44 protein-coding genes and 8 pseudogenes are annotated in these 47,505 nt (G+C 73.0%); 26 read left to right on the forward strand and 26 right to left on the reverse strand.

Annotated features, from left to right (window positions below; translation table 11 throughout):
• Nucleotides 1-378 precede the first annotated feature (378 nt).
• The 3 genes from C1I97_RS00975 to C1I97_RS00985 all read left to right on the forward strand — a co-directional run bounded on the left by C1I97_RS00975 (nt 379) and on the right by C1I97_RS00985 (nt 2,370).
• Nucleotides 379-1,200 (forward strand): helix-turn-helix domain-containing protein, encoded by an 822-nt coding sequence (locus C1I97_RS00975; protein WP_111001340.1) that lies wholly within the window; start codon nt 379-381, stop codon nt 1,198-1,200.
• A 2-nt stretch (nt 1,201-1,202) separates the two neighbouring features.
• Nucleotides 1,203-1,457, forward strand: a complete 255-nt coding sequence (locus C1I97_RS00980; RefSeq protein ID WP_111001304.1) for a DUF397 domain-containing protein — start codon at nt 1,203-1,205, stop codon at nt 1,455-1,457.
• Between the two features lie 103 nt (nt 1,458-1,560).
• Nucleotides 1,561-2,370, forward strand: coding sequence for an SAM-dependent methyltransferase (locus C1I97_RS00985; RefSeq protein ID WP_111001305.1), 810 nt, complete (start codon nt 1,561-1,563; stop codon nt 2,368-2,370).
• Between the two features lie 36 nt (nt 2,371-2,406).
• Here C1I97_RS00985 and C1I97_RS00990 read toward each other — a convergent pair whose 3' ends face one another.
• On the reverse strand, nt 2,407-3,618 hold the full coding sequence (locus tag C1I97_RS00990; RefSeq protein ID WP_111001306.1) for a cysteine desulfurase-like protein: 1,212 nt from the start codon (nt 3,616-3,618) through the stop codon (nt 2,407-2,409).
• A gap of 235 nt (nt 3,619-3,853) precedes the next feature.
• Here C1I97_RS00990 and C1I97_RS00995 point away from each other — a divergent pair, with 235 nt between their 5' ends.
• The 3 genes and pseudogenes from C1I97_RS00995 to C1I97_RS40910 all read left to right on the forward strand — a co-directional run.
• Nucleotides 3,854-4,348: an FBP domain-containing protein gene (locus C1I97_RS00995; RefSeq protein WP_111001307.1), complete on the forward strand. Its 495-nt coding sequence runs from the start codon at nt 3,854-3,856 to the stop codon at nt 4,346-4,348.
• Between the two features lie 54 nt (nt 4,349-4,402).
• Nucleotides 4,403-5,656, forward strand: a complete 1,254-nt coding sequence (locus tag C1I97_RS01000; RefSeq protein ID WP_111001308.1) for an aromatic acid exporter family protein — start codon at nt 4,403-4,405, stop codon at nt 5,654-5,656.
• 13 nt (nt 5,657-5,669) lie between these two features.
• A pseudogene (locus C1I97_RS40910) lies at nt 5,670-5,836 on the forward strand (cytochrome P450); the annotation flags it as partial.
• 19 nt (nt 5,837-5,855) lie between these two features.
• Here C1I97_RS40910 and C1I97_RS01010 read toward each other — a convergent pair.
• The 5 genes and pseudogenes from C1I97_RS01010 to C1I97_RS01030 all read right to left on the reverse strand — a co-directional run.
• Nucleotides 5,856-6,704 carry a pentapeptide repeat-containing protein gene (locus C1I97_RS01010; protein ID WP_111001341.1) on the reverse strand — a complete coding sequence of 283 codons (849 nt, stop codon included), beginning with the start codon at nt 6,702-6,704 and terminating at the stop codon, nt 5,856-5,858.
• A gap of 42 nt (nt 6,705-6,746) precedes the next feature.
• Nucleotides 6,747-7,667 (reverse strand): sigma-70 family RNA polymerase sigma factor, encoded by a 921-nt coding sequence (locus C1I97_RS01015; protein ID WP_111001309.1) that lies wholly within the window; start codon nt 7,665-7,667, stop codon nt 6,747-6,749.
• Between the two features lie 89 nt (nt 7,668-7,756).
• Nucleotides 7,757-8,500: a PIG-L deacetylase family protein gene (locus C1I97_RS01020; RefSeq protein WP_111001310.1), complete on the reverse strand. Its 744-nt coding sequence runs from the start codon at nt 8,498-8,500 to the stop codon at nt 7,757-7,759.
• 33 nt (nt 8,501-8,533) lie between these two features.
• A complete protein-coding gene (locus tag C1I97_RS01025) occupies nt 8,534-9,844 on the reverse strand; it encodes an alpha/beta fold hydrolase (RefSeq protein ID WP_111001311.1) in 1,311 nt (436 codons plus the stop codon).
• A gap of 98 nt (nt 9,845-9,942) precedes the next feature.
• Nucleotides 9,943-10,125 (reverse strand): annotated as a pseudogene (locus tag C1I97_RS01030) (substrate-binding domain-containing protein); the annotation flags it as partial.
• Between C1I97_RS01030 and C1I97_RS01035 the strand changes: the two are divergent.
• The 4 genes and pseudogenes from C1I97_RS01035 to C1I97_RS01050 all read left to right on the forward strand — a co-directional run.
• Nucleotides 10,100-10,290 (forward strand): annotated as a pseudogene (locus tag C1I97_RS01035) (rhamnulokinase); the annotation flags it as partial. The pseudogenes C1I97_RS01030 and C1I97_RS01035 sit on opposite strands and share 26 nt — an antisense overlap.
• A gap of 89 nt (nt 10,291-10,379) precedes the next feature.
• Entirely contained in the window at nt 10,380-11,135 is a 756-nt protein-coding gene (locus C1I97_RS01040) for a (Fe-S)-binding protein (RefSeq protein WP_111001312.1), read from the forward strand.
• Nucleotides 11,132-12,610, forward strand: a complete 1,479-nt coding sequence (locus C1I97_RS01045) for a LutB/LldF family L-lactate oxidation iron-sulfur protein (RefSeq protein ID WP_111001313.1) — start codon at nt 11,132-11,134, stop codon at nt 12,608-12,610. Before C1I97_RS01040 ends, C1I97_RS01045 begins: the two co-directional genes overlap by 4 nt.
• Nucleotides 12,607-13,251, forward strand: coding sequence for a LutC/YkgG family protein (locus tag C1I97_RS01050; RefSeq protein ID WP_111001314.1), 645 nt, complete (start codon nt 12,607-12,609; stop codon nt 13,249-13,251). Before C1I97_RS01045 ends, C1I97_RS01050 begins: the two co-directional genes overlap by 4 nt.
• Before the next feature lie 40 nt (nt 13,252-13,291).
• Here the strand turns inward: C1I97_RS01050 and C1I97_RS01055 are convergent, their stop codons facing one another.
• From C1I97_RS01055 to C1I97_RS01075, 6 genes are all read right to left on the reverse strand, one after another.
• Nucleotides 13,292-14,302 carry an SDR family oxidoreductase gene (locus C1I97_RS01055; RefSeq protein ID WP_111001315.1) on the reverse strand — a complete coding sequence of 337 codons (1,011 nt, stop codon included), beginning with the start codon at nt 14,300-14,302 and terminating at the stop codon, nt 13,292-13,294.
• 3 nt (nt 14,303-14,305) lie between these two features.
• Complete coding sequence (locus C1I97_RS01060) at nt 14,306-16,087, reverse strand: glycoside hydrolase family 15 protein (protein ID WP_111001316.1); 1,782 nt, start codon at nt 16,085-16,087, stop codon at nt 14,306-14,308.
• 19 nt (nt 16,088-16,106) lie between these two features.
• Nucleotides 16,107-16,253: a hypothetical protein gene (locus tag C1I97_RS39540; RefSeq protein ID WP_181446502.1), complete on the reverse strand. Its 147-nt coding sequence runs from the start codon at nt 16,251-16,253 to the stop codon at nt 16,107-16,109.
• Nucleotides 16,250-18,073, reverse strand: a complete 1,824-nt coding sequence (locus C1I97_RS01065; protein WP_111001317.1) for a thiamine pyrophosphate-requiring protein — start codon at nt 18,071-18,073, stop codon at nt 16,250-16,252. The genes C1I97_RS39540 and C1I97_RS01065 overlap by 4 nt, the downstream gene beginning before the upstream one ends.
• 43 nt (nt 18,074-18,116) lie before the next feature.
• Nucleotides 18,117-21,194 (reverse strand): FAD-binding and (Fe-S)-binding domain-containing protein, encoded by a 3,078-nt coding sequence (locus C1I97_RS01070; protein WP_111001318.1) that lies wholly within the window; start codon nt 21,192-21,194, stop codon nt 18,117-18,119.
• A gap of 224 nt (nt 21,195-21,418) precedes the next feature.
• Nucleotides 21,419-21,742: a hypothetical protein gene (locus C1I97_RS01075; RefSeq protein ID WP_146608126.1), complete on the reverse strand. Its 324-nt coding sequence runs from the start codon at nt 21,740-21,742 to the stop codon at nt 21,419-21,421.
• Between the two features lie 773 nt (nt 21,743-22,515).
• Here C1I97_RS01075 and C1I97_RS01085 point away from each other — a divergent pair.
• The 3 genes and pseudogenes from C1I97_RS01085 to C1I97_RS01095 all read left to right on the forward strand — a co-directional run bounded on the left by C1I97_RS01085 (nt 22,516) and on the right by C1I97_RS01095 (nt 25,955).
• Nucleotides 22,516-24,309 (forward strand): bifunctional metallophosphatase/5'-nucleotidase, encoded by a 1,794-nt coding sequence (locus C1I97_RS01085; protein WP_111001320.1) that lies wholly within the window; start codon nt 22,516-22,518, stop codon nt 24,307-24,309.
• 174 nt (nt 24,310-24,483) lie between these two features.
• Nucleotides 24,484-25,125 (forward strand): annotated as a pseudogene (locus C1I97_RS01090) (DedA family protein); the annotation flags it as partial.
• 113 nt (nt 25,126-25,238) lie between these two features.
• Entirely contained in the window at nt 25,239-25,955 is a 717-nt protein-coding gene (locus C1I97_RS01095; protein WP_111001321.1) for an FAD binding domain-containing protein, read from the forward strand.
• Here C1I97_RS01095 and C1I97_RS01100 read toward each other — a convergent pair whose 3' ends face one another.
• Nucleotides 25,956-26,453 carry an inorganic diphosphatase gene (locus C1I97_RS01100; protein WP_111001322.1) on the reverse strand — a complete coding sequence of 166 codons (498 nt, stop codon included), beginning with the start codon at nt 26,451-26,453 and terminating at the stop codon, nt 25,956-25,958.
• Between the two features lie 217 nt (nt 26,454-26,670).
• On the opposite strand from C1I97_RS01100, the gene sufC reads away from it, so the two are divergent.
• From sufC to C1I97_RS01115, 3 genes are all read left to right on the forward strand, one after another.
• Nucleotides 26,671-27,435 carry a Fe-S cluster assembly ATPase SufC gene (sufC, locus tag C1I97_RS01105; protein WP_111001323.1) on the forward strand — a complete coding sequence of 255 codons (765 nt, stop codon included), beginning with the start codon at nt 26,671-26,673 and terminating at the stop codon, nt 27,433-27,435.
• 381 nt (nt 27,436-27,816) lie between these two features.
• Nucleotides 27,817-28,395: an Rv1733c family protein gene (locus tag C1I97_RS01110; RefSeq protein ID WP_111001324.1), complete on the forward strand. Its 579-nt coding sequence runs from the start codon at nt 27,817-27,819 to the stop codon at nt 28,393-28,395.
• A 95-nt stretch (nt 28,396-28,490) separates the two neighbouring features.
• Complete coding sequence (locus C1I97_RS01115) at nt 28,491-29,819, forward strand: phosphoribosyltransferase family protein (protein ID WP_111001325.1); 1,329 nt, start codon at nt 28,491-28,493, stop codon at nt 29,817-29,819.
• A 19-nt stretch (nt 29,820-29,838) separates the two neighbouring features.
• On the opposite strand, the gene C1I97_RS39545 is transcribed toward C1I97_RS01115, so the two are convergent.
• A complete protein-coding gene (locus tag C1I97_RS39545; RefSeq protein WP_181446503.1) occupies nt 29,839-29,988 on the reverse strand; it encodes a hypothetical protein in 150 nt (49 codons plus the stop codon).
• A 249-nt stretch (nt 29,989-30,237) separates the two neighbouring features.
• Between C1I97_RS39545 and C1I97_RS01120 the strand changes: the two genes are divergently transcribed.
• Nucleotides 30,238-30,495 (forward strand): DUF1876 domain-containing protein, encoded by a 258-nt coding sequence (locus C1I97_RS01120; RefSeq protein ID WP_111001343.1) that lies wholly within the window; start codon nt 30,238-30,240, stop codon nt 30,493-30,495.
• A gap of 100 nt (nt 30,496-30,595) precedes the next feature.
• Here the strand turns inward: C1I97_RS01120 and C1I97_RS01125 are convergent, their stop codons facing one another.
• Nucleotides 30,596-31,471, reverse strand: a complete 876-nt coding sequence (locus tag C1I97_RS01125; RefSeq protein WP_111001326.1) for a universal stress protein — start codon at nt 31,469-31,471, stop codon at nt 30,596-30,598.
• 244 nt (nt 31,472-31,715) lie between these two features.
• On the opposite strand from C1I97_RS01125, the pseudogene C1I97_RS01130 reads away from it, so the two are divergent.
• From C1I97_RS01130 to C1I97_RS01140, 3 genes and pseudogenes are all read left to right on the forward strand, one after another.
• Nucleotides 31,716-32,202, forward strand: a pseudogene (locus tag C1I97_RS01130) (nicotinate phosphoribosyltransferase); the annotation flags it as partial.
• 104 nt (nt 32,203-32,306) lie between these two features.
• Complete coding sequence (locus C1I97_RS01135; RefSeq protein ID WP_111001327.1) at nt 32,307-32,978, forward strand: CBS domain-containing protein; 672 nt, start codon at nt 32,307-32,309, stop codon at nt 32,976-32,978.
• A gap of 143 nt (nt 32,979-33,121) precedes the next feature.
• On the forward strand, nt 33,122-34,015 hold the full coding sequence (locus C1I97_RS01140) for a universal stress protein (protein WP_111001344.1): 894 nt from the start codon (nt 33,122-33,124) through the stop codon (nt 34,013-34,015).
• A 40-nt stretch (nt 34,016-34,055) separates the two neighbouring features.
• Here the strand turns inward: C1I97_RS01140 and C1I97_RS01145 are convergent, their stop codons facing one another.
• Nucleotides 34,056-34,877: a universal stress protein gene (locus tag C1I97_RS01145; protein ID WP_111001328.1), complete on the reverse strand. Its 822-nt coding sequence runs from the start codon at nt 34,875-34,877 to the stop codon at nt 34,056-34,058.
• A 73-nt stretch (nt 34,878-34,950) separates the two neighbouring features.
• On the opposite strand from C1I97_RS01145, the gene C1I97_RS42630 reads away from it, so the two are divergent.
• A complete protein-coding gene (locus C1I97_RS42630) occupies nt 34,951-35,271 on the forward strand; it encodes a universal stress protein (RefSeq protein ID WP_369008350.1) in 321 nt (106 codons plus the stop codon).
• A gap of 47 nt (nt 35,272-35,318) precedes the next feature.
• On the opposite strand, the gene C1I97_RS01155 is transcribed toward C1I97_RS42630, so the two are convergent.
• Nucleotides 35,319-35,795, reverse strand: coding sequence for an Hsp20/alpha crystallin family protein (locus C1I97_RS01155; RefSeq protein ID WP_111001330.1), 477 nt, complete (start codon nt 35,793-35,795; stop codon nt 35,319-35,321).
• A 160-nt stretch (nt 35,796-35,955) separates the two neighbouring features.
• On the opposite strand from C1I97_RS01155, the gene C1I97_RS01160 reads away from it, so the two are divergent.
• Nucleotides 35,956-36,981 carry a 6-phosphofructokinase gene (locus tag C1I97_RS01160; RefSeq protein ID WP_111001331.1) on the forward strand — a complete coding sequence of 342 codons (1,026 nt, stop codon included), beginning with the start codon at nt 35,956-35,958 and terminating at the stop codon, nt 36,979-36,981.
• 48 nt (nt 36,982-37,029) lie between these two features.
• Here C1I97_RS01160 and C1I97_RS01165 read toward each other — a convergent pair whose 3' ends face one another.
• Nucleotides 37,030-37,917, reverse strand: a complete 888-nt coding sequence (locus C1I97_RS01165; protein WP_111001332.1) for a universal stress protein — start codon at nt 37,915-37,917, stop codon at nt 37,030-37,032.
• Between the two features lie 222 nt (nt 37,918-38,139).
• Between C1I97_RS01165 and C1I97_RS01170 the strand changes: the two genes are divergently transcribed.
• Nucleotides 38,140-39,192, forward strand: coding sequence for a class I fructose-bisphosphate aldolase (locus C1I97_RS01170; RefSeq protein ID WP_111001333.1), 1,053 nt, complete (start codon nt 38,140-38,142; stop codon nt 39,190-39,192).
• Nucleotides 39,193-39,242: 50 nt separating this feature from the next.
• Here C1I97_RS01170 and C1I97_RS01175 read toward each other — a convergent pair whose 3' ends face one another.
• On the reverse strand, nt 39,243-39,980 hold the full coding sequence (locus tag C1I97_RS01175; RefSeq protein ID WP_111001345.1) for a CBS domain-containing protein: 738 nt from the start codon (nt 39,978-39,980) through the stop codon (nt 39,243-39,245).
• Between the two features lie 255 nt (nt 39,981-40,235).
• Here C1I97_RS01175 and ppk2 point away from each other — a divergent pair, with 255 nt between their 5' ends.
• A complete protein-coding gene (gene ppk2 / locus C1I97_RS01180; protein ID WP_111001334.1) occupies nt 40,236-41,039 on the forward strand; it encodes a polyphosphate kinase 2 in 804 nt (267 codons plus the stop codon).
• Between the two features lie 41 nt (nt 41,040-41,080).
• On the opposite strand, the gene C1I97_RS01185 is transcribed toward ppk2, so the two are convergent.
• The 7 genes and pseudogenes from C1I97_RS01185 to C1I97_RS40920 form a co-directional block, all read right to left on the reverse strand.
• The gene (locus C1I97_RS01185) at nt 41,081-41,716 is read right to left on the reverse strand and encodes a potassium channel family protein (protein ID WP_111001335.1); all 636 of its coding nucleotides are present in this window, start codon (nt 41,714-41,716) and stop codon (nt 41,081-41,083) included.
• Nucleotides 41,713-42,372 carry a potassium channel family protein gene (locus C1I97_RS01190; RefSeq protein ID WP_111001336.1) on the reverse strand — a complete coding sequence of 220 codons (660 nt, stop codon included), beginning with the start codon at nt 42,370-42,372 and terminating at the stop codon, nt 41,713-41,715. Before C1I97_RS01190 ends, C1I97_RS01185 begins: the two co-directional genes overlap by 4 nt.
• The gene (locus C1I97_RS01195) at nt 42,369-43,217 is read right to left on the reverse strand and encodes a cation transporting ATPase C-terminal domain-containing protein (RefSeq protein WP_111001337.1); all 849 of its coding nucleotides are present in this window, start codon (nt 43,215-43,217) and stop codon (nt 42,369-42,371) included. The genes C1I97_RS01190 and C1I97_RS01195 overlap by 4 nt, the downstream gene beginning before the upstream one ends.
• 263 nt (nt 43,218-43,480) lie before the next feature.
• Nucleotides 43,481-44,161: an OsmC family protein gene (locus tag C1I97_RS01200; RefSeq protein WP_258382363.1), complete on the reverse strand. Its 681-nt coding sequence runs from the start codon at nt 44,159-44,161 to the stop codon at nt 43,481-43,483.
• Nucleotides 44,158-44,850, reverse strand: a complete 693-nt coding sequence (locus C1I97_RS01205) for a CBS domain-containing protein (RefSeq protein ID WP_111001338.1) — start codon at nt 44,848-44,850, stop codon at nt 44,158-44,160. Before C1I97_RS01205 ends, C1I97_RS01200 begins: the two co-directional genes overlap by 4 nt.
• Before the next feature lie 230 nt (nt 44,851-45,080).
• Nucleotides 45,081-45,968 carry a pyridoxamine 5'-phosphate oxidase family protein gene (locus C1I97_RS01210; protein ID WP_111001339.1) on the reverse strand — a complete coding sequence of 296 codons (888 nt, stop codon included), beginning with the start codon at nt 45,966-45,968 and terminating at the stop codon, nt 45,081-45,083.
• Nucleotides 45,969-46,092: 124 nt separating this feature from the next.
• Nucleotides 46,093-46,275, reverse strand: a pseudogene (locus C1I97_RS40920) (ATP-binding protein); the annotation flags it as partial.
• A gap of 33 nt (nt 46,276-46,308) precedes the next feature.
• Here C1I97_RS40920 and C1I97_RS01215 point away from each other — a divergent pair.
• Nucleotides 46,309-46,997: pseudogene (locus C1I97_RS01215) on the forward strand (thiamine pyrophosphate-dependent enzyme).
• Between the two features lie 15 nt (nt 46,998-47,012).
• Nucleotides 47,013-47,505: pseudogene (locus tag C1I97_RS01220) on the forward strand (alpha-ketoacid dehydrogenase subunit beta); the annotation flags it as partial.

The following is a 47,505-nucleotide window of genomic DNA, read 5'->3' on the forward strand; positions in this document are numbered from 1 at the left end:
GTGGGCACGCGGCCGGACGGGCAGTCCTCGGTGACGGGGCCCGTCTGGGGACTCCTCGACTGTCCGTCGGTCACGGTGGCCATCCAGGTCTCGCCTCGCGGTCGTGTGCGGCCGGGCCCGCCACACCTGCCGTGACGTCAATTCCGGTTTGATATCCGGTAGTTGACCTTCATGACGGCCGCCCGTGCGGTGGCTCCCCCGGTCACTATGGTCTCGGACACACTCAGCTCGCAACCTGCGTTCTGATAATTTCAGAACGTTTGACTTCACCCTGCCCGTGCCGTCGACGGCGTGGCACACTGCCGCTGTGACGGCCGCTCCGGGAGGCAGGACGTGAAGGAGAACCGCTCTGGCGGCAGTGCGCCCACCGTCCTGCGGATGGTGCTCGGCAGGCGTCTGCGCCACCTGCGGGAGCGGGCCGGGGTGTCCTTCGAGGACGCGGCACGGACCATCGAGGTCACGCCCTTGACGGTCCGCCGGATCGAGAAGGCCGAGGTCGGCCTGCGCATCCCGTACGTCAAGGAGCTGCTGCGCGCCTACGGCGTCCCGGCGGCGGAGATCGACGACTTCGTCGCCCTGGCCAGGGAGGCCAACCGGCCGGGCTGGTGGTACAAGTACCGTGACGTACTGCCGGAGTGGTTCAGGGCGTACGTGAGCCTGGAGAGCGAGGCGAGCGTCATCCGCCTCTACGAACCCCACTACGTGCCGGGCCTGTTGCAGACCCACGACTACGCCACCGCGCTCATGCGGGTCGGCTTCCCCAACGAGTCGGAGGAGGGGATCGCCCGGCGTGCGGCCCTGCGCCTCAGACGTCAGGACCTGCTCGCCAAGCCGGACGCCCCGGCGGTGTGGGCCATCCTGGACGAGACGGTGCTGCGCCGTCCCGTCGGCGGCGCCGCGGTGATGCGGGACCAACTGGACCGGCTGGCCGAGGCGTTGGAGATGCCGAAGGTCCGTATCCAGATCATGCGCTTCTCCGTGGGGGCCCACCCCGGCGCCTACGGCCCCTTCCACCACTTCCGCTTCGGCTTCTCCGAACTCCCCGACGTCGTCTACACCGAGAACCTCACGGGCTCGGTGTACTACGACCGGCCGGAGGACGTCGTGGCGTATCTCGAAGTCCTGGACCGGATGTCCGTGCAGGCGGAACCGGTCGCCCGGACCAGGGACATCCTGGGCGAACTGCGCAAGGAGTTGTGATCATGGGATTCACCGCATCCGACGGCCCCGCCCACAGCGGCACACCGGCCGGCGACCTGGGCGCCGAGGGCTGGCACAAGCCCTGGAGCGGCACCAACGGCGGCTCCTGCGTCGAGGCCAAGCGCCTGCCCGACGGCCGTGTCGCCCTCCGCCGGTCCACGGACCCCGAGGGGCCCGCGCTGGTCTACAGCCGGGACGAGATGATCGCCTTCCTGACGGGCACCAAGGCCGGCCTGGCGGACTTCCTGGTCGACTGAAGTCCGCGCCGGCTTGCCGGAACCATCGCCAACTCGCCCTGATGACAAGGACATTGGCGCTACGTTGGGAACCGGACGAGGAACGTACGGCAGGAGACCCCCCATGACAGACGGCGAGCACACCCCGGACCGGGACACCCTGTTCAAGATCGACACCACGGTGCCGCACTCGGCCCGCATCTGGAACTACTGGATGGGCGGCAAGGACAACTACGAGGTCGACCGGATCGCGGGCGACGCCTACCGCGAGCACGCGCCCACCATCGAGACGATGGCCCGCGCCTCCCGCCAGTACCTGATCCGCGCCGTGACGTACGTGGCCGGCGACCTCGGCATCCGGCAGTTCCTCGACATCGGCACCGGACTGCCGACCTACGACAACACCCACCAGGTCGCCCAGCGCATCGCCCCCGAGTCGCGCATCGTCTACGTCGACAACGACCCGCTGGTGCTCCGCCACGCCCAGGCCCTGCTCACCAGCACCCCGGAGGGGCTGACCGAGTACATCGACGCGGACCTGCACGAGCCGGAGAGGATCCTCGAGAGGGCGGCGAAGATCCTCGACTTCGAGCAGCCGGTGGCCCTGATGCTGATGGGCATCCTCGGTCACATCCAGGACTACGAGGAGGCGAAGTCGATCGTCCGCCGCCTCCAGGCGGCCCTGCCCTCCGGCAGCTGTTTCGTGCACTACGACAGCACCGACACCGACCAGGCGCTCAAGGAGGCCCAGCAGGGCTACGACGACACCGGCGCCGCCCCGTACGTACTGCGCGGCCCGGAGCGGCTCGCCGCCTACTACGAGGGTCTGGAGCTGGTCGAGCCCGGCATCGTCTCCTGCCCGCTGTGGCGTCCCGGGCCCGGCACCACGCCCGAGCCCACGGACATCCACGGCGGCGTGGCCCGCAAGCCCTGACGCCCCGCCGCCGGGTCCGGTACGGCCCGCCCGGGTCTACGGCGCCGTCCGCAGGAAGTCCGCCAGCCCCTCCAGGAGCCGGTCGGCGTCCTCCTCGTCCGTGTAGGGCGCCAGTCCGACGCGCAGCCCGCCGGTGTCGCCGAGACCGAGCCGGTGGGAGGCCTCCAGGGCGTAGAACGCGCCCGAGGGTGCCGCGACCGCGCGGTCGGCCAGGTGGCGGTAGGCGTCGACGGTGCTGCGGCCCTCGATGGTCAGCAGCAGGGTCGGGGTGCGCTCTGCGGCGCGCGAGTGCACGGTGATCCCCGGGAGGCGGGACAGCCCCTCCTCGATACGGCGGCGCAGGGCGTCCTCGTGGCGCTCGAGCGAGCCGAGGGAGGTGAGGAGCCGTTCCCGGCGGGTGCCGTGCGCCTGCGGGTCCATCCCGGCGAGGAAGTCCACGGCGGCCCGGGTGCCGGCCAGCAGCTCGTAGGGCAGGGTGCCCAGTTCGAACCGCTCGGGGACCGTGTCCGGCGAGGGCAGCAGCTTGTCCGGGCGCAGGGCGCCGAGGAGGTCCGGGCGGCTCGCCAGCACGCCGAGGTGGGGGCCGAGGAACTTGTACGGGGAGCAGGCGAAGAAGTCCGCGCCCAGGCCCGCGAGGTCGACCGCGGCGTGGGCGGTGTAGTGCACGCCGTCGACGTACAGCAGGGCGCCGCGCTCGTGGGCCAGGGCGGCGATCGCGGGTACGTCCGGGCGGGTGCCGATCAGGTTGGAGGCGGCGGTGACCGCGACCAGCCGGGTGCGGTCGGACAGCTGGGCCTCGATGTGCTCCGGGGTGAGCTCGCCGGTCGCCGGGTCGAAGTCGGCCCGGCGGACGACCGCCCCCACGGCTTCGGCGGCCTGGACCCAGGGCCGGATGTTGGCGTCGTGGTCGAGCCGGGTCACGACCACCTCGTCGCCCGGCGACCACGTCCTGGCCAGCGCGCGGGAGAAGTCGTACGTCAGCTGGGTCGCGCTGCGGCCGAAGACGATCCCGGACGGCTCGGCGCCCAGCAGGTCCGCCATGGCCTGCCGGGCGGCGCCGACGCAGGCCTCGGCGTTGTGCTCGCCCAGTGTGCCGGTCCCCCGGTTGGACAGCGGACCGGCCAGCGCCTCGGCGACGGCGTCGATGACGGGCTGCGGCGTCTGGCTTCCGCCGGGCCCGTCGAACTGGGCCCAGCCGGACTTCAGTGCGGGAAACTGCGCGCGGACACCGACGATGTCATGAGCCATGGAACACCCCTTGCCTACCCTCTCGAACGCCGCGGCGGGAGCCGCCGCCCCATGATCCAACGCCCGGCGCCCCCGCGGGTCAATACGCCGGGGGCCCGCGTTCCCCCAGGGCCACCTGCCGGGCGGGGTGCGTCCTCGGAAAATATCCGTTGGACCCTTTCCGGAGGTCCTGCATACCCTAGGTGAAAAGCTAATGCCTTTAGGCAACCGATCGCGCCGCCCTCCGGAGGCTCCCATGAGAAAACTGACCGAGCAGGACATACGCACCTCATTCGTCAACTGCTCCAAGGGCGAGGCCAAGCGCCTGTCCGTCCCCCGGGACCTCGACGAGCGCCCCTGGGACGACCTGGACTTCCTGGGCTGGCGCGATCCGGGGGCGCCCGACCGCAGCTACCTGGTCACCGAGCGGGAGGACCGCCTCGTGGGCGTCGCCCTGCGCTTTCCCCCCTCGCAGCGCAACTTCCTGCACCGCAGCCTGTGCTCGCTGTGCCTGACCACCCACCCCGGCGGCGGGGTCTCGCTGATGACCGCCCGGAAGGCGGGCGCGGCGGGCCGCGAGGGCAACTCGGTCGGCGTGTACATGTGCACGGACCTCGCCTGCTCGCTCTACGTACGCGGCAAGAAGGTCCCCGAGTCCGGAGTCCGCTTCGAGGAGAGCCTCACCCTGGAGGAGCAGATCGCCCGTACGACGGGCAACCTGGCGGCCTTCCTGGACAAACTGCACGCCTGACCCCGGGCGCGGGACCACGTTCGACTCGTCGGAGAACGGGGAACAGCGCAAGGGATGCACGATGTACATGAGTGGCCGTCGTCCCTCGTCCGGACGGTGAAGCGGCACCGGGACCCCGTGGTCGTCCAGGCGTTGCGGTCGACGGTCGCGGCGACGATCGCCTACGTGATCGCGAAGTGGCTGAGTCCGGAGCCGGCGCCGCTGACCGCCCCCCTGACGGCCCTGCTCGTCGTCCAGGTCACCCTCTTCGCGACGCTGAAGATGAGCATTCGCCGGGTGAACGCCGTGGTCGCCGGCGTGATCGTCGCCATCGCCTTCTCCCTGCTGGTGGGGCTCACCTGGTGGAGCCTGGCCCTGGTGATCCTGGCCGGGCTGGGCGTCGGGCACCTGGTGCGGGTGGACGAGTTCGTGGTCGAAGTGGCGATCAGCGCCATGCTGGTCCTCGGCGTCACCACCGTCGGCAGCACGGCCTGGGCACGGGTCGTGGAGACGCTGATCGGTGCGACGGTCGGCCTGTTCTGCAATCTGCTGCTCGCTCCCCCGGTGTGGACCGAGCAGGCGGGCGAGTCGATCGAGGGACTGGCACGCCGGATGCGGCAGTTGATGCTGCACATGGGTGAGGAGGCGGCCGGCGGCGTCCCGGCGGAGCAGGCGGCCGCCCGGCTGCACGAGGCACGCCGCCTGGACCACGACATCTCCGACGTGGACGCGGCACTGCGGCAGGCCGAGGACAGTCTCAGGCTCAACCCGCGGGTGCGCGAGGGGCTGCTGAACCGGGTGGTGCTGCGCACCGGGCTGGACACGCTGGAGATCTGCACGGTCGTGCTGCGGGTGCTCGCGCGCTCCTTCACCGACCTGACCAAGCAGCGGGAGCCCGAGCCGCTGTTCTCACCGCAGGCGGGTCCGCTGGTGCAGCAGTTGCTGTGCGAGATGGCCGACGCGGTGGTCAGCTACGCGGTGCTGGTCACCACGGACGTCAGCGAGAGCGCGGAGTCGGCCGAGGCCCGGCTCGCCGCCGAGCTGCGGCAGGCCGCGGCCACCCGGGACAAGCTGGCGCAGCAGCTGCTGGAGGAGGTGCAGCGGGACACGAGCCAGTGGCAGCTGCGCGGCGCGGTGCTGACCGAGGTCAACCGCATCATCGACGAGATGGACATCGAGCACCGCTCGCACCGCCTCCTGGAGGAGCTGGACCGGCACACCCGGGAACAGCGGGAACGCCGCCCCCGTCTGACCCGCCTCGCGGACCAGCTGGGGACACCGGTGAAGCTGGGGCGAGACCGCGAGGACACGGCGCGTCGTTCTTCGTGAGAGGCGGGGCGGGGCGATGGCGGGCTACCACCGAACGATGCTGGACGCGGCCGGACGCCTCACCGGCCGCTGGGACCGCGCGCAGGCCGCCGGCCGGACCGTGGACGTGCCCGGCGACATGACGAAGCCGACCCTGGAGACGATCGTCCCCGCACCGGCTTCGGCCACGACTTCGGCTCCGGCGGAACAGGTACGCGTGTCAGCCCCGCGCTGCCCAGCGCACGGGGCGGGAGACCGATCCGGGCAGCCGGGTGCCGGCACTCCCCCGGGCCGCGTCAACCTGCGGCTGGGTCAGGAAGAACGCACCGGTCAGATCGGCGTCCGTGAGGTCGGCGTCCCGCAGGTCGGCGCCGATCAGATCCGCCTGGCGCAGATCGGCACCGGTGAGGTCGGCCGCGATCAGGCAGGCGCCGCGCAGACTGGCCCCCCGCAGATCGGCTCCCCTCAGCCGGGCCCCGATCAGGTCCGCGCCCCGCCGGTCCTTCCGTCCGCCCTTGGCGCCCCGCACCTCTGCCCGCGCCAGCTCACTGCTGCGCAGCAGGAGCACGTTGACCTCCTGCCGGTGCGCCCCGACGTCCAGGGCGGCCAGTTCCCCGGGCGGCAGCAGGGTGAGCCGCTCGGTCCGCTCCAGGGCCCGGCGCAGTTCCGCGTGCACCGGCCGCGCGGCGTCCAGCGTGAGCGCCTCGGTCAGGTACCACAGCAGCTCGTGCAGCTGCCGTACGACCGGAAACGCCTCGAACATCCGCCGGGCGTCGTCCTCGGGGCCCGTACGCCAGTCCCGCCCGCCGAAGGTGACCTGCGAGACCTTCTGCCCGGCCCCGAAGCAGTCGTAGACCGTGCACCCGCTGAATCCTTTCTCCCTGAGCCGCGCGTGAATCCCGCACCGGTGGTCCCCCTGAAGGTTCGGGCAGGGTTTCCCGGCGGGCTTGTCGAGCGCGAAGTCCGCGGAGGCGGCGAAGGGCAGGGCGACACAGCACAGCCCGAAGCACCGCGCGCAGTCCCCGCGCAGCTCGGGCCGGGCGGGCCGGTCGGCGGTCTGATCTGACATGACGTCCACCCTACTGACGTGCGGGAAGGGCCCGGACGGCGGTCAGGGCTCCGGCGCGGCCAGGTCCAGGCGTTCCAGGCGGTCCGGGTCGGCCAGGATGTACATGTGGGTGATCCGGTCGTCGGTGATGGTGACGCCCATGACCGACAGCGGCCGTCCCCCGGGGGCGTTGGCCACGCCGATCGCGCCGTTGACCAGGACGAGGCGGGCGGTCTCGGCGTACCGGGCGAAGGTGAGGGCCCCGGCGGCCACGGTCCTGGCTCCGTGGACCACCTTGGAGGCGGCCGCGCCGCGGACCAGGGCGCCGGAGTCGACGCGGAGCACCACGTCGGGGTGGAGGACGGCGACCAGGGCCTCGAAGTCGCCGGCGCGTGAGGCGGCGAGGAAGGCGTCGAGGACCTGCCTCTGGCGTCCGAGGTCGGCCTCGGAGGGCGGGGTGGCGCCCTGCACCCGGCGGCGGGCGCGACTGGCGAGCTGCCGGGTCGCCGCGGCGCTGCGCTCCACGACCGGCGCGATGTCGTCGAAGGGCACCGCGAACAGGTCGTGCAGCACGAACGCCAGCCGTTCGTCTGGCTGGAGGGTTTCCAGGACGACGAGCAGGGCGAGCCCGACCGAGTCGGCCTGGAGCGCCTCCTGCTCGGGGTCGGTCCACGGCAGGGGCCGGATCACCGGGTCGGGGACGAAGGTGTCGTCGGTGTCGTCGGTGCCGTCCAGGGGCTCCTCGCGGCGGGCGCTGCGGGAGCGGAGCAAGTCGAGGCAGACCCGGCCGGTCACGGTGGTGAGCCAGGCGCCCAGGTTCTCGATGGCGTCCGCGTCCGTGCGGATGAGCTTCAGCCAGGTCTCCTGGACGGCGTCCTCGGCCTCGGACAGCGAGCCGAGCATCCGGTAGGCCACCGCCCGCAGCTGCCCGCGGTGCTCCTCGAAGCGCTGCGCCAGGACGTCCTCGTCACCCGTGCCGGCCATGTCCGTTCCCCGCCCCCCCCGTTCACCGTCTCACCGTCCGTCTTCCGTCGTCCGTCGTCCGTCGCGATCACCTTAGGCGCCCGCGTGCCTCACCGGCCGAACAATTCGAACGCCACCGCCGGTTTTCCGCCGAACCGTTCGCCCGCCGCCGCGGCGGTCGAGGTCAGGAAGTCGCGGGCGTACGACTCGGGGTCCTCGTCGGTCAACGCCTCGATGTAGGTGCGGTGTTCCAGGAGCGAGCGCACCGCGCGCTCCAGGCCCGGGCCGGCGTCCACGGCGTGGGTGGGCGTGGCGGAGCCGGCCACGGCGACCCAGCGGACGCCGTTCCAGGGCTCGAGGCCCTGTTCGGCCAGCTCCGGAAAGATCCAGCGGTTGCCGGCGTCCGCCGCCGCGTCCAGGGCGGCGCGGCCGACGGCCACGTGGTCCGGGGTGTTCCAGAGGGCGTCGCCCCAGGTGTCGCGGTGGTTGAGGGTGATCACGAGTTCGGGGCGGTGGCGGCGTATCGCGGCGGCGATGTCGCGGCGCAGGGCGGTGCCGTACTCGATCACGCCGTCCCTGTGGTCGAGGAACTCCACCTTCGCCACGCCGACGACGGCCGCGCCCGCCCGCTGCTCCCGCTCCCGCAGCGAGCCGCACTTGTCCGGTTCCAGCGTGTCGATGCCCGCCTCGCCGCGGGTGGCGAGGACGTACGCGACCTCGCGGCCGTCGTCGGTCCAGGCGGCGACCGCCGCCGCGCATCCGTACTCCAGGTCGTCCGGGTGCGCCACCACGGCGAGGGCGCGCCGCCAGTCGTCGGGCATGGGCTGAAGGGGGCTGGTCCTCGGCTGCGTCATGCGCGCAGACTAGCCAGCCCGCCGTGCCCGCGGTCAGGCCTCGTCGCGGACCAGCGCGAGCAGCCGGTCCAGGACGCGGGGGCCGCCGGCCCGGACGCCGTCGTGTTCGAACTCGTCGGTGACCCAGGTGCGCAGGCCGCGGATCGCGCGGGCGGTGTCGAGGGAGTGGGCGGTCTCGACGTACATGTCGTCGTGGTAGACGGCCGCGGCGACCGGGACCTCGTTGGCGGCGAGGCGGGCGGGGTCGTACAGGGGCTTCCAGCCGGTGCGGGCGGCGAGCAGGTCGGCGGTCTCGCGCAGGGGGCGCAGCGCCGGGTCGCAGTCGAACATCCACGGGTGCACGGACTCGCCGGTGAACAGCACCGGACCGTCGCCCGCGAGCGCCTTGGCCGCGTCGAACTGCGGGAACTCGGCGCGGACCCGCTCGGCCGACCAGGCGGTGGGGCGGGCGTCCTGGCCGTAGATCGCCTCGTGGACGAGGGCGTACAGCGGGTGACCGGCGTACGACAGCAGGCCCTGGACCTGCCCCTGGAACGCGTCGGACAGCTCCGGCCCCCGCGGGGTGCGCACGAAGGCGTCCTCGAGGAGGTAGTGGAGGCGGTGGCTGCCGTCGCCGCTGCCGAGCACGATGCCGAGGGACTGGAAGGCCTCGACGGTCAGGCGGTAGCCGTTCGGGAGCACCACGTCGTGGGTGAGGAGGTGGTCGGCGATACGGCGGACGCGGTCGACGTCCTGCGGATAGCGGGCGTAGTGGGCGGCGACCTTGCGCTCGATGCGCGGGTAGGCGGCCCGGTAGACGTCGTCGGCGTGCGCGTCCAGGGAGGGCAGTCCGCCGGTGATCAGGGCGGCGGCCAGGCCCTCGGGGTGCGCGGAGAGGTAGTGCACCGTGCAGAAGCCGCCGAAGCTCTGGCCGAGGACGGTCCAGGGGGCGCCGCCGGTCACCTCGGGGCGGATCGCCTCGCAGTCGCGGACGATCGAGTCGGCGCGGAAGCGGGTGAGGTAGTCGGCCTGCTCGGCCGGGCCGCCGCGCAGCGGGAGGGTCTGGCGGTTGGCGGGCGTGGAGTGGCCGGTGCCGCGCTGGTCGAGGAGCAGGACGCGGTAGTCCTCCAGGGCCCGGCCGAGCCAGGCCTGCTTGCCGATGAAACGGTTCGCCCCGAAGCCGGGCCCGCCCTGGAGGTAGACCAGCCAGGGCAGGTCCTTGCCGGCCTTGCCGGCCTTGTCGCTCGCGACGACCTCGCGGGCGTAGAGCTCGATCGTCTCCCCCGCCGGGTCGTCGTGGTCGAGCGGCACGGTGAAGGAGCGGTCGGTGAGGACGACGCCGGGCTGGCGGTAGCTGACGGTCAACGGTTCTCCCGGGACGGAGGGTTTACGGCCGCGTCCCAGTTCAGCACATGTTCGTCCACCGCCCGGCCTCGGGGATCACGGCAATCGCTGGACGTGGGTCAGCGCGCGGGCAGGCTGGAGCCGCGTACCACCAACTCCGGCTGGAGCACCACCCGCCGGTGCTCGTGCGCCGTCGGTGCCCCCTGTGCCTCGGTCTCCTCCAGCAGCAGTTCCGCCGCCAGGGCGCCCATGGTGACCGCGGGCTGGCGGACGGAGGTGAACGGGACGGCCGCGGCGGCGGCGCTCGGCAATGTGCTGGTGCAGGCTCGGGCGCACGTCTGGTCGGTGACCGGGCCGGGATGCGGCGCCTGCTGGCCCGTACGCAGCGGCTCACGCGGTACGAGCCGCGCGGTGACGCGGCGGCCTGGCGGGCGGCCGAGGCCCGGCTCGCCGCCGTCGCCCCGTGAGCCACCCGCCCGACCGGTCCCCCACTACGCTGAACGCGTGTGGGCAGTACCTCCATCACTCGTCCGATGACCGACCACAAGGAGCCGCGATGCGTGTCGCCCTGTTCCTGACCTGCGTCAACGACACGCTCTATCCGGACACCGGGCGCGCCGTGGTGAAACTGCTGACCAGGCTGGGCGTGGAGGTGGACTTCCCGATGGCCCAGACGTGCTGCGGGCAGGCGCACTACAACACCGGGTACCGGCACGAGGCCGAGCCGATGGCCCGGCACTTCTCCGATGTCTTCCGGGACTACGAGGCGATCGTGACACCGTCCGGATCGTGCGCGGCGATGGTGCGGGAGCTGTATCCGCGCCTGGGCGCGCGGGCACGGGCCGAGGGGCGCGGGGACACGCTGGAGCGGGTGCTGGCGCCCGTGGTGCCGAAGACGTACGAGCTGACGGAGTTCCTGGTGGACGTGCTGGGGGTGACGGACGTGGGGGCGTACTACCCGCACCGGGTGACGTACCACCCGACCTGCCACGGGCTGCGCGTCCTCGGCCTCGGGGACCGCCCCCGGCGACTGCTGCAGGCGGTGCGGGGGCTGGAGCTGGTCGACCTGCCCGGCGCCGAGGAGTGCTGCGGGTTCGGCGGCACCTTCGCGGTGAAGAACCCCGACGTCTCGGCGGCGATGGGCGCCGACAAGGTGCGCAACGCCGAGTCGACGGGCGCCCAGGTGCTGTGCGCGGGCGACAACTCGTGTCTGCTGCACATCGGCGGGACGATGACCCGGCTGGGCGCGGACATGCGGCCGGTGCACCTCGCGGAGATCCTGGCCAGCACGGAGGAGGAGCCGGCGGCATGAGCGGCACGTTCGTGGGGATGCCCGCCTTTCCCCGGGCCGCGCACGACGCCGTGCGCGACACGACGCTGCGCGGCAACCTGCGCCACGCCACGCACACCATCCGCGCCAAGCGGGCCAGGGCGGTGGCGGAGGTCTCCGACTGGGCAGCGCTGCGGGAGGCCGGCAAGCAGATCAAGGACCACACCCTGCGTCACCTGGACCGCTATCTGGAACAGGTGGAGGAGGCGGTCACGGCGGCCGGCGGCACCGTGCACTGGGCGGTCGACGCGGACGAGGCCAACCGGATCGTGACCGACCTGGTCAAGGCGACCGGGGAGACGGAAGTCGTCAAGGTCAAGTCGATGGCCACGCAGGAGATCGGGCTCAACGAGGCTCTGGAGGCGGAGGGCGTCCGGGCCTACGAGACCGATCTCGCCGAGCTGATCGTGCAGTTGGGCGAGGACCGGCCCTCGCACATCCTCGTCCCCGCGATCCACCGCAACCGCGGCGAGATCCGGGACATCTTCCGCTCCGAGATGGGCGCGTGGGGCCGCCCGGCCCCCGAGGGGCTGACGGACACGCCCGCCGAACTGGCGGAGGCGGCCCGGCTGCACCTGCGGGAGAAGTTCCTGCGCGCCAGGGTCGGCATCTCCGGCGCCAACTTCGTCGTCGCCGAGACCGGCACCCTGGTGGTCGTGGAGTCCGAGGGCAACGGGCGGATGTGCCTGACCCTGCCCGAGACGCTGATCTCGGTCGTGGGCATCGAGAAGATCGTGCCGACCTGGCGGGACCTGGAGGTCTTCCTGCAGACGCTCCCCCGCTCCTCCACGGCCGAGCGCATGAACCCGTACACGTCCATGTGGACCGGTACGGCCGACGAGGACGGCCCGAGCGCCTTCCACCTGGTCCTGCTGGACAACGGCCGCACCGACACGCTCGCCGACGAGGTGGGCCGCCAGGCCCTGCGCTGCATCCGCTGCTCGGCGTGCCTGAACGTCTGCCCGGTCTACGAGCGGGCCGGCGGCCACGCCTACGGCTCGGTCTACCCGGGGCCGATCGGCGCGATCCTCAGCCCCCAACTGCGCGGTACGGAGAGCGAGATCGACGCCTCCCTGCCGTACGCGTCCTCGCTGTGCGGGGCCTGTTACGAGGTGTGCCCGGTCGCCATCGACATCCCCGAGGTGCTGGTGCACCTGCGGGAACGGGTCGTCCAGGGCGGCCCGGTGACGCGGGGCGGCAACAAGGTGGTGCTCCGGCCCGCGAAGGGGCACGCCGCCGAGCGCGCGGCGATGCGGGCGGCCCGCTGGGCGCTCACGCACCCGGGCGCCCTGCGCGGCGGCCAGCGACTCGCCTCCCGCACCCGCCGCCTCCATCCGCGCTCGCTGCCTGGCCCGGGCCGGGCGTGGACCGGCACCCGCGATCTTCCGGCGGTGCCCGCGGAGCCCTTCCGCGACTGGTGGCAGCGCACGCACGGCGGCAAGGAGGGCTCCCAGTGAGCAGCAGGGACCGGATCCTGGGCCGGGTGCGGCGCGCGCTGGCCGACGTACCGCAGGACGACGCCCCGTACGCGCGGGCGGTCTGCCGGGACTACCTGCGGCAGCACGGCGAGCGGGACGCCGGGGAGACGGTGGATCTGCTGGCCGAGAACCTCGTGGACTACCGGGCGGTGGTGCACCGCTGCGGCACCGGGGAGCTGCCCGGGCTGATCGCCCATCTGCTCGGCGAGCGCGGTTCGAGGTCCGTGCTGGCACCGCCCGGTCTGGACGAGGGCTGGCTGGCGGACACGGACCTGAAGCGGGTCGCGGACCTGCCGGACAGCACGCCCCGCGAACTGGACCGCGTCGACAGCGTGGTCACCGGCTGCGCGCTCGCCGTCGCCGAGACCGGCACGATCGTCCTCGACGGCTCCCCCGACCAGGGCCGCCGCCGCATCACCCTGATCCCCGACCACCACATCTGCGTCGTACGCGTTCCCGAGCAGGTCGTCTCCTCCGTCCCCCAGGCCCTCGAACGCCTCGTCCCCGGCCGCCCGCTCACCTGGATCTCCGGCCCCTCCGCGACCAGCGACATCGAACTGGACCGCGTGGAGGGGGTGCACGGGCCGCGCACCCTGGAGGTGGTGCTGATGAGCGGGTGAGGGGACGACGCGTCGCTCCGGCCGCCCCTCGCCCGGGTGGTCACGCGCCGTTCATGAGGCCGCGCCGCACGACCGCTCCCGCCGCCGCGGCACCGAGGGCGACCCCGGAGGCGACGAGCGCGGGATGGCGGGCCAAGGCGGCCTCGAAGGACCGGCTGTGCGCGGAGTCGTCGAAGATGCCGTGGGCACCGTGGTCGCTGCCCTCCACGCGGTCGACGGGCTCGTAGAGGTTGCTCTCGCCGCTCGGGGGCCGCTGGTCGGTCTGCTGGGAGTCGTAGCCGGTGCGGGCCAGGTAGCGGTCGAGCAGGGCCGGGGCCAGGCGGTTGGCCCAGACGGTGGCCAGGGTGGTGGCGCCGATGTAGTACTGCTTGCGGCGGGGGTGGTCGGCGGCGTGCACCACGCCCCGGGCGGCGACTTCCGGCTGGTAGATCGGCGGGACGGGCTGCGGGTGCTTGGGCAGCCGGGACCGCACCCAGGAGAACTGCGGGGTGTTGACGGCCGGCATCTGGGCGATCGTCACGTGTACGTTGCTGCCGCGGTGCATCAGTTCGGTGCGCAGGGAGGAGGTGAAGCCGTTGATGGCGTGCTTGGCTCCGCAGTACGCCGACTGCAGCGGGATGGCCCGCTCCCCCAGCGCCGAGCCGACCTGCACGATCGTGCCGCGGTCGCGCGGCAGCATCCGCTTCAGCGCACTGCGGGTGCCGTTGACGAAACCGAGGTAGGTCACCTTGGTGACCCGCTCGTACTCCTCGGCGGTGATCTCGTCGAAGGGCGCGAAGACACTGGTGAACGCGCAGTTGATCCATACGTCGATGGGGCCGAAGGCCTGCTCGGCGGCCGTGGCGGCCTCTTCGACCTGCTCGGCGCCCGCGGTGTCGGCGGTCCGCACCAGCGCCCTGCCGCCGAGTTCCTCGACCTCCCTGGCGGCGGCGTCCAGACCGGCCTGCCCGCGGGCGATCAGGACGACGTTGGCGCCGCGCTTGCCGTACAGGCGGGCGGTGGCGCGGCCGATGCCGGCGCTGGCTCCGGTGATGACGACGGTCTGGGGCATGGTTCAGCTCCTCCTCGCTCGGCGGCGCGCGCCGTGCCGTTCGGGGTCCTCTGCCAGGCGGGCGGCGGTCTCCAGCAGCAGGGCGTGGACGAACGCCTGCGGGAGGTTGCCGCGCAGCTGGCGCTGGGCGATGTCGAACTCCTCCGCGTACAGCCCCGACGAACCGCAGGCGCCGCGGTTGCGTTCGAACCAGCGGTGCGCGTCGACCTCGTGGCCCTGCTCGTGCTCGGCCAGCGCCATGAAGAACCCGCACAGCAGGAACGCGCCCTCGGCCTCCTGCAGGGGCCGGTCGTCGTGGCGGAAGCGGTAGATGAAGTGGTCCTGGGTCAGGTGCTCGCGGCAGGCGGCGAGGGTGGCGCGGGTGCGCGGGTCGGCGGCGGGCAGGGCGCCGCGCAGGGCGGGCAGCAGCAGGGCCGCGTCGACGGCGGGCTCCTCCGGGGTGCGCTGCCAGTACCCGTCGGGGTGCACGCTGGTGGCCGAGACGGCGTCGAGCAGGGTGTCGGCGAGGCGGGTGCAGGTGTCGGCGAGCGGCCGGCCGGGGGCGGCGCCGGCCAGGGCGCGCAGTCCGGCGACGCAGCTGAGCCGGCTGTGCGTCCACGGGCGGGGGTCCAGCTCCCAGATGCCGGCATCGGGTTCCCGCCACCGCTCGCCGACCGCCCCGACCGCGAGTTCGGCGGCCTTCCAGGCGTCGGCGTCCAGCCGGCCTTGGCGTTCGGCGGCGGCGAACAGCAGCAGTGCCTCGCCGAAGCAGTCCAGCTGGAACTGCTTGTCCACGTGGTTGCCGACCCGGCTGAAGCCGCCGGGGTAGCCGGGCAGGTCGAGTTCGTGCTGGCCGGGGACGGGCTTGCCGTGCACGGTGTAGGCGGGGGCGAGGTGCGGGCCGTCGGCGAGCAGCCGCTCGCCGACGAAACGGACGGCTGCGTCCAGGAGTTCGGGGGCGTTCGCGGCGGCCGCGGCCTGCCCGGCGTAGCTCTGGTCGCGGATCCACACGTACCGGTAGTCGTAGTTGCGGCCGGTCTCGGCGCGTTCGGGCAGGCTGGTGGTGGCCGCGGCGACCATGCCGCCGCCGTGGGAGGTGAGCCCGCGCAGGGTGGCGTAGGCGCGCCGGGCGTCGCGCGGAGCGATGGTCTGCTCCAGCGGGGGCACGCCCCGCTGCCAGGCCTGTTCGGTGGCGGCCCATGCCTGGTCGGCCCGGGGAAGGGGGTGCGGCAGCGGGGAGTCGGAGCACTCCAGGACCAGGTCGTGGTGCTCGCCGGGTGCGAGGACGAGGTCGGCGGTCAGGCCCTCGGCGCGGGCGGTGGCCGGCGCGGCGCCCTGCCAGCGCAGGCGGTGGTGGCCGGTGTTCAGGTGCCATACGCCGCTGTCGTCGCGGTGCGGGGTGGTCTGCGGGGCGCGGCCGTAGTCGGCGCGCGCGTCGAGGACGACCCGGACGTGGGCGGTGCCGTCGACGGCGACGATCCGCCGCAGCAGGACCAGGCGGTTCGCCTCGCCGGGGAAGGCGAGGGTCTCGCGGCACTCGATGACGCCGTCGGTGGTGACCCAGCGGCTTCGCCAGATCAGGGTGCCCTCCTCGTAGTAGCCGCCGGGGACCCAGCGGCCGCGCGGGGTGATCGCGTAGACGCCCGCGCCGCCGATGAGGGAGGCGAAGACGGCGTCGTCGTGCCAGGTGGGGGCGCACAGCCAGGCGACGGCGCCGTCCGGTCCGATCAGCGCGCCGCGCTCCCCGTCCGCCAGCAGCGCGTAGTCGTGCAGTGCGTGCGGCGGGAAGGAGGGGGTGGGGCTCATGCCTGCTGCCTCCCTTCCGTCAGGCCACGCGGTACGTCTGTGCGCGCCCGGTGCCGAGGGCCGGCATGGTGCTGTCCCGGCCGAGGGCACCGTCCGCTTCCGGGGCGTCGGCGGGAAGGGTGGACACGGCGGTGTCCACTCGCTCCACGGCCGGGGTGCCGCTCACCTGCCGCCCTCCGTGCCGGGCCGGTCCTCGCGGTGCCGGCCGCCCGGCAGGAACTCCTGGACCTTGGCCTTGAGGCCCTGGCGGACCATGGCGGCGCGGTCGCTGTCGCCCTTGAGGACGGCGGTCGCGGCGGCCTCGATCTGGTCGAGGGTGGCGTGCGGCGGGATGGGCGGCACGGCCGGGTCGGTGACGAAGTCGAGCACACAGGGCTTGTCGGAGCCGAGCGCGGCCTCCCAGGCGCCCCGCACGTCGCCGGGCTTCTCGATCCGCATGCCGTTCAGGCCGATCAGGCGGGCGAAGTCGGCGTAGGCGACGTCCGGGATGGACTGGGAGGGCAGGAACTGCGGGGCGCCGGCCATGGCGCGCATCTCCCAGGTGACCTGGTTGAGGTCCCGGTTGTTCAGGACGGCCACGATCAGGCGCGGGTCGCTCCACTCCTGCCAGTACTTGGCGATGGTGATGAGCTCGGCCATGCCGTTCATCTGCATCGCCCCGTCGCCGACCAGGGCGATCGCCGGGCGATCGCCGTGCGCGAACTTGGCGCCGATGACATAGGGCACGCCGGGCCCCATGGTGGCCAGCGTGCCGGACAGGGAGCCGCGCATGGCGCCGCGCAGCTTCAGGTGGCGGGCGTACCAGTTGGCGGCGGAGCCGGAGTCGGAGGCGAGGACGACGTTGTCGGGCAGCAGGTCGTTGAGGGCGTGCGCGACGTACTCGGGGTTGATCGGGTCGGCGTCGACGGCGGCGCGCCGCTGCATGACCTCCCACCAGCGGGCGGTGTCCTGCTCGACCTTCTCGCGCCAGCTCCTGTCCTTGTCCCCCTTGAGCAGCGGCAGCAGCCGGATCAGCGTCTCGCGGGCGTCGCCGACGAGGTTCACCTCGAAGGGGTAGCGCATGCCGATCATGTGCGGGTCGATGTCGATCTGCACGGCCCTCGCCTGCCCGAACTCGGGCAGGAACTGCGTGTACGGGAAGGACGAGCCGATCACGAGGAGGGTGTCGCAGCCCATCATCAGCTCGTACGACGGCCGGGTGCCCAGCAGGCCGATCGCGCCGGTGACGTACGGCAGGTCGTCGTCCAGGGCGTCCTTGCCCAGCAGGGCCTTGGCGACACCGGCGCCGAGCCGGTCGGCGACCGCCATGACCTCCTGCCGGGCCCCTCGGGCGCCCTGCCCGACGAGGATGGCGACCTTCTCCCCGGCGTTGAGCACCTCGGCGGCGCGGGTGAGGTCGTCGTCGGTGGGCACCGGCGCGTAGTGCGGCATGCCGAGGCTGGAGGGCACCATCTTGAAGGCGTGCTCGGGCGGCGAGTAGTCGAGTTCCTGCACGTCGGCGGGGATGATGACGGCCGTCACCGAGCGGCGGGCCATGGCGGTGCGCATCGCCCGGTCGAGCACGTTGGGCAGCTGTTCGGGGACGGTGACCATCTCGACGAAGTCGGAGGCGACGTCCTTGTAGAGGCTGACCAGGTCGACCTCCTGCTGGTAGGAGCCGCCCATGGCGCTGCGGTTGGTCTGCCCCACGATCGCGACGACCGGTACGTGGTCGAGTTTGGCGTCGTACAGGCCGTTGAGGAGGTGGATGGCGCCGGGGCCGGAGGTGGCGGCGCAGACGCCGACCCTGCCGGAGAACTTGGCGTAGCCGACGGCCTCGAAGGCGGCCATCTCCTCGTGGCGGGCCTGGATGAACCGGGGGTTGTCGTCGGCGCGGCCCCAGGCCGCGAGCAGCCCGTTGATGCCGTCGCCGGGGTAGGCGAAGACGTACTCCACCCCCCAGTCGCGCAGGCGCTCGAGGACGTGGTCGGAGACCTTCATCGACATGTTCGAAGACCTTTCCGGGGTGGTTGCTTTCGTGGGGGCGTGGTCACGGACGGCGCAGGTGGCGCAGGGCCGTCCGGCCGGCCGCGGCCGCTGCCGCCGCTATGAGGGCCGCGGCGCCGGCGGTGGCCGCCCACCGGGCCGCGCGGGAGGGGTGGGACGGCCGCTCGGCCAGACGTTCGGGCCGGCGGCTGGGCAGGTTCCCCTCGAGGCCGAGGGCGAGCGCCTCGGCCAGGTGCAGGGCCCGGCGGCCGGTGCCGCCCTGTTCGATCTGGGTGCGGCAGCTGAAGCCGTCGGCGAGGACCAGGCTGTCGGGGGCGGCCTCGCGGACGGCGGGCAGGACGCCCTGTTCCGCGACGGCCATGGAGACCTCGTGGTGACCGCGTTCGAAACCGAAGTTGCCGGCCAGGCCGCAGCAGCCCTCGTCCAGGACGTCGGCGTCCAGGTGGGCGCGGCGCATCAGTTCCCGGTCGGCGTCGAACTTCATGATGGCGTGCTGGTGGCAGTGGGTCTGCACGGTCGCCTGCCGGGTGATCCTCGGCGGCTCCCAGCCCTCGGGAGCGTGGTGCACCAGCTGTTCGGCGAGGGTGCGCACCTGCCCGGCCAGGCGCTTGACGTCCTGGTCGGCGGGCATCAGCTCGGGCGCGTCGGCCCGGAACACCGCGGTGCACGAGGGTTCGAGGCCGATGATGGGGGTGCCGGCCTCCAGGTAGGGCCGCAGCACGTCCAGGGTGCGCCGCAGCACCTTCTCGGCGACGGTCAGCTGGCCGGTGGAGATCCAGGTCAGGCCGCAGCACACGGGCCGGGTGGGTACGGCCACGCGGAACCCCGCGTCCCGCAGGACCCGTACGGCCGAGATCGCAACGGACGGGTGGAAGTAGGTGCTGAAGGTGTCGGGCCACAGCACGACGGTCCGCGGGTCGGCCGGGTCGGGTTCCGCCGTGTCCTGCACCTGCCACCACTGCAGGAAGGACCGCTGGGCGAAGACCGGGGCCTGCCGTTCCCCGGCCACGCCGGCCAGCGCCTTGCCCGCGCGGGCCAGCAGTGGCGCCTGGAGCACCGTGTTGACCAGCGACGGGGCGACCCGGGAGAGCCGGGCCCACACCGGCAGCCAGCCCATGGAGTAGTGGGCGGCCGGGCGCAGCCGTCCCTCGTAGTGGTGGGAGAGGAACTCCGCCTTGTAGGTGGCCATGTCCACGTTGACCGGGCAGTCCGACTTGCAGCCCTTGCAGGCCAGGCACAGGTCGAGCGCGTCACGGACCTCGGTGGAGCGCCAGCCGTCGGTGATCGTGGAGTCCGCGTGCCCGCCGAGCATCTCGAACAGCAGCCGGGCGCGGCCCCGGGTGGAGTGCTCCTCCTCCAGGGTGGCCCGGTACGACGGGCACATCACGCCGCCCTGGTGGGTGCGGCAGTTGCCGATGCCGACGCAGCGCATCACCGCGCGGGTGAAGGAGTGGTCGTCCTCCGGGTAGCCGAAGTGCGTACCGGGCGTGGCCGGGCGCCAGGCGGGGCCGAGGCGGAGCTGTCCGTCGACCGGGTTCGGGTCGACGACCTTGCCCGGGTTCATCCGGTTGTCCGGGTCGAACAGCGCCTTCAGCTCGCCGAAGGCGGTCACCAGGCGTGCGCCGAACATCCGGGTCAGCAGCTCGCCCCGGGCCTGGCCGTCGCCGTGTTCGCCGGACAGGGAGCCGCCGTAGGAGGCCACGAGGTCGGCGGCGCGCTCGACGAAGCGGCGGAAGACGGCGACGCCCTCGGCGGTCCTCAGCCCGAACGGGATCCGGGTGTGCACGCAGCCCTGCCCGAAGTGCCCGTACACGGACGGGTGGTCGTAGTCGAACTCCTCGAACAGCTTCTTCAGGTCGCGCAGGTAGTCGCCGAGCCGGTCCGGCGGCACGGCGGAGTCCTCCCAGCCCTCCCAAGTCTCCCGGTCGTCCGGCGGGCGCGCGGTGACGCCGAGTCCGGCCTCGCGGGCCTTGAGCATCTTCTGCTCGCGCTCGGGGTTGTCGGAGAAGGCCACGTCCGGGTCCTTCTCGCTGCGGCCGATGGCGCGCAGCAGGGCGTTCGCCTGCTCGTCGACGTCCTCCTGGCTGTCGCCGCTGTACTGCACCAGGAGCCAGCTGTCGCCCTCGGGCAGGACGTTGAGGGAGTCCAGGTAGGCACCCTCCTCGCGCATCAGCTGCGCCATCCGCCCGTCCAGCGCCTCCAGCTGGCTGGGCGAGCAGTGCTCGAGGAGATGGGTGACGTCGTCGCCGGCCCGGCAGATGTCCTCGTAGCCGAGCACCAGGATGGACTGGTACGGCGGCACGGGCACCAGGTCCAGCTCGGCGCGCAGTACGGTCACCAGGGTGCCCTCGCTGCCGACCAGGGCCCGGGCGACGTCGAAGCCGTTCTCGGGCAGCAGCGAGTCGAGGTTGTAGCCGGAGACCCGGCGGGGGATCTTGGGAAAGCCGCGCCGGATGTCGGCCAGGTACTCGGTGACGATGCGGTCCAGGCCGGCGTAGATCTCGGCCTTGCGGCCGCCCTCGGCGGCGATCCGCGCCCGTTCGGCCTCGGACGTCGGGCCCACCCACATGCGCAGCCCGTCGTAGGTGAGGACTTCCAGCCGGCGTACGTTGTCGACGGTCTTGCCGTACGCCTGCGCGGACGCGCCGCACGAGTTGTTGCCGATCATGCCGCCCAGCGCGCAGTGGCTGTGGGTGGAGGGCTTCGGCCCGAACTGGAGCCTGTGGTCGGACAGCCGCTGGTTGAGCCGGTCGAGGACGATGCCCGGTTCGACCACGCAGGTGCGCGCGTCGGGGTCGACGGATATCAGGGCGTGGCAGTACTTGGTCCAGTCGATCACCACGGCGGTGTTCGTGGACTGTCCGGCCAGGCTGGTGCCGCCGCCGCGGGACAGCACCGGCGCGCCGAACCGGGCGCACACCCGTACGGCATCCGCCCCGGCCTCCACCGTGCGCGGGACGACGACGCCGATCGGGACCTGCCGGTAGTTGGAGCCGTCCGTGACGTACGCGCCCCGGCTCCCGGCGTCGAACCGGACCTCGCCGTCCACGGTCTCGCGCAGCGCCGCCTCCAGGCCGGCCACGTCCACCGCGGAGGCGTCGAGGGGGGATGTGCGACTCATCAGGGGCTACCGCCTTCCTGAACCGTGCGGGACGTCCTGTGCCTGCGGACGGCGGTCCGGCCACCGTCGCCCACCCCGGGTACCCGTCCTTGCAGTGTGCAAGGGCGGCTTTTCGGGCGCTCGCCGGACGGCGCCGAAAGGGGCGGTGCGGCGCGGGTGCCACGGCGGTGACCACCGGGCCCGTGGGGGCGTGATCGGGGTCACACGGCCGTACCGGTGCGTCGTCACGGCGAGCAGCAGGGTGCCGCTCCGGAAGGCTTGCCCCGCCCCTCGGGCCGAAACCCGGGCGCTTCGGCCTTCCGCTTCGGTGCCCGCGCCGGACCAGGGTCCGGTCTCACCGGCGCTCCACAGGCTGTCACCGTCAGTCCGGCGGCCTGTTCGATGGTGATGGCGGCGTGGTGGTCCCGGTCGTGGACCGAGCCGGTCGCTTCCCGCCCGCGCAGGGGTTCGGGCAGGTCGGGCTGCCACGAGGGCAGCGGACGACCGGCGGGCGGCTCGCCGAGCCGCCCGGCCGACAGCTCGGTCGCCGCGTCCGCGATCATACGCATCCCCCCCTTTTCACCCCATAGGGGATGAGTCGCCCCAAGTCCCCGCGGGGTGGCGACCCATGACTACTCAACAGGACGGGAAGCGCGAGAGCCGGAGTCCGGGGCCGCGACAGGGCCCGGGTCCGATGCGCCCGAGGGCACCGGCGCCATCCGGCCGGGTGACGACTCCCCGCCATCTCCCCACTGTCGACCTGCCGTTACGAGCGCACCGGCGCCACACGGGGGATGCGCCACCGCGTCACGACCGCGTTCACGCTCCGCTCCGACCTCGGCTCCACCGTCGGCGGGCCGGCGGCCTGCGATCCGCTCAGGGCACGTCCCGAAAGCGCGACTTCCACCTCCTGAAGCCCACGACGCGCCGACCTCCGGAGCGGTGAAGCCGGCCGAGACCCGCCCACCCGGGGACGAGGAGCCGCCTTCGCCCGCTGGCGCAAAAACGCTGGACTTCAAGGGCGAATCGGTCAAATCGGATCGCACTGCCCTGGCCCGCACACCTCGATCGCCGTGAACGATGCCTCGGACACCCACCGTTGGGCCCTGACCGAGAACAACTGGCGGATTCACACCCAAATCCCCTCCCCCGGCACCCTCTTGAGCGGCCGACCGGTTACCCTCACGGCGGCGAAGTCCACGGAGAGCCGCCCCTGGCGGCAAAGATCTCCCGGACGGAAACCTGTCCGTAACCACAAAGTTCCTGACAACTACGCGCGTTGACCTTAGGCTGCGGGACACCAACCCGCCCGTTCTTGATCCGGTCACCTCAGAGAGGCACCATGTCGCCGACCCACTCCCGCCGCCGGGCTCCGCGAAGAGTCGTCATCGCGGCGCTCACCACGGCCGCCGCGCTGGCCACCGCCGGTGCGCTCGTCGCGGCCGACCCCGCGCAGGCCGACCCCTCCGCGAAGCAGTCCCCCACCAAGGACCTCCAGCTCCTCGCCATCAACGACTTCCACGGCAACCTGGAGCCGCCCGCCGGCTCCTCCGGCCGGGTCACCGAGCTGCAGCCCGACGGCACCACGGCGAACATCGACGCCGGCGGCGTGGAGTACCTGGCGAACAGCCTGCGCACGGCGCGCAAGGGCCACGACCGCTCGCTGACCGTGGCCGCCGGCGACCTGGTCGGTGCCAGCCCGCTGCTGTCCGGCCTCTTCCACGACGAGCCGACCGTCGAGGCGATGAACAAGCTCGGCCTGGACGTCACCGGCGTCGGCAACCACGAGTTCGACGAGGGCAAGGACGAACTGCTGCGCCTGCAGAACGGCGGCTGCCACCCCGTCGACGGCTGCTACACCAAGGGGCGCAAGTTCAAGGGCGCCGACTACCCGATCCTGTCGGCCAACGTGACCAACGAGAAGACCGGCAAGCCGCTCCTCAAGCCGTACACCGTCCAGAACGTCAAGGGCGCGAAGGTCGGGTTCATCGGCGTCACCCTCAAGGGCACCCCGGACGTCGTCACGGCCGAGGGCGTCAAGGGACTGAAGTTCCTCGACGAGGCCGAGACGATCAACAAGTACACCAAGGAGCTCCAGAAGCAGGGCGTCCACGCGATCGTGGCGCTCGTCCACGAGGGCGGTTTCCCGGCCTCCTCGGCGTACAACCACGACTGCGACGCGGGCGGCAGCACCGGGCTGAGCGGTCCGATCGTGGACATCGCCAAGAAGGTCTCGCCGGAGGTCGACGCCCTCGTCACCGGCCACACCCACAACGCGTACGTCTGCACCATCCCGGACCCGGCGGGCCACCCCCGCCTGGTGACCAGCGCCGCCTCCTTCGGCCGGCTCTACACCGAGCTGAACATGCAGTACGACCCGCGCACCGACGACATCGTCCGCGCCACGGTCAAGGGCTCCAACCGCGTCGTCGACCGGACCCAGGCCAAGGCGGCCGACATGACGAAGCTGCTCGACGAGTGGCAGACGCTGGCCGCCCCGGTCGCCGACAAGCCCATCGGGTACATCACCAAGGACATCACCCGCAACGGCGCCGTCGAGTCGCCGCTGGGCGACCTGATCGCGGACGCGCAGCTGGCGCACGCCAAGTCCCTGGACAGCAGCGCCGTCCTGGCGCTGATGAACCCGGGCGGCATCCGCACCGACCTGGTCCACGCCGCCTCGGGCAACGAGGGCGACGGCGTGGTGACCTACGGTGAGGGCTTCGCGGTGCAGCCCTTCGCCAACACGGTCAACCTCAAGGACCTGACCGGCGCCCAGCTGGTCACCGTACTGAAGCAGCAGGTCAGCGGCAGCAACACCGCCGCCCCCAAGTACCTGCAGATCTCCGACGGCCTCACCTACACCCTGGACCTGACCAAGACGGGCGCCGACCGCGTCGTCACGGACTCCATCAGGCTGAACGGCAAGCCGATCGCCCCCTCCGCCACCTACCGCGTCGCCATGAACTCATTCCTGGCCGGCGGCGGTGACGGCTTCACCGAACTGGCCAACGGCACCAACCAGCTCGTCGGCAGCGACGACCTGGCCGCCCTGGTCGACTACCTGACGGCGAGCTCCTCGGCCGCCACGCCGTACGCGCCGACGGCAGCCGACCGGATCACCGTCGTCCGGTAGACGACGAGCCGGTGGGCGACGAGCCGACCGATCGGGTGAGGGCGGACCCCGCAGGGCCCGCCCTCACCCCTTTGCGGCCACAGCGGACAGGACACGTGGTACCCGGTCCCCCGCCGGCTCAGGTGCAGCCGTGGGGCCGGCGGGACGAACGACGACGGCCGGGAGGCGATGGCGGTGATCGCCGTCAATCCGACGGACAGCGCCTCGGTACTGGCTGCCTTCGGGGCGCTGGGCGTCCTGCTGGTGCTCTTCGCGGAGTCGGGACTGCTGGTCGTCGGCTTCTTCCTCCCCGGCGACACCCTGCTGTTCCCGGCCGGGGTGCTGTGCGCGGGCGGCGGCCGCCAGGACCCGCGGATGGAGCTGTGGCAGGTGCTGATGTGCGCGGCCGTGGGCGCCGTGGCGGGTGCGCAGGCCGGCTTCCTGATCGGGCGGCACGGCGGCCGCGCCCTGCTGTCCCGCACCTCGAACCGGCGCCTGAAGCAGGGGGCGGTACGGGCGGAGAGACTGCCGGCCCGCTACGGATACCGCAAAGCACTCGTGATCGGCCGCTTCGTCCCGATGCTGCGGACCGTGCTGCACCCGGCGGCCGGTGCACTCGGTGTGCCCACACGGACCTTCACCCTCTGGCAGGTGGTCAGCGGCCTGCTGTGGTCCCAGAGCCTCGTGCCGGCCGGATACACCCTGGGTTCGTCGCTCTCCCACGTCGACGACTACCTGCTGCCCATGGTCGCCGCCGTCGCCGCGCTCTCCCTGCTCCCCCTGCTGGCCGAGGCCCGTCGCACGCGGCACCGGCCGCCTCGTGGAAGCCGGCGCGGCGCCTCCAGGGGCGCACACGGTGCTGCGGTGAGCCCTGTACGCGCCTGCGCCCCGGCGGGAAGACTGTGTCGAGCAGTCCGTCGCCAAGGCTTCAGAAAGGCAGGTCGGTCGCCGTGCTGTTGCGTCTGCCCGTGACCGTGTCCGAAGCACAGGAGTGCCTCGCCGAAGGGGCGGTGCCCGTGGGCGGGGCGACCCTCGTGTGGGCCACCTGGCAGCGCGAGGGTTTCCCCGAGCAGGCCGTGTCGCTGCGCCACGTGCCCGAGGCGAACGTGCTCGGGCCGAGGTCGCTGGGCGCTGCCGTGGTACTCGGCCGGATCGACGACCGCGTGCCCCGGGCACTGCGCGAGGCCGCGACCTCGGTGGGGACCGGAGCCGTACGCCGGGCGGCGACCGTCGGCGGCAACCTCGTCGGCAGCACTCTGCGCTGCCTGCTGCCGGCGGTGCTCGTGCTCGACGCACGGGCGACCGTGCTGGAGCCGGACGGCGTCCGCGAGACCGACCTCGCCGAAGTCCTGGCCAAGCGCCCCCTGCTGCTCGGCCTCCACTGGCGCGAACCCCTCGCCTGCGCTCACCACAAGCAGCCCGGCGAGGCGGGCGGGCGGCCGCCGCTGGTCGTCGCCGCGGCCGTGCACGCGGAGGACGGCACGTCAGGCCGCCTCCGCGTCGCCGTGCGCGACGGCTACGACGTGCTCACCGGCAGCGTCCCGTACGCCGCCGGCACCGAACAGCTTCTGCGGACCCTGCGCCACTCGGCCTTCTCCACGCTTCCCCCCACGGCCTGGGAGGAGGTGCGCCGGCACGTCACCGGCGTGCTGGCCTCGATCGGCTGATCAGCTGCCGCCCGGTGCCGCCCGTGCGGCACGGTCGCGGGAGGCCTCGATCTCGGCGTACGCCTTCTCCCTGCCCTCCCAGTGCGAGCCCTCGACGCTCTTGCCGGGCTCGAGGTCCTTGTAGACCTCGAAGAAGTGGGTGATCTCCAGCTGGTCGAAGACAGGGATGTCTGTTATGTCCTGCACCTGGGCGTAGCGCGGGTCGTGGGCGGGCACGCACAGGATCTTCTCGTCCGGGCCGTGCTCGTCCTTCATGCAGAACATGCCGACAGCCCGGCATTCGATCACGCATCCGGGGAACGTCGGATCGCCCACCATGACGAGCGCGTCGAGCGGGTCCCCGTCGCGCCCGAGCGTTCCCTCGATGAAGCCGTAGTCGGCCGGGTACTTGGTCGAGGTGAACAGCATGCGGTCCAGCCGGATGCGGCGCATCTCGTGGTCCATCTCGTACTTGTTGCGGGACCCCTGGGGGATCTCCACGATCACGTCGAACTCCACTGTCCCCTCCTGGTCGCGTCGGGGGACCAGGGACTGTCAGCGGCATGCTGCCACGGTTCACGGTGAGCCCCGTCACCGGCACGCCGATGCACATGTCCGGCATACATACCCATAGTGCCCCACCGGCCGGTCGTGTCCCGTTCCCCGCGATGAAGAAGACGAAGAAAACGAAGAAAACAAAGAAAACGAAGAAGCCGAGGAAGAGGGGTGAGGCGGCATGGCAACGCTGGCCATCCACCACCTGCACTGCCAGGTCCTGACCGATCACGGTCCGAAGGAGATCCTGCGCGGTGTCGACCTGACCGTGCGGCAGGGCGAGACGCACGCCCTCATGGGGCCGAACGGCTCCGGCAAGACCACCCTCGCCTACGCCCTCGCCGGGCACCCCAAGTACCAGGTCACCTCCGGCACCGTGACCCTGGACGGGGAGGACCTGCTCGCCATGAAGGTCGACGAGCGGGCGCGGGCCGGGGTGTTCCTGGCCATGCAGTACCCGGTCGAGGTCCCCGGCGTCTCCATGGCCAACTTCCTGCGGTCGGCCGCCACCGCGGTGCGCGGCGAGGCCCCGCGGCTGCGCACCTGGCTGAAGGAGGTCAGGGCGGCGATGGAGCGGCTCCAGATCGACCCGTCCTTCGCCGAGCGGAACGTCAACGAGGGCTTCTCCGGGGGTGAGAAGAAGCGTCACGAGATCCTTCAGCTGGAGCTCCTGAGGCCGAGGATCGCCATTCTGGACGAGACCGACTCCGGCCTGGACATCGACGCGCTGCGCATCGTCTCCGAGGGCGTCAACCGGGTCCGCGCCACCGGCGAGGTCGCCACCCTGCTGATCACCCACTACACACGCATCCTGCGCTACGTCCACCCCGATCACGTGCACGTCTTCGCGGAGGGCCGGATCGCCGACTCCGGCGGCCCGGAACTCGCCGAGAGGCTGGAGGAGGAGGGGTACGAGGCGTACGTGAGGACCGCCGCCGACGGATGAGCCCGTCGGGCCGCCCGGATCGGGGCCGAACAACCCTGGCGGGCCGGCGCTCCGTGTGGTGTGCTTGATGTGACGGGAAGGACCCCTCAAGGGACGCGGGGAAGCGGCGAAAGCCACGCACCGCGCAATCGGGATCCGCGAGAAGCGGGTAGTCCTTCCCGTCCCCGTGTGTTCCCCTATGTTCCCCCGTGTGTTCGCTCTCGTGCCGGTCACGCCTCGGCCGTCCCGCGCCCTCCGGTGGTCCCGGCAGGACGGGGCTGATCGGCCCTCTCCTTCCGCCCGGCATGGGCCGGTCGGACGGCGGATGTCACCCGATCGGCCCATGTGCCCCTCCCCACCCGCTGTCACCTTCGGAAGTACGGGGGAAGGAGGTGGAGACCGATGAGCGGCAAGAGGAGCACGAAGCAGCGGCTGTGGCGGTGGCGCAGCAACCCGCTGCGCCGTCACGACGACGTCGTCGAGGCCTGGATCGTCCTGGTGATGTGGGTGGTGATCCTGGTCGGCGGCGCGCTCATGTGGACGGTGACGGCGCGAGCCGCCGGCCAGGAGTTCGCCTGGCAGCGTGCCGACCGGCATGCGGTCCCGGCTGCCCTGCTCACCGACGCCCCGCAGAGCACGTCGACCGGAAGCGACGGCTACCGGGCACTGGCGAAGGTCCGCTGGACCGCCCCCGACGGCACCACTCGCACCGCACACACCCTGGTGCCCAGTGGTCTGCGCTCCGGAACGGCGGTCACCGTCTGGCAGAACGGCCGGGGCGCCCTGAGTACCGAGCCGCCCGGCCCGGCCGAGGCAGGGGTCGAGGCCGTCTTCTTCGGCGGAGCGGCCGCGGTCGGCTTCTCCGGCCTCGCCTACGGCACAGCGGCCCTCGCGCGGTGGCGCCTCGACAGGCGCCGCTACGACCAGTGGGGCGCGGAGTGGGACGCCGTCGGCCCGCGGTGGGACCAGAAGACCGGCTGACGACGCGCTCCGACGGATCCGGCGCAGCGGGTCGTGGCGCTTGCGGCCCGCCCGCCGTCGCCCCACTGCCGGAGAAGAAGCATCAGGAGTGGCGCATGCGTTACGAGAACCGCGCGGACGCAGGGTGGCGCCTGGCCCGGCACCTGGAGCGCCTGCGCGACACGCACGTGGTGGTACTGGGCGTCCCCCGGGGCGGTGTCCCGGTGGCGTTCGAAGTGGCCCGGCACCTCGGCGCGCCGCTGGATCTGGCCGTCGTACGCAAGCTGCGCGTGCCCTGGCAGCCGGAGCTGGGCTTCGGTGCCCTCGGCGAGCACGGCGTCCGCGTCCTCAACCAGGACGTCCTGCGGGAGAGCGGGCTGAGTTCCACCGAGCGGGAGGCCCTCGAACGGGCCGAGCGGGCGGAACTGGAGCGGCGGGTACGCCGCTGGCGGGACGACCGGGCACCGGTGCCCCTGGCCGGCCGCGGCGCCGTGGTCCTGCACGACGGGGTGGCGACCGGCGCGGCCGCCGAGGCCGCCTGCCGGGTGGCCCGGGTGCGCGGCGCGGCCCGTGTGGTCCTCGCCGTACCGGTCGGGCCGGAGGAGTCCCTGGCGCGTCTGCGCACGGTGGCGGACGAGGTCGTCTGCCCTCAGCCCCTGCGCCACCTCGGTTCCGTCGCCGCCTGGTACGAGGACTTCGCCCCGGTCACCGACGCGGAGATCGGCGCGCTGCTGACCGAGGCCGAACGGACCGTCCCGGCTCCCGGCCACGACCTCCCCGAGCACCTGTCGCCGGGCCGGGCGGTGGAGGTGCCGGCCCGCCGGGTACGGATGGCCGCCCGGCTCACGCTGCCCCCGACGGCCCGGGCGGTGGTGGTCCTCGCCCACGCCGGCAGCGGCGGCCGGCGCGACCCGCGCCACCAGTACGTCGCCACCGCGCTCCACCGGGCGGGCCTGGGCACCCTGCTGCTCGATCTGCTCACCGAGGACGAGGAACGCAACCCGCACAACGTCTTCGACATCACCCTGCTGGCCCGGCGCCTGCACACCGCGTCCGACTGGCTCCGCCGGGAAACCGGCCTGCCCGTGAGCCACTGCGCCACCGGCACCGGCGCCGGGGCCGCCCTGGAAGCAGCCGCGGCCGACGACGACATCCGCGCCGTCGTCTGCGTCGGCGGCCGCCCCGACCTGGCCGCTCCCGCGGCACTGGCCCGGGTGCGCGCCCCCACCCTGCTCGTCGTCGGCGCCCTGGACACCCGGCTGCTCGGCCTCAACCATCTGGCCGCAAACTGGATGCGCTGCGACCACCGCGTCCACGTCGTCCCCGGCGCCACCCACCTCTTCACCGAGCCGGGCGCGCTCGAAGCCGTCGCGGAACTGGCCCGCGACTGGTTCGGCACCCACCTCTCCAGGACGGACGCGCGAGCGCTGCAGGGGCCACGATGACCGGCCGCGCGATGACCGGCTACCAGGCGGGGTGATCCGGCTCCCCGTCGGCGACCTCGTACGTCTTGGTCCAGGTGGCCCCGCATCGGCAGCGGGAGTACTCGACCAGCTCCCCTTCCTCGGAGACGCCCAGTCCCTGACTGAGTCGTACGTGCACGTGATCGCCCATGAGAAACCGTTCTCCATAACTGTCCGGAATCCCCTTATCGTGACGACTTGTCTCCTTGGCGGCAATGCCGCAGCTCACACTTCGCGGGCACGGTTCCGCGGTGCGGGGGCCGCTGCCGGGCCGGGACGGCGGCCGGTCGGTCGGTCGGTCGGTCGGTCGGTCGGCAGGGACGTTCGGCTCTGGTGGTGCGCACCGGATCGCGCGCACCGTGGGAAACGGGAGGGACGCCTTCGTACGGAAGTGATCACGATGGAAGCCAAGCGTTGGACCGTGCAGATCTACCTCACCGGGGACGGTGACGAGACTCACGCACGCGCCGTGCTCACCACCCGCGACACGGCGACGGTCACGGGCCGGGGCGCGGCCCGGCGCAACCCGGACGACCGGCCGGTACCGGAGATCGGCGACGAGCTGGCCGCGAGCCGGGCCCTGGAGGACCTCGCCATCCGGCTGCACGACGTGGCCGCGGACGACATCGTCGACATGGCCGGCCCCGTTCGGGCCTGACGACGCGGAACCGGCGGGGATCCGGCGAGGCCGTCTCGTGGCCGCGCCACCGGCACGAACGCCGGTGGCGCGGCCGGGGCGTCCGGCCGGTCACCCGCCGTCACACCCGCGCAGGCACGATCGCCACCGGGCACTGCGCGTGGTGCAGCAGCGCGTGGTCGGTCCGGCCGAGCTGAAGACCGAAGTACCCCACCCTGCGCCGCGCCCCGACGACCACGAGGTCGGCCGCGGCCGAGCGGTCCACCAGTACCCTGTGCGCCGGTCCCTCGACGGTCACGCCACGCACCTGGACTCCGGGGTGTTCGGGGGCCGCCTCGCGCAGCAGCTCATCCAGCAGGGCGGCGGCCCGCTCCTCGTACCCGCCGGCCGGTTCCGCCTCCGGTGCCGTGCCGCCGGGCGTCCCCTGTGCGGGGCTGCGCCAGGCCCGCACGACGTCGAGGACGCAGCCGCGTGTCTCGGCCTCGCGGAACGCGAACCGCGCCGCCTCCTCGCCGGTGCCGGGCTCACCCGCGCCGAGCAGGATCCGCCCGTGCGTGCCGGCCGGGCCGTCGTTGTCACCGCGGACCACGACCACCGGACCGTGCGCCCGGGCTGCCACGGCCAGGCTGGTCGAGCCCAGCAGCAGTCCGCTCAGTTCACCGCGCCCGCGCCGGCCGGTCACCAGGACGGAGGCGTTGTTGCCCTCCCTCAGCAGGGCCGAGACCGTGTCCTCGGGGATGATCTCGGTGGAGACCTCCACCTCCGGATTGCGCCTGCGCGCCCGCTCCGCCGCATAGCCGACGATGTGCTCGGCCGTGGTCTGCTCCGCGGGACGCTCCGCACCACCGGTGGGAACAGGACCTTCGTAGCGCTCCCACCAGGAGGCGTACACCAGCCGCAGCGGCAGACCGTGCCGGGCGGCCTCGTCCACCGCCCAGTCCACCGCCGTCAGGCTCGATTCGGATCCGTCGACGCCCACGACCAGGGGCAGTCCCATGCTTCTCACCGCCTTCCGCCTGGCTGCCACCTCGTGCGACAGGAGGTCCCACTGTCACCGTCGCACCCCTGGGCACCGACGGCACGACGTGCCGTCCCCGGTCGCCGAAGCCGGACGGCCCCGGTGGCGCGGCGGTCCGTGGGATGTGCCGCACCGGGCGTCAGTCGTGCGCGACGACCGCGACGGGGGCGGTGGCGTGGTGCAGGACGCCGTGGGTGACAGGTCCGATGCGGGTGCCGACCGCGTGGACGACCTGGTGCGCCCCGGAGCGCCCATCGACGTCTACGCGGTCGGCACCCGCGTCGGCACCTCGGCGGACGCCCCCTACCTCGACTCCGCCTACAAGCTGGTGGAGTACGACGGGCGCCCGGTCATGAAGCTGTCCTCGGCCAAGGTCACGGCTCCCGGGCGCAAGCAGGTCCACCGCCGTCCCGGCAGGCCCGACCTCGTCGCGCTGTGCGACGAGGTCGGGTCCTCCCGGGGCGGAACCGCTGCTGCGCACCGTCATGCGGGACGGCCGCCGCACCGGCCCGCCCGGCACTCTCGCCGAGGCGCACGAGCGCCTGCTGGCCGACCTGGCCGTGCTGCCCGAGGCGGCCCTCCGGGTCCGCGCCCCGGTCCCGCCCGTGCCGGACCTGTCCGCGCGCCTGGTGCGCACGACCGCGGCTCTCCGGGAGCGTCTGGCCGCACGGAACGGCGCCGCCGCTCCGATGGCCGGGGCCGACCGCTGACCCGCCACCGGCACCCTCCGGCTGGCAGGGTGCCGCCCGGCCTGGCAGCGTGGGCGCAGAGGCCGCACCCCTGCGCATCGGTCCGAGGACCGGAGGAGAGAGCCATGCACCACCGAACGGTCGAAGACCTCATGACCCACGGTGTCGTCCGGGTGCGGCAGGACACCCCGTTCAAGGACGTCGTCCGGACCCTGGCCGACCACGACGTGACAGCCGTACCCGTCGTCGACGACCTCGGCCACCCCGTCGGGGTGGTGTCGGAGGCCGACCTGCTGCGCACGGTGGCCGACCGGCCCGACCCGGCCGGACTGCTCCCCCGGCTCCCTCCGGACCGCTTGGAGGAAGCGTCCGACGGCGCCACGGCCGAGGAGCTCATGACGGCTCCGCCGGTGTGCGCCCGGCCGGGGTGGAGCATCGTCGAGGCCGCGCGCACGATGGACACCCACAAGGTCAAGCGGCTTCCCGTGGTCGACGAAGCGGGCGTCCTGACGGGGATCGTCAGCCGCAGTGACCTCTTGCGGATCTTCCTGCGCCGCGACGAGGCGATCCGCGAGGAAATCGCCGACGACGTCCTCGTCCGGACCCTGGGCCTCTCCCCGGCCGACCTCACGGTCACCGTGAGGGAGGGCCGGGTCGCCCTCAAGGGCACCGTGGAGGCCAGGAGCCTCGTCCCGGTGATCGAGCGCCTGTGCCGCGGGGTCGACGGGGTCGTCTCCGTCTCCGCGGACATCACCGGCCCCGCCGACGATCCGAGCGGCCCTTCCGGCCACCGCTGACGCCCGCCGCGGGACGGGGTTCAGGCGGCGGGAAAGCAGGCTCGACCGGCTCGGCTCCGCATGGCCGGCTCCGCATGGTCGCGCGGACGGGAGACGCGCGGACGGGAGACGCGCGGACGGGAGACGCGCGGACGGGAGACATGATGACCGGCTTGGTGATCGCAGGCGTGGACGGCTCGGCGCCGAGCCTGACCGCGGTGACGTGTGCGGCGCGGGAGGCCGAACTGCGCGATGCCGCCCTGCGCCTGGTGCACGCCTTCGCCTGGCCCGCACCGCGCACACCGATGGACGGGATGGTCTCCCGGCCCATGAGGGCCCACTTGCTGGACCTGGCCGACCGCTTGGTGGAGGAAGCGTCGGACCGGGCCCGCGCGGCGGCGCCGGGTGTGGAGGTCTCCGGCACCATCAAGCGCGGAGACCCCCTGACCGTGCTGGAGTCCGAGTCCCGGACGGCGGACCTCGTCGTCGTCGGCAGCCGGGGGCTCGGGGGCTTCGCGAAGCTGCTGGTGGGCTCCACGTCGATGGGGCTCGCCGCGCACGCGCGGTGCCCGGTCCTGGTGGTACGGGAACCCGCCGACGCGGCGGGGCCGGTCCTGCTCGGTGTCGACGGCTCCCCGGCGGGGGCCGAAGCCGTTCGCTTCGCCTTCGACGAGGCCTCACGGCGCCGTGCGCGCCTCCTGGCACTGCACGCGTGGACGACCTGGAACGCCCCGCTGCCGCCTCCCCTGAGCCCGGCGCTGCCCTACTCCAACGAGCCCGGCGCGCTCGCCGCCGCCGAGGAGCGCCTGCTCGCCGAGACCATCGCGGGCCTGTGCGAGCGGTACGCGGACGTGCGGGTCGAACGCAGAGCTGTGAACGGCCCCACCCGCGAGGCACTGATCGAGGCCAGTCGCACCGCACAGCTCACCGTCGCCGGCTCGCGCGGGCGCGGAGGCTTCACCGGGCTGCTGCTGGGATCGGTGAGCCAGGCGCTGCTGCAGCACGCGCGCGGGCCCGTGGCGGTGGTGCGCGGACGGGACCCGGGCCGGCGTGGCTGAGGGCAGGGGGTCCGGGTGTCCGTCCTCTGCCGGACAGCGGTCATTCCCGGGGAACGACCGCGACGGGGCACGGGGCGTGGTGCAGCAACGCATGGTTGATCAGGCCCAGTTGCAGGCCGGGGAGGGCCTGCCGCCTGCGGGCGCCGACGACCAGCAGGTCCGCCTCCGACGCGGCTTCCAGCAGTGCCCGCCGGGCCGGTCCGTCGATCACCCGTCGGCTCACCGGGACGTCGTGGTACCACTCCTGCGGACCGCGCAGGGCGTCGTCGAGCACCTGTGCCGGCGGGCGCCGATGGGTCTCCAGGGCGTACCACGGCGGGACCTGGGGGGTCGTGGCGGCGCCGAACTGCGGGTTCCAGGCGTGCACCGCCACCAGCCGGCAGTGCCGCACCCGGGCCTCGCGGAACGCGAACCGCACGGCCGTGTCGCTGCCCTCCCCCTCCTCGACACCGACGACGACGCTCCCGAAACGGGCGTCCCGGTGCTCTGCCGAGCCGCGCACCACGACGACCGGGCAGTCCGCCCGGGCCGCCACGGCCAGGCCGACCGAGCCCAGGAGCATCCCGGGAAGGTCCCCGAGCCCTCTGGACCCGAGGACCAGCGCGAAGGCGCCCTGGTCCTTGCCGACCAGGGCGGAGATCGCGTCCTCGTGCACGACCTCGCTCGACAGCCGCACGGTGGGAGCGCCCTTTCCGGCACGTTCCGACGCGGCGTGGATCACCTCGGACGCCTGGTGGTTCCCGGCCGCCGCGTGCAGAAGGTGGAGCGGCACGTCGTGCCGGACCGCCTCGGCGGCGGCCCAGTCCACCACCTCCAGGCTCGCCTCGGACCCGTCGACGCCGACCACCAGGGGAATCGTCACCGCGCCTGTCTCCTCTCGTGCCGGCTTCCGAGCCTCCGGCCTTCTCCGCGGGTCCGCATGCGCCGCGGAGGGGATCGGGGTACTCCTCGCATCAGGGCGCACGCGCCCGGCGTGCCGGCGACGTCCGGACCGTCCGCACCGCCGGACTCGTTCACCGTCGTCCCCAGCTTCTTACGAGACGGAGGCCGCCGCCATGCAACCAGTCGTCACCGTGGGCCTCGACGGCTCGCCCGAGAGTCTCGCCCAGGCCGTCGTACAGGCCGCCGAAGGAGCCGTGCTGCTGGCCGTCGGCCGGCGCCGGCACCGTCCTGCTCCGGCGCCCCACCTGGGTCCCGTGGCGCAGGCCGCCCTTCACCACGGGCGCTGCCCGGTCGCCGTCGTCCCCCACGGGTGAACCCGGCCCCCGGCGAAGGGCCGGGGGCCGGGTGCATGAACGAGCCGTCAGGACCCGGTGATTTCGATGTGGCGCGGCTTCGCGGCCTCCGCCTTGGGCGCCGTGACGGTCAGTACGCCGTTGTCGAGGGTCGCACTGACCTCTTCGGCCTTGACATCCGCGGGAAGGAGCGCCTGGTACTCGAAGTGCCCCGTGCGACGGGTGCTGCGGCGCAGCACGCCCTCGCGCTCCTGTTCCTTGTACTCCCCCGTGATGCGCACTTCCCGCTCGCTCATCTCGATGTGGATGTCGTCCCGCTTGACGCCGGGCAGCTCCGCCTCGATCACGTAGGCGTCGTCGGTCTCCCGTATGTCGGCCGCGGGCGACCAGGCCAGTCCGGCCGGAGCGGCGGCAGCGCTTTCCATCAGACGGTTCATGCGCTCCCACAGCTCGTCGAACTCGGCGGCCGCCGGTTCACCCCAGCCGAGGCCGGGGAGCGCCCTCCCCAACAGGCCGCCGGCCCGGTGTCGTACAGGCAGGGTCATCGCGACTCACCTCCGCGAAGAGCGGCGTTCAGGTCACTTCTCATGGTGCACGCCCTCACCCGGCCGGGCGACCCCACGCCCGGGGATCCGCCGAGTGGCCACCGTGGATCGAACGGGGGGAGTCTGGAGGGAGGCTGGAGGGAGCGGATGGGAGGAAGCCATGAAGGTCGGAGTACTGACCGGCGGCGGTGACTGTCCCGGTCTGAACGCCGTGATCCGCAGCGTCGTCCGCAAAGGCGTCCAGGAGTACGGCTTCGACTTCGTCGGGGTGCGGGACGGATGGCTCGGTCTGCTCCAGGGTGCTGTCATGCCTCTGGACGTCCCCGCCGTGCGGGGGATCCTCCCCCGTGGCGGGACCATCCTCGGCTCTTCCCGCACCAACCCGCTCAAACACGAGGACGGGCTGCAGCGTGTGCGGGACACCCTCGCCGCGCACGACGTCGACGCGCTGGTCGTGATCGGCGGTGAGGACACGCTCGGTGTGGCCACCGAGCTGAGCGGGCAGGGGGTTCCTCTGGTCGGCGTGCCGAAGACCATCGACAACGACGTCTCCGGCACCGACTACACCTTCGGCTTCAACACCGCCGTGGGCATCGCGACCGAGGCCATCGACCGCCTCCACACCACCGCCGAGTCGCACATGCGCACCCTGGTGGTGGAGGTGATGGGACGGCACTCCGGGTGGATCGCCCTGCACGCCGGCGTCGCGGGCGGCGCCAACGTGATCCTCGTCCCGGAGCGGCCGTTCGACATCGACCAGGTCTGCGAGCAGGTGAAGAGCCGGTTCAAGATCAATTACGCGCCGATCGTCGTGGCCGCCGAAGGAGCCGTCCCCCAGGAGGGACAGATGTTCCTCAAGGACCAGTCGCTGGACGAGTTCGGGCACGTGCGGCTGTCCGGCATCGGCGAGTGGCTGGCCCGGGAGATCTCGGAGCGCACGGGCAAGGACGCCCGCACCACGGTCCTGGGCCACGTCCAGCGCGGCGGCACCCCGAGTTCCTTCGACCGGTGGCTCGCCACGCGCTTCGGACTGCACGCCATCGACGCGGTCAAGGACGGTGACTTCGGCGTCATGGTCGCCCTGCAGGGGACCCGGATCGTCCGCCACCCCCTCGCCGACGCCACGGCGACGACCAAGCTGGTCGATCCGTCGCTGTACGACGAGTTCGAGGTGTTCTTCGGCTGACCGGCCCGGCGCCCGGCGGGGCCTGTGCCACGGGTGTGCGGCCGGCTGTCATCCGGCGTGCGGTACGACCGCCACCGGGCAGCGGGCGTGGTGCAGTACGGCGTGCGTGACCGGGCCCAGCCGGCCCTCGGGTGCCCGCGGGTCGGTGCGGCGTCCGACGACGAGCAGATCCGCGCCCCGGGACGCGTTCAGGAGCGCTTCCGCCGGGTGGAGCAGCATGACATCGGTGCGGACCGCCACCCCCGGGTACTTCTCGCGCCAGGGGCACAGCGCGTCCGAGAGGTGCAGAACCTCCTGGTCCTCCCACGTGGCGCGGTCCTCCTCGGTCACCACCAGCGTCCGCGGGGAGACGGCCTCGGCGGGAAGCGCCCACGCCTGGACGACCCGCAGGTCCGCTCCGCGTGCGTCGGCGGCCGAGAACGCGAAATCCGCCACCTCGCCGACCGGGCGGTGCGCGTCGAACCCCACCACGATCCGGACAGCGCCGCGTTCCGCGTGCCCCTCTTCTGCGAAGATGCCGGACCGTTCGGGAACCAGCACGACAGGGCAGGGGGCCGCTGCCGCCGTCCGCAGCGCCACCCGTCCGACCGCCAGACCGTCGAAACCGCCCGTCCCCCGGGAGCCGACGACGAGGAGCCCGGCGTCGCGGGCCGCGACGAGGAGAGCCACGGCCGGGTCGTCGTCGACCTGCTCGCCCCGCACCTCGACCTCCGGACAGCGGTCGCCGAGGTCGGCGACCACCCGCTGGAGCATCCGCTCGCCCATGTGACGCAGCCTGTCCACGACCGGGCCCGGCACGGCGGCGCCCGGAAGCGGTGGGGAAGCGTGGACCAGGCGCAGCGGAACGCCACGCGACGCGGCCTCCCGCGCCGCCCAGCCGACTGCCGCCAGACTGCGTCCGGACCCGTCGACACCCGCCAGCACAGGGTGAGTCATCGTGTCCTCCTTCGCCCGGCCGGCACCTCCGCGGACGCCGCACGCCCGCGCCCTTCCCCTCCGCCTCTCCCCCACTGTTCCACGGCGGGGGCGCCGCGGCGTCCGCAGCGGCCGCGAGGTCTGACGGGACCCCGGCGGCGCCCGGCGGACCCGCATGAGTCCGGAGGTCGTGGGAACCCGGGCCTCACCTCCGGCGTTCCGAACCACCGAAGAGGCGAGCCGATGACCGACATCCAGGGCTTGCTGGGCGACGAGGCCAAGGACCTGCTGGCCCACACCGCCCAAGGGATTCCCAGGGAGGACCTGGTGCTGCCGGGTCCCGACTTCGTCGACCGGACCGTGGCCGCGACCGACCGCACGCCCCGGGTACTGCGCAACCTGCAGTCCCTCTTCGACCACGGCCGTCTGGCCGGCACGGGATACGTGTCGATCCTGCCGGTCGACCAGGGCATCGAGCACTCCGCGGCGTCGGCGTTCGCCGCGAACCCCCGCTACCTCGATCCCAGGAACATCGTCGAACTCGCCGTCGAGGGCGGCTGCAACGCCGTTGCCAGCACGCTCGGTGTGCTCGGGGCCGTGTCGCGGCGGTACGCGCACAGGATCCCCTTCATCGTCAAGCTCAACCACAACGAGCTGCTGACCTACCCGAACCACTACGACCAGATCATGTTCGGCAGTGTCGAGCAGTGCTTCGACCTCGGCGCGGCCGGTGTCGGCGCGACGGTCTACTTCGGCTCAAAGGAGTCGGACCGCCAGTTGCGGGAGGCCGGCGAGGCCTTCGCGCGGGCTCACGAACTGGGCATGTTCACCGTGCTGTGGTGCTACCTGCGCAACTCCGCGTTCAAGAAGGACGGGGTGGACTACTCGGTGTCGGCCGACCTCACCGGGCAGGCCAATCACCTCGGCGTGACCATCGAGGCCGACATCGTCAAGCAGAAGCAGCCGGAGAACAACGGCGGCTACACCGCCCTGGACTTCGGCAGGACCGACGAGCTCCTGTACAGCAGGCTCACCACCGATCACCCGATCGACCTCACCCGCTGGCAGGTGGCCAACTGCTACATGGGCCGGGTCGGGCTCATCAACAGCGGCGGCGCTTCGGCCGGCCAGGGGGACCTCGCGCAGGCCGTACGGACAGCGGTGATCAACAAACGGGCCGGCGGCACGGGGCTCATCACCGGCCGCAAGGCCTTCCAGCGGCCCACCGACGAGGGCATCGAACTCCTGCACGCCGTCCAGGACGTCTACCTCGACGACAGCGTCACCGTGGCCTGAGCGGGCCGGGCCCCGGCCGCCCCGGGGTCTCGGTCCCGCCGCCCGGCCGCTCAGGGCCCTCGGAATCCGCGCAGCCAGTCGTCGGCCACGCCCCGCGTGGTGCCGCCGTCGAGCCGGATCCGTGAGTCGTCGAGCCGGTAGGAGAGCTTGCCGACGACGTCGACCACGCCGTCGATCTGCCGGGTCATCGACACGGCGATCTCGGTGTCGCTCCTGCGTTCCATGCGGCCTTCCAGGGTGACGACGCCCTCGGCCACCGAGACGGCGACGCTGTGGGGTGCCAGCCCCAGGGTGCGCACCAGTACCTCGCGGACGACCTCCCCGCGGATCTCCGCGTCGGGCCGCAGGAAGACCCGCAGCAGGTCGCGCCGGGTGACGATGCCGACCAGCCGGTCCTCCTCGTCGATCACCGGCAGCCGCTCCACGTGGCGCTCGGCCATGGTCCGGGCGGCCGCCACGATGGTGTCGTCGGCGTGCACGGTGACGGGCGGTTCGGTCATCAGCTGACCGGCCGTGCGCGCCTTCGTCCTCGCCGCCCGGCGCCGGGCGGTCTTCGTCAGCAGGGCACGGAGGTGACGGCCCGGCTCACGCCGGTCCGCCGCCTGTGCCTGGCGCGTGATCAGGTCCGTCTCCGAGATCACGCCGATGACGTGCTCGTCGTCGTCCACCACCGGAAGGCCGCTGATCCGGTGGTCGGCGAGCAGGCGCGCGACCTCCTTGAACGGAGTGCCGTACTCGGCCCGGACGACCTCGTCGGTCATCACCGAACCAATCTTGTCGTGTTGCATGTCCACTCCCTCCTCGGCCCGGCCGCGCAGGACAGCTCCCCGGACCGGCTTCGTACCCCGGATGATTCGAGCATCCGGCGGCGCGGGCCGGGAGCCCATGGGCTGTCCGGGGACGACTCCAGGGCCGGTCGGCCCCAAGTCCCCGGTCACAGGGGCCTGGGTGCGCGGGTGCCGGCCGGAACGTACGTTGGCGTCCTGGGGCGAAGCTCGGGCGTGGACGCCCCTCGGGCGACTGGACCGCACAGCGGAGGCGGCATGGCCGGCAAGAAGGCGGCGAGTCTGCCGCGCAAGACCTACGAGAAGGAACTGCTGCGGCTGCAGACGGAGTTGGCGAAGCTGCAGGAGTGGGTGCGGGCGACCGGTGCCCGGCTGGTGGTGGTGTTCGAGGGGCGGGACGCGGCGGGCAAGGGCGGCACGATCAAGCGGGTGACCGAGCACCTCAACCCGCGCGTCGCGCGGATCGTGGCGCTCCCCAAGCCGACCGAGCGCGAGCGCACCCAGTGGTACTTCCAGCGGTACGTCGAACAGCTGCCGGCGGCCGGGGAGATCGTGCTGTTCGACCGGTCCTGGTACAACCGGGCCGGAGTCGAGCACGTGATGGGCTTCTGCACCAAGGAGGAGCACCAGCGGTTCCTGCGCCAGTGCCCGATCTTCGAGCGGATGCTGGTGGAGGACGGGATCCTGCTGCGCAAGTACTGGTTCTCGGTGAGCGACGCCGTGCAGCAGGAGCGCTTCCGGCGCCGCCTTCAGGACCCGCTGCGACGCTGGAAACTGTCGCCGATGGACCTGGAGTCGATCACCCGCTGGGAGGCGTACTCGCGGGCCAAGGACGAGATGCTGGTGCACACCGACATCGCCGAGGCACCGTGGTACGTCGTGGAGAGCGACGACAAGCGGCGGGCCCGGCTGAACATGATCGCCCATCTGCTGGACACGGTGCCGTACCACGACATCGCTCCGCCGGTGCTGGAACTGCCCGTGCGGCCCCGGCCGGCCGGTTACGAGCGTCCGCCGCGCGATCTGCAGACCTACGTCCCCGATCACGCGTCGGACCTGTGACCCCGCACCCGCCCGCCTGATCCCGCACCCGCCCGCCGGGTTCACTGGAAGGCCGCGTGGATCTCCTGCTCCTCGGCGCTGTGGGAGACGAGCAGGAGTTCGTCGCCCGGCCGCAGCCGCATGGAGGGGCTGGGCGCGGTGGGGTTGCCGTCCCGTACGACGGTCGCCACCAGGGTGCCCTCGGGCAGCCGGATGTCGCCCAGGGGGCGGCCCGCCGCCTTGGAACGGGCGGTGATGGCGGTCTCGATGATGCCGACGCCCGCGGTGCTCAGGCGCAGCAGCGCGACCGTGTCCGCGGCTCCCGTCGCCTCCTCGATGAGGGACACCAGCGGGGTGGCCGTGGGGACGGCGATGTCCACGCCCCAGTGGTGGTCGAACAGCCAGGCGTTCTCGTCGTCGTTGACCCGCGCCACCACGCGGGGCGCGGCGAAGTGCCGCTTGGCGAGGTAGCTGATGACGAGGTTGTCCTCGTCGCGCCCCGTGGCGGCGATCACCAGGTCCGCGCGCGCCGCACCCGCCCTCGCCTGGACGGCCGCCTCGCCGGCGTCGCACTGCCCGCGCAGCGCGTCGACGCGCTCCTCGTCGACGTCGACGAGGGTGGCCTCGTTGCCCGCGGCGGTGAGCACCTGGGCGACGCGCGTGCCCAGCCTGCCCGCGCCGGCGATGAGTACGTTCACGTCCCCAGCTCCTTGTCGAGGAAGGCACGGAGCCGGTGCAGACAGTGGGCGGCCACGGCGAAGGTGACCACGTCCCCGGGCGCGGCCGTGGTGGTCTGCCGGGGCACCAGGGACCGTCCGCCGCGGGTCACCTCCACCACCCGGATCTCGCCGTCGACCTCGAACTCGGACAGCTTCCGCCCTGCCAGATAGGCGGGTACCGCCGAGCGGACGAGCAGCGTCTCGCCGTTGCCGAAGGTCACGTCGGGGGCGAGATGGCGGTGGAGCAGCATCCGGTGGATGCGGTTGACCGACCAGGTGACGTCGGAGACCGTCGGGATGCCGAGGCCCTCGTACAGTTCCGCGCGCCGCGGATCGTGCACCTGGGCGAGGACGGTGGGCACCCGGAAGGTCTCCTTGGCGATCCGGGCGACGACCAGGTTGCTGTTGTCGCCGGAGGTGACGGCCACGACGGCGTCGCTGCGGGAGGTCCCCGCCTGTTCCAGCACACGCCTGCTGAAGCCGTTGCCGTGGTGGAACTCGCCGGAAAACCCCCGCGGCAGACGGCGTCCGGCGCCTCGGTCCCGGTCGATGACGCGGATGTCGTGGCCCTCTCGGACCAGCTGGGCCGCCAGCGCGGAACCCACCCGTCCGCACCCGACGATCACCACTCTCATCGGACGTCTCCTTCCGGCCGTGCGGTGCGCCCGCGCAGCCGCAGCTTGCGCACCTCGTCGGCGGCCAGGGGCAGCACCCCGACGGCGGCCAGCAGGGCCCAGTCGCCGGCCGTGAGCGGGGCGGTGTGGAACACGCTCTGCAGCAGGGGCAGGTAGCTGATGGCCGCCATCAGCGCCAGGCCGAAGAGCCCGGCGGCGATCAGCCACGGATTGCCGAACACGCCCGCCCTGAACACGCTTTCGCGCTCGGTGCGCACGGCCAGCGCGTTGAAGAACTGGCTGACGACGATGCCCGCCTGGACCATCGTGATCGCCTCCCGGTAGACGGGGTTGCCCGCGGTGAAGTCGGCGTAGGGGATGCCCGAGGCGTGGATGTGCCAGAAGAAGACCGCGCAGACGCCCAGCGCCTGGATCCCGCCGAGGAAGGCGATGCGGCGCACGACGGTCCGGGAGAACAGGCGCTCGGTCCGCGGCCTCGGCGGCCGGTCCATCACGTCGGACTCCGGGGGCTCGGCCCCGAGGGCGAGGGCGGGCAGCACGTCGGAGCCCAGGTCGATGGCGAGGACCCGCACCGCGGTGATCGGCACGGCCAGCTGCAACGTGCCGGGATCCCGGGGGTCCTGCAGTGCGTAGGCGACGAACGTGATGGCCGAGGCCACCATCAGCACGACCGCGAACAGGTCGGTGAACTGGCCCGCCAGCTGACGCCACACCGCGGGACCCCGGGCGGGGGGCAGCTCGTTCGGTCCCCGCGCCCGGAGCCGCGTCCGTGCGGTGGCGGAGGACAGTCCGCGCGGTGAGCTGCCCAGCGTCCGGATGACGTCGGTGACGGCACAGGCGTGCACCGGCCGGCCGGAGGGTTCGAAGGACGGTGGTGGCGGGCCACCGGGTTGCGCGAGGTCCTGGGCCCGGTCGTCCTGGGGGGGAGGGACGGAGAGCCCTCATGAGTCCGCGTCGGGCTCGGGGCTGCCCGGGGCCGGCGGGAGGCGCGGGTACGCGGCCCTCGCCGGCCCGGTACGGGCGGCGGCCCGCGGCACCCGCCGGTTCGGCGGGCGGTGCGTCGCCCGCCGAACCGGCGGGCGGTCGGCCACGACGGTCGCGTACGCGCTCACGCCGGGGTCCCCTCCCGGGCCTGGGCCGCCGGGGCCGCCGGCCCGGGTTCCGCCCCGCACACGACCGTCAGGTGTGTCTCGGGGGGCCGCGCGAGCGTGTTGCTCACCGTGCAGTGGGAGACCACGGCGCGCAGGGCGGGAAGGCGGTCCTCGGGCAGGGCCGGGGCCCGGACCGTGAGGGAGAGCTCGGACACCCGGGCCGGGCGGTCGTCGGCCATGCGGAAACGTCCCTGGACACGCAGTCCCTCACGGCTGACGCCGTGCCGGTCGAGGAAGCGTCCCGCGTAGTGCGCCGCGCAGGCGGCCACCGACGACACGAACAGCTCCACGGGTGTGGGCGCGGTGTCCCTGCCTCCGTCGGAACGCGGCTGGTCGGCCGTGAGGACGTGGCCGCGGACCTGGATCTCGTAGGCGTCGCCGGCGACCGGGACCACCTCGACGTGTCCGGGCGTGCCGCTGGGCGCGGGTTCCACCGCGGCCGCCTGGAAGAGCAGCAGGGCCGCCAGGTTCCTGGCTTCCTCGGGCGTCATCGACGCCCACAGTTCGCTCTTGTCCTGGGGCGTGCAGGAGGTCTCCAGGACGACCCGTCCCATGGAGGCCGGCAGTCCCCGCGGTGCGAAGCGGGTGACGTGGATGTGACGGCCGCAACGGGTCTCGATGTTCATGTCTGCGTTCATGTCTGCTTCCTCCCGGCGTTCGTCCCGGCACGTGGCGCACTCGTCCGCGGCGGTTCCACGTCGAGGTCGGCACCGTCGTAGGCGAAGGTGAGACGAGGGCGGACCGCCACCACACCCGCCACCGAGTGGCACAGGCGCACGATGACGGGAAGGTCGGTGGCGGCGTCGATCCGGCCGGTCAGGGTGACGACCCCGTCGTCGACCCGGACCCGGACGCAGCCCGGAGCGAGACCCAGGATCCGTTCCAGGACGTCGTGACGGATCTCGTCGGCGAGGGCGGCGTCCTCGCGCAGGTGGGGACGCAGCAGGTCGTGGCCGCTGACGATGCCGACCAGCCGCCCGTCGGCCCCCACGACGGGCAGCCGCCCGACCTCCCGGCGCTCCATCGTCCGGGCCGCCTCGGCAAGACTCCACTCGGGGCGTGCGGTCACCGCGGGCGAGGTCATCAGGGCCGCGGCCGTCTCGGCACCGACCCGGGCCGGATCGCGCACCAGGAGGCCACCGCCCGCCTCGTGCCGGAGGAGGTCCGTCTCGGAGACCACGCCGACCGGCCGTCCCTCGTCGTCGACGACGGGCAGCGCCGCGATCCGGTAGCGGTCCAGGGCCCGCGCGACCTCCTTGAAGGGGCAGCCGGACCGCACGGCGACCACCTCGCGCGTCATGACCTCGCCGACAGTGGAATAGCGCATGACCGGTCCTCGATGCCTCCGGGGGGCGTGAAGGCCACCCGCTTCCTCCAGTCGACCGTCGCCGCCGCCGCGGCGTCTCGGGCCGAACAGTCCACGCCGGGCCCCGAAGGTCCCTGGATCCCCGGTGCCCGCTCGGCCGGGGGGGAAGGCCGGCCGCAGCCCGCTCGACCGGGGGGGACGGCCGGCCGCGGCCCGCTCGGCCGGGGGTCACGCTCGGCCGCTGTCCGCCCTCACCGGTCGGCCACGGTGATACGGCGTCCTGTCAGGCGGGTGGGGCGCACCCTCACCCAGAGCGTGCGCGGGCCGCCCGCCCATGGTGCGGAGTGGGCCCGCTCCTGAAGCCGGCGGACCACCTCCGGGTCGTCGACGGCCTCGGCGCGGCCGACCGCGAGCACACTCCAGCCCCGGCTCATCACCTCGTCGACGTGGTCGACCTCGAAGGCGACCTCGTTGCCGACGGCCGTGGCGGGAGCCGAGCCGGGCTCGGTGCGGAAGAAGACGGCCTCGTCCGCCACCTCGTAGTTGACCGGGAACGCGGCGGGCCCGTCCGGGGTGACCAGCGCGATGCGCCCCACTCCGTGCGTGGACAGCAGCGCCCGGCACTCGTCCTGGCTCAGGTCCGTCAACCGGGGGTGGAGCAGTGCCTGCCCCTGTCCCGGCGGCAGTTCCTGGTCGCCGCCACGCAGCGCGACGAGTGTGGTGCCGAGCGCGTCGGCCAGGCGCAGGACGGTCGCGATGCCCGGCTCCGAGGAGCGCTGTTCGAGATAGGCGAGGTACTGCGGCGACATCCGGGCCCGGCCGGCGGTCTCCTCCAGGCTCAGTCCCCGGCGTCGGCGGGCCGCCGCCAGGCGCCGTCCGAAGTCTCCCGGCCGCCCCGCCGCGGGGGCGGCGGGTCCGGCGGGGGCCTGCCCACCGGCCGGGGGCTCTTCGTGCCCCGGGTGGTGGACGTGCGCGTCCGGCCCGGGGAACACCAGCGTGACCTCACCGGTGCCCGACCAGCGCACGTCGTACGGGGGTGTGCCGTCGTCGTGGTGAAGGCCGACGATCTCGCCGTCACGCCGGGCCAGGCCGGTGACCGGGCTTTCGACGACCAGACGATCGCCTAGCTGAGCGTGCATGGCCATGCCTTCTCTCGGGGACTCCCCTCCCAGGATCGCCCCGGTCCGTCCCCCGCACCAACGGGCTCGACGTCCCGCCCCGTACCGGATACCGGGCGGAGAGGCCCCGGCCCCTCGCGGTCGGTCAGCTCCCGGACGGGCTCCGCGCGTCGCTCACCGGCACGTGCCACACCAGCGTGGTGCCCCCGCCCTCGGGAGTGGTGAGCTCCAGGTCGCCGCCCAGTTTCCGGGCCCGCTCGGCCATGTTGGCCAGGCCGCTGCGGCAGCCCTCCGGGGGTATCCCGACACCGTTGTCGGTGACGGCAAGGCCACCGGGTGCAGCCGCGGACGCGGCGGCTCCATGCACCTGTTCGATGTGAGCCGCCGCTTCTACGGCGGCAACGCGATCGTCGGCGGGGGCATCCCGCTCGCCGCCGGGCTCGCCCTGGCCGAGAGGATGCGCGGGGCCCCGGCGTCGTCTGCTGCTTCTTCGGGGACGGCGCCTTCGCCGAGGGCGAGTTCCACGAGACCGCGAACCTCGCCGCCCTGTGGGGGCTGCCTCTGCTGCTCGCGTGCGAGAACAACCTGTACGCGATGGGGACGCCGCTGCACGTCGAGCACGGGCAGACGGACCTGGCCATGCGCGCCGCGTCCTACGGGATGCCGGCCTGGGCCGTCGACGGCATGGACGTCCTCGCGGTGGAGGACGCCGCGCACCGCGCGGTGGAGGGCGTACGCGCCGGGCACGGCCCGTACTTCCTGGAACTGCGCACCTACCGCTTCCGCGCGCACTCCACGTACGACCCCGACCGCTACCGCGACAAGGCGGAGATCGAACACTGGCGCACCCGTGACCCGGTGGTGCTGCTGGAGCGGCGGATGAGGTCGGCGGGCGAGCTGGACGACGCGTCGTACGCCGAGCTGGACCTGCGCTGCACGGACGAGGTCGACCGCGCGGTGGCCGCGGCCGAGGCCGCTCCGGTGGAGCCCGTGGGCGACCTCCTGCGGTACGTCGGCACGGTCGCCGGTGATCTGCCGGAGGCGCGCTGATGAAGACGGCCGCGACGACGGACGTACCGGGAGGCGCTCCGCGAGGCCCTCCGCGAGGCGCTGTCGGCCGACGAACGGGTTTTCCTGATGGGCGAGGACGTCGGCAAGTACGGCGGTTCCTTCGGTGTCAGCCTCGGTCTGGTCGAGGAGTTCGGCCCCGAACGGGTGCGCGACACCCCTTTGTCGGAGTCGGCGTTCGTCGGGGCGGGCATCGGCGCGGCCATCGCCGGCATGCGGCCCATCGTCGAGATCATGACGGTCAACTTCAGCCTGCTGGCACTCGACCAGATCCTCAACAACGCCGCCACACTGCGGCACATGTCCGGCGGCCAGCTCTCGGTGCCGGTCGTCATCAGGATGACCACCGGAGCGGGACGGCAGCTCGCGGCCCAGCACTCGCACAGCCTGGAGGGCTGGTACGCCCACATCCCCGGCATCCGCGTCCTGGCCCCCGCGACACTGGAGGACGCGCGCGGCATGCTCGCCCCCGCACTCGCCGACCCCGACC

Origin of the sequence: Streptomyces sp. NTH33 (genome assembly GCF_003236365.1) — a bacterium.
In the GTDB taxonomy this organism is placed as follows: domain Bacteria; phylum Actinomycetota; class Actinomycetes; order Streptomycetales; family Streptomycetaceae; genus Streptomyces.

Excerpts from the sequence above, each read along its gene's own strand:
- C1I97_RS00975 (WP_111001340.1), top strand. The coding sequence starts at position 379 with ATGGTGCTCGGCAGGCGTCTGCGCCACCTGCGGGAGCGGGCCGGGGTG.
- C1I97_RS00980 (WP_111001304.1), top strand. The coding sequence starts at position 1,203 with ATGGGATTCACCGCATCCGACGGCCCCGCCCACAGCGGCACACCGGCC.
- C1I97_RS00985 (WP_111001305.1), top strand. The coding sequence starts at position 1,561 with ATGACAGACGGCGAGCACACCCCGGACCGGGACACCCTGTTCAAGATC.
- C1I97_RS00990 (WP_111001306.1), bottom strand. The coding sequence starts at position 3,618 with ATGGCTCATGACATCGTCGGTGTCCGCGCGCAGTTTCCCGCACTGAAG.
- C1I97_RS00995 (WP_111001307.1), top strand. The coding sequence starts at position 3,854 with ATGAGAAAACTGACCGAGCAGGACATACGCACCTCATTCGTCAACTGC.
- C1I97_RS01000 (WP_111001308.1), top strand. The coding sequence starts at position 4,403 with ATGCACGATGTACATGAGTGGCCGTCGTCCCTCGTCCGGACGGTGAAG.
- C1I97_RS01010 (WP_111001341.1), bottom strand. The coding sequence starts at position 6,704 with ATGTCAGATCAGACCGCCGACCGGCCCGCCCGGCCCGAGCTGCGCGGG.
- C1I97_RS01015 (WP_111001309.1), bottom strand. The coding sequence starts at position 7,667 with ATGGCCGGCACGGGTGACGAGGACGTCCTGGCGCAGCGCTTCGAGGAG.
- C1I97_RS01020 (WP_111001310.1), bottom strand. The coding sequence starts at position 8,500 with ATGACGCAGCCGAGGACCAGCCCCCTTCAGCCCATGCCCGACGACTGG.
- C1I97_RS01040 (WP_111001312.1), top strand. The coding sequence starts at position 10,380 with ATGCGTGTCGCCCTGTTCCTGACCTGCGTCAACGACACGCTCTATCCG.
- C1I97_RS01045 (WP_111001313.1), top strand. The coding sequence starts at position 11,132 with ATGAGCGGCACGTTCGTGGGGATGCCCGCCTTTCCCCGGGCCGCGCAC.
- C1I97_RS01055 (WP_111001315.1), bottom strand. The coding sequence starts at position 14,302 with ATGCCCCAGACCGTCGTCATCACCGGAGCCAGCGCCGGCATCGGCCGC.
- C1I97_RS01060 (WP_111001316.1), bottom strand. The coding sequence starts at position 16,087 with ATGAGCCCCACCCCCTCCTTCCCGCCGCACGCACTGCACGACTACGCG.
- C1I97_RS01065 (WP_111001317.1), bottom strand. The coding sequence starts at position 18,073 with ATGTCGATGAAGGTCTCCGACCACGTCCTCGAGCGCCTGCGCGACTGG.
- C1I97_RS01070 (WP_111001318.1), bottom strand. The coding sequence starts at position 21,194 with ATGAGTCGCACATCCCCCCTCGACGCCTCCGCGGTGGACGTGGCCGGC.
- C1I97_RS01075 (WP_146608126.1), bottom strand. The coding sequence starts at position 21,742 with ATGCGTATGATCGCGGACGCGGCGACCGAGCTGTCGGCCGGGCGGCTC.
- C1I97_RS01085 (WP_111001320.1), top strand. The coding sequence starts at position 22,516 with ATGTCGCCGACCCACTCCCGCCGCCGGGCTCCGCGAAGAGTCGTCATC.
- sufC (WP_111001323.1), top strand. The coding sequence starts at position 26,671 with ATGGCAACGCTGGCCATCCACCACCTGCACTGCCAGGTCCTGACCGAT.
- C1I97_RS01110 (WP_111001324.1), top strand. The coding sequence starts at position 27,817 with ATGAGCGGCAAGAGGAGCACGAAGCAGCGGCTGTGGCGGTGGCGCAGC.
- C1I97_RS01115 (WP_111001325.1), top strand. The coding sequence starts at position 28,491 with ATGCGTTACGAGAACCGCGCGGACGCAGGGTGGCGCCTGGCCCGGCAC.
- C1I97_RS39545 (WP_181446503.1), bottom strand. The coding sequence starts at position 29,988 with ATGGGCGATCACGTGCACGTACGACTCAGTCAGGGACTGGGCGTCTCC.
- C1I97_RS01120 (WP_111001343.1), top strand. The coding sequence starts at position 30,238 with ATGGAAGCCAAGCGTTGGACCGTGCAGATCTACCTCACCGGGGACGGT.
- C1I97_RS01125 (WP_111001326.1), bottom strand. The coding sequence starts at position 31,471 with ATGGGACTGCCCCTGGTCGTGGGCGTCGACGGATCCGAATCGAGCCTG.
- C1I97_RS01135 (WP_111001327.1), top strand. The coding sequence starts at position 32,307 with ATGCACCACCGAACGGTCGAAGACCTCATGACCCACGGTGTCGTCCGG.
- C1I97_RS01140 (WP_111001344.1), top strand. The coding sequence starts at position 33,122 with ATGACCGGCTTGGTGATCGCAGGCGTGGACGGCTCGGCGCCGAGCCTG.
- C1I97_RS01155 (WP_111001330.1), bottom strand. The coding sequence starts at position 35,795 with ATGACCCTGCCTGTACGACACCGGGCCGGCGGCCTGTTGGGGAGGGCG.
- C1I97_RS01160 (WP_111001331.1), top strand. The coding sequence starts at position 35,956 with ATGAAGGTCGGAGTACTGACCGGCGGCGGTGACTGTCCCGGTCTGAAC.
- C1I97_RS01165 (WP_111001332.1), bottom strand. The coding sequence starts at position 37,917 with ATGACTCACCCTGTGCTGGCGGGTGTCGACGGGTCCGGACGCAGTCTG.
- C1I97_RS01170 (WP_111001333.1), top strand. The coding sequence starts at position 38,140 with ATGACCGACATCCAGGGCTTGCTGGGCGACGAGGCCAAGGACCTGCTG.
- C1I97_RS01175 (WP_111001345.1), bottom strand. The coding sequence starts at position 39,980 with ATGCAACACGACAAGATTGGTTCGGTGATGACCGACGAGGTCGTCCGG.
- ppk2 (WP_111001334.1), top strand. The coding sequence starts at position 40,236 with ATGGCCGGCAAGAAGGCGGCGAGTCTGCCGCGCAAGACCTACGAGAAG.
- C1I97_RS01190 (WP_111001336.1), bottom strand. The coding sequence starts at position 42,372 with ATGAGAGTGGTGATCGTCGGGTGCGGACGGGTGGGTTCCGCGCTGGCG.
- C1I97_RS01200 (WP_258382363.1), bottom strand. The coding sequence starts at position 44,161 with ATGAACGCAGACATGAACATCGAGACCCGTTGCGGCCGTCACATCCAC.
- C1I97_RS01205 (WP_111001338.1), bottom strand. The coding sequence starts at position 44,850 with ATGCGCTATTCCACTGTCGGCGAGGTCATGACGCGCGAGGTGGTCGCC.
- C1I97_RS01210 (WP_111001339.1), bottom strand. The coding sequence starts at position 45,968 with ATGCACGCTCAGCTAGGCGATCGTCTGGTCGTCGAAAGCCCGGTCACC.